The following is a 57671-nucleotide window of genomic DNA, read 5'->3' as shown; positions in this document are numbered from 1 at the left end:
TCAAACTTTTATTGAACAAATAGAAGAACTAAGTTTTGGAATGAAAGAATCAATACTTACTACCGGAAATTATTGATTGGCTACAAGTGATACTTTTTTCACATTTTTTATTAGTTTATTTCCATTTGGTTTAAAACACATAATTGAGTTATTTAATTCACAAAAAAAAGTAGGAAAAATTGAACTAAATCCAGTTTTCTTTTTATCAATAATTGTGCAGCTTTTAGAAAAAAGTTTAGAACTAAAAAACTATGAAATATTTGAACAATTTGAATCACAAATTACTTCATTATGTGAGGATTTAGAAAACAAAATAGAAGAGCATAAATCAACTAGTCACACTAATGAATCAACAACTTCAGTTGTAGCAGTTGAACAACAAATAAAAGAATTAAATGATAAAGGAAAAACTGATTTAACAAATGAAGATTATTCTTTAAAACAAGTAGTTAAAAATGGTCTTACTAATAGTGCTATTTTTACTGTTGTTAATGGATTAAATCATATTGTTATTACTCTTTCATCTGCATACACTGCTCAAACTTTTACATGAGAGAAATATCTTTCAGAACTAATAACACCTGCTAATATATTTTCCACACTTGCTCGTGGGACACTAATGAAATTAGTTAATGACCATTTAATTAAAAAACCCATCGAGAAGTTTATTAACGGTTTTTTAAAATATTATAGACAAGAAAATAGTACTTCTGAACCTGCATTAAACCGATTTAAAAACCATATGAATAAATTGGTTAAACAATATAAACCGTGCGTTCAAGGAATAATTGTTTTATCTAGTTTTCTTTCTATTACTTTTGCAACTAATTTTATTAAAACTTTAGCAGCTGATGTTACACAAAATAAAGGTGATTTTAAAGCTGCTATGGCACAACTTAATAAAACATTTTGAAAATGAGAAATGGCTTTAATAGCATTAGGAGTAACAGCCAGTGACATGATTAACTTAAAAATGGAAATGAAAAAAGTTTTCCCATTATTTGCTGAAAAAAAGAAACAAAAAGCAATAATTGATAAAATATTTACAGAAGATAGTTCACTTAATGAAGTTTTAACAACACCTGTACCTGTAAATAATAATCAACAAGAATCATGAAGTAATAATATGACAAACGAAGTGAATAGTAGTAGTGATACATCTCCTTTAATTAGTAGTGATCAAAGAACAACACCTTGTTATGGTAGTTTTTAAGCTAACGTATAAACTAAAAATTTTTTTATGACTTATCGCATACAAAAATTAGAAATTATCAAATCCATCTTTTACTAATCTATAAATGATAGTTTATCAGACACAGTGCTTTTGTTGGAACTGGGACCTCTTTAGTGAAAGATAGTTGAATTTTACTTCTACTACCAATAATCTATTACTTTAGATGTACCCTTTATAATAATTCATATACTAAACTTGGTGCCTTCTATAGAAGGCACCAAGTTTAAAGTACTAATGGTATGAATAGTTTCCAAATTACCTTGACTTTGTAGTTTAAATCTATTTTAACATTTTCACAATTAAGTTGTTAATTTTGAAAAGCATTTCTTTATCTCCTGACTAATCTAGTTATTTATTACACACTAAACCTAATTCCTTACTTACACATAAACATATTTTATCTTAAAAACACTTTAAAACGATTATATTTTTATTTTTTATAAAAATATGAAAAAAAATAATTATTTTATTTATAATAAGAATAAATTGCTTTACAATATTTTAGTTAGGAGAAAATTAAGATGCCTGAATTACCAGAAGTTGAAACTGTTCGTAAAACCTTATATCCACTTTTAGTACATCATAAAATTATTGATGTTCGAGTTTTTATGAACAAAATTATCAAAACCTCAAAACCTCAAATCTTTATTGGCCAAACAATTAATGATATTCAACGTATCGGAAAACTAATAATTTTCGTACTTGATGATTATGTCTTGTTAAGCCATCTGCGTATGGAAGGTAAATACTACTATCAAAAACAAGACACCCCCACCAATTGAAAACATATTTTATTAGTTTTAAAATTCGAAAATAACTATCAACTTTGTTATCATGACACAAGACAATTTGGAACTTTTCATTTACAACCCCTTAGCGCTTATCAAACTTCAAAACCATATACTAATATTGGCCCTGAACCTTTTAACAAAAACGTTACAACCCAATATTTACAAAATAAATGAAAAAATAAAAAACAAAATATTAAAGCTTCGCTCTTAGATCAAGGAGTAATGAGTGGATTAGGAAATATTTATGTTGATGAAGTACTTTTTTATGCTAATATACATCCAGAAAGTATTACTAATCATTTAACATTAGTACAACTACAAACTATTATTGATAAATCAATTATGGTCCTTACTAAAGCCATTAAATTAGGTGGCTCAAGTATCAATAGCTACACTTCTAGCCTTGGTGTTAAAGGCTATTATCAAAATTAACAAAATAAGGGTCATAAAAATTCTGGGGATGTTTAAAGAATTTTGAGACATAATCAAAAGTCATTGACAGGAATTTTTAAAAACAAAAATTGTCTTTATCAAGTTATTAATTTTTATTAACTAAAATCATGAACATAAGTTATTTATGTTTATTTAAGAAAGGATAAAAGTATGAACGCTTTTAATAAACTTACAGGTATTTTTAAACCACCTGCAGCTAAAGAACTATTTAGCGAAGATTCAAAAGTTATTAATCGAAAATATGCTATTTTACGTAATCAAATTTTAGCTGTTACCATTATTACTTATATTTTATATTATTTTACAAGAAAATCATTTACTTTAGCCAATGGTATTGCTATTGACAATGGATATGCTACTAAAGTACAAATGTCAATGGTAATAATGTTCTTTTCTATTACTTATGGGTGTAGTAAATTTATTGTCGGTAATTTTGCTGACCGTAGTTCTGGAAGAACTATTATGACATTTGGCTTAATAGGTGCTGCTATCACTAATATTGCCCTAGGAGGTACGATTGTTGCTGCAGGTTCTAAAATAACCATTGGTCCAATTATAACAATGATTATTTTAATGGTTGCTCTAGGTGTTTTTCAGGGAATGGGATGACCAGCAGTAGCTAGAATGTTCTCTAACTGATATACTAGTGACGAACGTTCTAAAAAAATTGCCATTTGAAATACAGGTGGCGCTATGGGAACTGCACTATTGCCATTTATAATAGTTCCTATTGTTTTAGCACTAAGTGTTGGAGCTAGTTTAACAATGGGATTCTACTTTTGAATTCCTAGCATCTTGGCATTAATTATGGTGCCATTTTGTTGATGGGGTTTACGAGATAATCCTGAATCACAACGTTTACCAAGCATTGAAAAATGAAAAGGTATTGAATTAAACGCTAAAGAAAAACAAGAATTAAATTGAAAAGAAATTTTTACTAAAAATATATTAAAAAATAAATATGTATGAATTTTAGCATTTGCCAATATTTGGGTTTATGTTATTAGACAAGGAATGTCAACTTGAATGTTAAATATGGCCGCTGATGTGCATGGTGTTAAAATTGTAAGTACTGAAAGTTCAGTTTTATGATCAACATTTGAATGAGCAGGATTAGCTAGTGGAATTTTAGCTGCATATTCTTGCAAATGATTCTTTCAAAATCGTACGGCACCGTTAATGGTAATGGGACTTGCTTTATCAGGGATTGGTATTATAATGTTCCAATTTGCACCTCATGGCAATGAAGCCTTCTTAATAGTTGCTTTATTTGTTGCTGGTTTTGGAATTTATATTCCAAAAACATTAATTGGTGCTGCTGCTATTCAACTAACCAATAAAAAGGCAGCTGCTACTGCTTCTGGTCTGACTGGATTGTTTGGATATTTGGGAGATGCTGTTTTTTCAGCACCAGTAGTTGCTGCACTAGCTCCAAATCGAAATTGAGATAATGTTTTCTATTATTTCTACGGTTGTATCATTGTTGCTATTATTGCTTTAGCATTATTATGAACAAAAAATGAAAAAAATAAAATTTTATAAAAAGATATTATTAAAAATCTTGATATAATTACTATGAAAAGTGTTATATTAAATCTAGTTCCATAGGAATAAACTTAATATTTGTTTGGGAATGAGTCCAATTGAATATCAATTAACTCATTCCTTTTAATTTAGTCATTTCATTTGAATCAAGTTTTCAGTTTTCTCTATATTTGAAATTCATCAAGAAAAAATGGATTTAGTAAGAGTAGTAAATAAAATCAAATTTTGAGTAAAACTTTAAATGTTATGAAAAAAAAGATATTTTTATTATAGGTGGGCATCTTTTATATCTAAACAATATTCAAAGAAAGAAAAAATATTTATTTTCCTAGATATGGTATAATTGTAAAAATGAAATTTAAATACTATTTTATTAAAATTCATATTTTTAAAGTGAGGCCCCCTTATGAAAAAATTATTATCTATATTTAGTGTTATCTTATTAACTAGTGCTATTAGTGTTAGTAGTACTGCATGTGTTAAACCACTATCTAAAAAACATAATCTAAAAGATGATTTAACTAATATTAATTTAGGTGTGGTTGATGAGAAAAACCCTGGTCAAAAACCAACAACTAAAGAATTACTAGAAAGTTTACATAATAAAAATTTAAGTCTTGATATTAATAAAATTAGTTTAAGCAATGAACTAGAAAATAAAGTTGATGTAACAGGAGATGGTATTTTTTATACAAAAGATATTATTACCGTTAGTTTTCAAAAAACAACACTTAATATTAATAATTTGATTGTTAAAGGAACAGATTTAGGAAAAATTATTACTACTGGCGATGTTAGCCCTGACCAAATAAAAGTTGCGATTAATAGTCAAATTCCTAGTGTTGATGTTAATCATATTATTGTTGATATCAACGATAATAAGAATGCTACAATTAAAGGTGATGACATTGTATACAATGGTACAGTTAATGTTACATTTACAACCGATAATAGTGTTGCATTAAGTACTATTATTGATAGTAAAAAACCATTAGCCATTGCCACCCTTGGTCAGGATGTTCCAACACCTAAACAAATTAGTATCAAACTAAAAACAATGTATCGCGATTTAGACACGGATATTCTTGATATTACTAACATTACAGAAGTAAGTGCTATTATTGCTAGTACTGATCAAACTAAATATACAGGAAGTGTAACAGTAACTCTTGAACTTGATAAGACTATTGTTTTAAGTAGTATTATTAATAATGGTTTATCTAAAGTTACTATTACTGGCAATAAGATAACAACCGATGATGTTAAGAATGCTTTACAAAAACAATATTCAACATTAAATGTTAATGCCATTAGTGTTACTTTATCAAACAATAATAAAACAGTTACTGTTGCTAGTGCTAATAAAGAAATTTATACAGGTGCTGATGTCATAATTAATAATTTATTAATTGACTTAAATAGTGTTTTAGCAACAACTTTACCCCAATTTATTATTCCTGGAAAAAATGTACCAACATTAGCACAAGTTAAAGTCGTCTTAGTTACTAATAATCCTAATTTAGTAGTTGCTAATGTTACGATTGGAACACCATCAAGTACTAGTGTAGTAGTCACTGGTGATGGTAATTTATATAGTAAAGATGCAATTACAATTAATTATACTTGTGACACAACGGTACCTTTAAGTAGTGTCTTTAGTAAACTAGATTTAGGTATGATTAGCACTAATGGTATGCCTCATCCAAATGTTGAACAAGTTGCTACTGATATTAGCAAAGCTAATCCCGATTTAAATATGAAAGCCATTAAATTTACTGACAGCAATATTGCTACTAATCAAGTTGTGGTTACTGGTGATGATGTTACATATAAGGGAACAGTAACTGCTAATTTTACTGTTGATAGTAGTACAATTAGTGTTAATGGATTTAATTATGACCATACTGAAACTAATAGTTCAGGTTCGTTAAAAGTAAATTGAACTGGTCCTGACCAAGTGATATTAGATAACTGAACTAATTACGCTCCTGATTGAAATAGTTTTACTACTAAATTTAGTAAATTAAGTTTTGGTAGTGATGCATTATTTGAGATTTTTTGTAATACCTATATTGATAAAAAATTAACAGGAACACAATTAGATGTTACTACTAATAAAATCAGTGAAGACCGTAATGCAAATATGTTTCAAGAAGACTATTCATATCATGGTGGTACATGGGGTGCTGATATTGAATTACATGGTCAACTTCATATTTGACATGATGCCAAAAAAGTTTATGTTAATTATACTGGTGATGCTGATACAATGTGATGTTCGCGTGATCGAGTGTTAAATGTTAACTTACCATCTGCAACCTTTAGTAAATAAAAAGATACTAATAAAATTCCATCCTATCATAAATCCCACTTGTTATGACAAGTGGGATTTTACTTTACCATTTTCTTTAATTTACAAATTCAGGTTTAATAAACAAATTTATGAAATTTTTGCTGACTTTACTATACATTACCAAGAATTATAAAATACAATATTCTATTGCAAATATACAATTTCAAGGTAAACCATCACCAACTGGTGCATTGCTTAATGTACCAAAAATCTATGACTTTTTATTTCATTATCGATTTCATATTCTAATGTTCAAGTTAAAACTGCTTTTCTTTTTTGCTCATTTAATTGTGCTAATTTTTCTATGACAAAATTGCTAATGGCATACTCTTCTTTAGTCTTTACTGGAATTGATATAAATAATGGATTGAAAACTATCTTTAGTTTCTCATTTAAATTATCTCATAAAACATGCCTGGTCTTGGAAATGGATAACTTATCCAAATTTTAAAAATATTTAATAGAAAACTATCTATTTTCCTAAGAAAATTGTTATATTATATTTATAAAAATAATTAAAAAATATAAGGAGAAAATATGGAAAACAAAATTAATCTTGATGAACTTACTATCAACTCAATTCGCATGTTAGGAGTACAAGCAGTTAATGCTGCTAATAGTGGTCATCCTGGAATGGTTTTAGATGCTGCACCAATGATTTTTTCACTATTTAAAAATCATTTGTCATTTAACGCTAAGAACCCAAAATGGTTTAATCGCGATCGTTTTATTTTATCAGCAGGTCATGGTAGTGCTTTATTATATTCAACACTCCATCATGCCGGATACAAATATACGATCAATGACTTAAAACAATTCCGTCAATGAGCAAGCAAAACTCCAGGTCACCCTGAATATCATATTGACTATGGTGTCGAGACTGCTACTGGTCCTTTAGGACAAGGTTTAGCTAATGCTGTGGGGATGGCATTAACAGAAAGTTTTTTAGCAGCTAAATACAATCAAAAAGACCTTGATATTATTAATCATTATACATATGCGCTTGTTGGTGATGGTGACTTACAAGAGGGAATTTCACAAGAAGCATTAAGTTTTGCTGGTCACTTCAAACTAAATAAATTAATTGTCTTATTTGATTCAAACGATATACAATTAGATGCAAAAGTTGATTTAGTTTATTCAGAAAACTTAAAAATGCGCGTGGAGGCTTGTCAATGAAACTATTTAAAAGTTAGTAATGGTGAAGAACACGAAGCTATTGCTAAAGCAATTAAACAAGCTAAAACTAGTGATAAACCAACATTAATTGAAATTAAAACTATTATTGGTTTTGGTGCTACTAAACAAGGAACTCCAAGTGTTCATGGTTCTCCATTAAATGATGATATTAAAACTGTTAAAGCAAATTTAAAATGAGAATATCCTGACTTTACTGTTCCTAATGCAGTTACAGATTACTTTACTGCCAACTGTCTTAAGTATGGTTCGCAATTAGAAACAACTTGAAAACAAAAAGTTGATAAATATGCTAAATCATATCCAGAATTATACATTGAAATTAAGTCTGCCTTAAATGGTGACATTTTTAACAACGTTGGTAATTTAAAAACTATTGATTGAAGTACTATTATTGGTACTAATCCCCAAGCAACGAGAGTTGATTCAGGTAATGTTTTAAAATTATTATCACAACACTGTCCAACTTTATTTGGTGGTAGTGCTGACCTTGCTGGTTCTACTAAAGCCTTAGTTACTGATAAAGATTTCTTACCTCAAGACCATTCAGGAAGACATATTCATTATGGAGTTCGTGAATTTGCCATGGGTGCTATGGTTAACGGTATGACTTTACATCAAGGGACAATTCCCTTTGGTTCAACTTTCTTAGTATTTAGTGATTATATTAAACCTGCTTTACGTTTAGCAGCATTAATGGCAATTCCATCATTATTTATCTTTAGTCATGATAGCATTGCTGTTGGTGAGGATGGTCCTACTCATGAACCAGTAGAACATTTAACAATGATTAGAACTATCCCTAACTTTAATTTAATTCGTCCTGCTGATACTAAAGAGACAATTGGCGCCTATTTAATGGCTTTAAATGCTAAAAATCATCCTAATGCCATTATTGTTACGAGACAAAATTTACCACAATTAGCAAATAGTAGTATTGAATCAGTGCAAAAAGGTGGATATATCGTTAGTAACGAAAACAATAGTAAACCTTTAGATTTGATTATTATTGCCACAGGTAGTGAAGTTAGTTTAGCGATTGCTAGTCAAGAACAATTATGAACAGAAAAGAAAGTTAATGCACGAATTGTTTCTATGCCTTCAACATTTATTTTTGATAAACAAGATAAAACATATCAATCTAAAATTTTACCAAAAAATATTGTTAAAGTTGCTATTGAATTAGGAACCCCTGATGGTTGATATAAATATGTAGGAAATAATGGTTTTGTAATTGGTATTACTACCTTTGGTGCTTCAGCAGTTGATAAGGTTGTGTTAGAAAAATATGGGTTTACACCAAACCAAGTGTGTGTTAAAATTAATGAGTTTCTAAAAGATAACCAAGGAGGAAACAAGTAATGGCTTGATGAGCAGTATTAATAGTAGGCATCGGTGCTGCTTTGATTGGAGGATTAGTTGGTTTTATTGTTACTAAAAAAATATTTGAAAAACAATTAGAAAAAAACCCACCAATTAATGAGAATATGATTCGTGCAATGTATCAACAAATGGGGCGTAAACCAACTGAATCACAGATTAAATCTGTTATGCAGGCAATGAAACGTCAACAAAGTACTACTAAAAAACGATAATAATATTGTAAATCTTCCTAAGTTTTAAAAACACTAGGAAGATTTTATTTTGGTTTAAGTTACCTGAATTATTTTTTAACAATGTCTAAATAAATTTTTAAAATTAAAAAACCTTAGTTTTATGAACTAAGGTTAGAATAAATAATTAGTTATCTTTTAATGTTAAAGCAGTTAATAATTTACCATGAGCAGTCAGGTCTTGAGTTTTGTAGTATCTTAAAAAACGTTTTCTTGTTGCTACCATTTTTAATAAACTTCTTTTAGCAGTAATATCTTTTTTTTGTGTTTTTAGATGGTCTGTTAATTCTAAAATTCTTTTTGTTAAATTAATAACTTGAATTGCAGAAGAACCAGTATCTTTAGCATTTAAACGAAAGTCTTTCATCAGTTGTTCGTATTTAATTTGATCCATATTTGTTCACTCTCCTATAAAATAATTCGGCTTAAGCAAAGCTAATATCGGAGAGAATATTAACAATGTTAAGTCAACATGATTATAATAATACCTTAATTTTTAAGGTAAAACAAGTTGTATTGAAAAAATAATTATTATTTTTCTGCAACAACAGGTTCTACAATTTTATCTTTTTTACGGTCAAAAAGTTTTACTTTTCGTTCAGTACCATTAAAGATTCGTTTAACATTAGTTCAATGTTTTGCTACAACTAGTAATCAAGTTAAACTGATAATAATGTTAACAAAGTAATATTGAGTATCATGTTGTCATAACCATGCATGAAGTGGCATATGAGGAATTCAAGATAAAATAAATGCGGGAACAATCATTAAAATTGAGGATAGTGAAGACATACGACTTAGATATAAAATAAATCATCAAGTAGCAATCGTTAAAACACAATAAATAGGATTAATCATTAATAGAACACCAAGTGAAGCTGCAGCGCCCTTACCTCCACGAAATCCGTAAAATATTGGTCAGCAGTGACCAATCACAGCAGCAAGACCAGTTGCATATAAGTATCCCTCATTAAACATATTGTGAAAGTTGGGGTTAGTAATATTAATAAAAGTTAAAGCATAAGTAATCATAATGGCACCAGCAGGTTTAAAACCATCAATGATTAAGATAACAGCTCCCCATTTGACGCCCATAACTCTAGTTGAATTAGTAGCACCAGCATTTTTAGAAAAATGATTACGAACATCAGTTTTAAATTTAATTTTACTAATAATAATAGCAGGTGAAACTGAACCAATTAAATATCCAATAATGATAAAAATAAAAGTTCCTAATAAATTAATATGGGGCATATGGTACTAACCTCAAGTTTCTGTTAAAATTCTATTTTTTAAATTAATAAGTAATGTTTCTTCAATATTAGTTTGTTGACGTTGTAATTTTCACAAAGCAATAAATTCTTTTTTATTATTAGTTGTTAATTGGTTTCAATGATTAAATAATGATTGTTTAAAAGCATCTTTAACAAATATTTAGGGAGTTTCAGCGCTTCAGGCTCATTATCATAATGTAAATGAATATAAACATCATCACCAACTACTTTTTGAATTTGGGTTTTTATATTATTGGATATAGTAATAATTGGTATGATGTCATTACTATTAATAATACTACCCATTTTTGTACTATTATCAAAAGTTATTTGAACAGGAATTAATCCCTTTTTTCCAAATTCATTTTGTAAGTTGGTAAATGGTAGTTCAATATAAGAATAAAGATGACCATTTTTATTGTAGGTATTCATAATTGTGGCATTAAATTCATAAAACTTTTGTTGAATCATTGTTAAGTCCCCTTTTGCAAAAACCTTATTTTGCTTATTTTTTAATATAATATAAATTATAAACTATTAACACTAATAGTACGATATTTACCACTGTTCCGAAAGCATTAGCAGCTAATAATGGATAATTTTTAATAATACTACTATAAATAATAAATAAAATTAAACCTACTTGATAAATACTATAAGAAATAAGTGATAAACCTTTAGTATTTTTATATTTTATTAATTTAATGGTTTGGGGTAAAAAGGCAATTGAAATTAACAATGCACCAATATACCCGACAATTTCAATAACAATACTAGGCATTAGTTACCTCCTTAATTTGTGATTTTTGGTTTTTAATAGTATTGCTAATAATAATGCCAATAATAATAAAGTTTAAAAAAGCCGTAATACTTTGGCAAGTAATCATCGGAACGTCATTGCGTAGAATGCCAAATACTAGGAATGTAAGACCACCTAGTTGGTAGACACCATATGAAAAAATTGAAAGCCCAGAAGTTTTTCTAGTTCTAATCAATTTAATGGTTTGGGGTAAAAACGCTAGCGGAATACAAATAGCTGCTAAGTAACCTAATACTTGTGTAAAAATTTCCATTTTTTTTTATTGCCTCCTTTAATTTAAATATTCATAAATATTATAATAAAAAATATGAATAAATATTTTATTTTTTCAATTAAATTAAAATTTCAAATATTTTATCAAAAATCTACTGTGTTGGACTTTGTTATATAAAAATTAAAAAACCCAAAATTCAATAAAATCAAATTTTAGGTCATGTTGACATCTTTTTCACTTTTATTTCTTATTTTTGGGTTCAGTAATTATTTATTGTTAACCTTTCTGTAATTTACCGCCACATGGTTTACAAAAAGTTTTGCCATCAGTAGCATAATGAATTTCCAGTGGATCAAACATTTTTTCACAATTAGCACATCGAATTTTATCTTCAGTGTATGCTTCAATTTCAGAACTTGTTTTTTTCTTACCGAATCATCCCATGATTAAAGTCCCCCTTTTTAACAATAAATATTAAATAAGTGTATTACAATAACACACTTATTTAACTTTTAATTTATTTGTTCGTTTCTTGTTTAGCAGCACAGTCTTTACATCAACATTTATCATCAGCTGATTTAACACATTCAGATGTGTTACTCATTTTTCCACAGCCTTCACATTTGACTTGGTCCATCTTTATATTTTTATCTTTTTTCTTACCGAATCATCCCATATTGATTACTTCCCTTCTTTTTTTATTATGTTTACTTGATTATACCAAATTTTATTATAGTGATTATGATAAAATATTTTTGGTTCAGAAATATAATTATTTTCAAGGTCCTGTACTTTTGTAACAACCGTTGAATAAATCCTATGATTAGTGTTTATTCATCTAAAATGAAATAAAATCAAGATGTTAAAGGTGTTTATGACCTTTGAAAAAATGATTCTATCTAAAGAGGATACTAGATGTTTGAATACATTTTAAGTATCTCATTTTTCCTTTTGTTAGCTTTCTCATAACGACTAACGACATAATGATACAAATTAAAAAAAATTTCCTAAATTAATGTTGTTTTTAAAATATATATATCATATAATATACAGGCTAGAATAAGCCAAAGACAGCAACGGGCATTTGCCTTAATTATGTTGCCCAGGTAATTTCCATCATGATAATATGTATGCATGTGATTTTACTCGGAGGGTATCCGGGTTTTATTTATTGCTTATTACTAGTTATATTTAAATAAATAAGGAGGTGTACTTATGCGCCCAGCAATGGTTGAAAAACAAAAAACTATTGATTTAATTACTAAACAAATTAGTGATGCTAAAACAACAATTGTTGTTCAATATCAAGGAATGAATGTTGAAGAAATTAGCACATTACGTAAAGAATTAAAATCAAAAGGTGCAACATTCAGTATTTACAAAAATAACTTATTTGCCCGTGCTTTAAACAAAGATAATGATAGTCTTGAGGCAAGTTTAGTTGGACCTAACGCTTTTATTTTCGGATTTGAAGATGACTTAGCAACTGCTAAAATCGTTTCTAACTATGCTAAAATCAACAAATTATTAGTTTTAAGAGGCGGAATCTTTGAGGGTAAAGTTATTAATAAAAAAGAATTAATAACAATTGCTTCACTACCATCAAAACTAGAATTAATTTCAATGTTAGCTTCTTGTTTACAAGAAGGTCCCGTTCGTAACTTAGCTTTATCAATTAAAGCAGTAGCAGAGCAAAAAGAAAACGCATAATTAACACTTATTAAAACTATCAACAAATTTACACGGAGGAAAATAAAAATGGAAAACATTACAACAAAACAGTTCATTGAACACATTAAAACAATGACTGCATTACAATTAAAAGACTTAGTGATAGCAATCGAAGAAGCTTTCGGAGTTACAGCAGCAGTTGCCACAGCAGCAGCTCCTGTTCAAGAAGTAGAAGCAAAACCAACAACAGTATCTTTAATACTAAAATTAGTTGGAGATAACAAAGTTGGTGTTATTAAAGCAGTTAAAACAATTCTAGGAGCTGATACATCATTAATCGCTGCTAAAAAAATTGTTGATGCTGTTTCTACAGGTCCACAAAAGTTATTAGAAAATATTGATGCTGCTAAAGCAGCTGAGTTCGAAGCAGTTCTAAAAGTAGTTGGAGCTATAGCTGAAGCTAAGTAATTAATATAAATAATTTTACATGAAAAACCAGTTTTACTTAATACTGGTTTTCTGTTTGTTATTTAAATAAAATTAATAACCAAAAAACTTAATATTTTATCAATCAGATTAGCAACTATCTATCGTTACTAATCCATTTCAAATCAAATCATTTGATGCTATTAAAATTAAAAAATTGGAGATGAACCAATGTCATATACTACAAAACAATTTGGTCATTACGCTAAAAGACGTGACTATACTAAAGTTTCTGGAAACTTAGATCTTCCAGACTTAATTTCTATTCAACGTGATACCTATAAATGATTTATTGAAACAGGAATCCAAGAAGTATTTCAAGAAGTATTTCCGATTACTGACAACGATAATCGTATTATTTTATCATTAGTTGATTGAGAATTTCGTAAACCAAGACGAACATTAAAAGAAGCAAAAGATGAGTCAAAAACTTATGAATCACCTATCTATGCAAGATTATCTTTATCAATTCATGAAAATAATCGTCATTTAACTATTGCTGCCAAAGACATTCTTTTAGATTACTTAACACGTTGAATTAAAGAACAATTTGGAATTAAAAATATTAATCAACCAAAAGTTAGTGACAATATGTACTATTTTGAAGAAAAAACTAATCACGCTAATAGTGAGTTTTCAACTATTGAAGTTACTGTTAAAACTCGTGAAGATGATGTCTTAACAATTGATTATACATTAACTCGTGAAGGTGATGTTTTCTTAGGAGATTTTCCACTAATGACACAAAAAGGAACCTTCATTATTAACGGTAGTGAGAAAGTTGTCGTTTCACAATTAGTTCGTTCACCTGGTGCCTATTATAAAATTGAGATTGACCCGAAAACTGGTTTATCTAAATTTTGTGGTGATTTAATTCCGTCAAGAGGAACCTGATTAGAATTTGAAACTGATGCTAAACGTAATAAATTAGTTCGCAATAAAAATGCTATCAAAGATATTATTAATGTTAAAATTGAAAAATCACGTAAAATTACCGTAACGACTTTACTTACTGCTTTAGGGTTAAATAAGGATGATGTAGTAAATATTATTGGTAAAGATGATGTATTATTGAATACTTATGAATACGATGAACACCAAAGTTGACCATTAGCCGTTCAAGAAATTTATAAAAAAGTTAAAGCCGGAGAAACTGCTTCTGTTGATGGTGCTGCTAAATTCTTAACTGGTTTACTTTTCGACCCTAAAAAATATGATTTAACAAAAGCAGGACGTTATAAATTGGTGCAAAAACTATCGATTACTGACCGTGTTTTAAATTATACATTAGCCCAAGATATTAAAGATCTTGATGGTAATGTGGTTTTAAAGAAAAAACAAGTAATCAAAAAACCAGAATTAGAAATTTTAAAAACTGTCTTAGCAACAGGTGCATGTTTAGTTCCTTTAATAAAAACATCAATGAATGATGCTGATCCAAAACATTATGTGCAATTAATTAAAGTATATAGTGATAAAGAAAAATTAGTTGAAACTATTAACATAGTAGGGATTAATCCTAATTGTAAAGAAGAAATCATTACCCTTGCTGACATTTTAGCTACTTTATCTTATATCCTAAACTTTGTGCATGGGATTGGTAATGATGATGATATTGACCATTTAGGAAATCGTCGTATTCGTACCATCGGTGAACTATTACAAAATCAATTCCGTATTGGTATGGGTCGTATTGAAAAAAATGTTAAAGAAAAAATGTCAACTACTGATAGTGATAAATTGAAACCTTCTAACATTACTAATAACAAACCATTAACGGCTGTTATTGGGGAGTTTTTTAATTTATCACAATTGTCACAATTCATGGATCAAACTAATCCTTTAGCTGAACTTGCTAATAAACGTCGTTTAACTGCACTTGGCCCTGGTGGACTTTCTCGTGATCGTGCCAGCCTAGAAGTACGTGACGTTCACTACTCTCACTATGGAAGAATCTGTCCCATTGAAACTCCAGAAGGCCCTAACATTGGATTGATTAACAATTTAGCAACTTATGCCCGTGTTAATGAATATGGTTTCATTGAAACACCATACCGTCAAGTAGTTAAAGGTCAAATTACCGACCAAGTTAAATACTTAACTGCTGGTGAAGAAAAGAATTATATTATTGCCCAAGCTAATATTGAATTAACTTCTGATAATATTATTAAAAATAATAATGTGATTGCTCGTAGTAACGGTCAAAATATTATTGTTGGACCAAATGAAGTTGAATACATTGACGTGTCACCAAAACAAATAGTTTCGATTGCCACAAGTTGTATTCCCTTCTTAGAAAATGATGATGCTAACCGTGCCTTAATGGGTGCCAACATGCAACGTCAAGCGATTCCATTACTAAAACCACAAACACCAATTGTTGGAACTGGTGTTGAATATGCAGTTGCTCGTGACTCAGGTTTAGCTGTAGTTGCTAACTTACCAGGGATTGTGCAATATGTTGATTCTAATGAAATTATTGTTAAATCAAAAGATGAGGTTACAACTTATGAATTAAGTCGTTTCGAGCGTAGTAACCAAGGAACTTCAGTAACCCATATCCCACTTGTTAAACAAGGTGATGTTGTTGAATTGAACCAAATCCTAGCTGATGGACCATCAATGAAAGATGGTGAACTTGCCTTAGGACAAAACGTTATTATTGCTTTTATGACTTGACATGGTTATAACTATGAAGATGCCATTATCATTAGTGAACGTTTAGTTAAAGATGATGTTTATACATCAATGCACATTGAAGAATATAATCTTGAATGTCGTAAAACCAAACAAGGTAAGGAAGAAATCACGCGTGAAATCCCTAATACTTCCGAACAATCTCGCAGATACTTAGACGATGAAGGGATTGTGCTAATTGGAACAGAAGTTAAAGAAGGCGATATCCTAGTTGGTAAAGTAACACCAAAAGGACAAACTCAATCGACAGCTGAAGAAAAGTTACTTGCTGCTATTTTCGGAGAAAAATCACGTAACGTTAAAGATAACTCACTACGTGTTCCCAACGGTGGTGCTGGTATTGTGCAAGGTATTAAACGTTATAAACGTGAAGATGGTTTTGATTTACCATCTGAAGTTGAAGAAGTCGTTAAAGTCTTTATTGTTCAAAAACGTAAAATTCGTGAAGGAGATAAAATGGCGGGACGTCATGGTAACAAAGGGGTTATCTCCAAAGTATTACCACAAGAAGACATGCCATTCTTAGAAGACGGAACACCAGTTGACATTATGTTAAACCCACTGGGAGTACCATCACGGATGAACATTGGACAAATTCTGGAGTTACACTTAGGAATGGCTGCTAAAACTTTAGGCATTAAAGTTGCCACTCCTGTTTTCGATGGTGCTAAAAATCAAGACTTACTAGACATCATGAAGGAAGCTAATTACAATGATTTTGATAAATTAACATTGTATGATGGTCTAACTGGTGAAAAGTTTGCTAAGAAAATCTCGGTTGGTGTTATGTATATGCTAAAACTATCACACATGGTTGATGATAAATTGCATGCCCGTAACGTTGGTCCATACTCATTAATTACCCAACAACCTTTAGGTGGAAAAGCCCAAAATGGTGGACAAAGATTTGGAGAAATGGAAGTTTGAGCTTTAGAAGCCTATGGTGCTGCCCATACATTACAAGAAATCTTAACTATTAAATCCGATGATATCAAAGGCAGAATTAAAACTTACGAAGCAATCCTACGTAATAAACAAATTCCAACGCCTGGTATCCCTGAATCATTCAACGTTTTAACAAAAGAACTACAAGGTTTAGGAATAAATATTGTGTTAATTGACGAAAAAGGTCAAGAACAAAAAGTAGTAACTTATGACGAAGAAGTTGAAAGTTATCTTGAAGATTAGAAAAGGAGCAATAAATTATGCAAAAAAATTCAAAACATTATACTGCTATTAAAATTTCTCTTGCTTCTGCTGATCAAATCCGTTCTTGATCACATGGAGAAATTACGAAACCAGAAACTATTAACTACAAATCATTAAAACCAGAAAAAGATGGATTATTTGATGCCAGAATCTTTGGTCCAACTAAAAACTATGAATGTACTTGTGGAAAATATAAAAAAATTAAAAACAAAGGTAAAGTTTGTGAACGCTGTTTAGTGGAAATTACTGAAGCGATTGTCCGAAGAGAACGTTTAGGTCACATTGAACTTGAAGAACCAGTAACTCACATTTGAATGTTAAAAGCATCGCCATCGCGAATTGCTTTAGCATTAGATATGAAAGCCAAAGACTTAGAAGAAGTTGCTTATTTTGTTTCTTATATTGTTTTAGAGCCAGGAACTGCCAAAGGGTTAAAACAAAAAATGATTATGGATTTAGGAAATGCTAAATCATCAGCTGATACTCGTAACCGTTTACGTAAAGTATTTACCCAAATCTTAGATCAACTAGAACCTAATTCTTTTGCCCATACTCGTGCCCAAATGTTAACTGATACATTATCAGACACATCTCGTCCATTTTCAATGGATGAATGTGCCCAATTTATTACTAAACATACGGGAACTAAATTCGGAATTGGTGCTGCTGCCATTGAGTTTTTACTAAAAAATATTAACTTAGAAAAAGAATTCATTGCTATCAAAAAACAATTAATAAATAAAAAATCACAAACTGATCGCCGCAAATTAATGCGTCGTTTAGATGTCATTGACTCATTTGCTAAATCAGGAAATAAACCCGAATGAATGGTAATGCATGCCATTCCCGTTATTCCTCCTGACATTCGCCCCATTATCCAATTAGATGGTGGACGATTTACAACATCTGAAATCAATGACCTGTACCGCAGAATCATTATCCGTAATGAACGTCTAAAAAAAGTAAAACAAATGGGTGCTCCGATTCTAATTATCAATAATGAAAAACGAATGTTGCAAGAAGCTGTTGACGCTTTATTTGACAATGAACGTAAAGCCCGTCCCGTAACTGGAAGAGACAAACGTCCCTTAAAATCTTTAACTTCAACGTTAAAAGGAAAACAAGGACGTTTCCGTCAAAACTTACTAGGAAAACGGGTTGACTATTCAGGGAGAAGTGTTATTGCCGTTGGTCCCGAATTAAAAATGTACCAATGTGGGATTCCTCGTGATATGGCCATCATTTTATTCAAACCATTCGTAATTCAAAGATTAGTTTATCATGAATTGGCTTTAAACATTAAAATTGCTGAAAAGTTAATTGAAGTCCAAGATGAACGAATTTGAGATATTTTAGAAGAAGTAATTAAAGACCGTCCGGTATTGTTAAACCGTGCTCCGACTTTACACAGACTAGGAATTCAAGCGTTTGAACCAATTTTAGTGAAAGGAAAAGCTATCCGTTTACACCCACTAGTTACCCCGGCTTTCAATGCCGATTTCGATGGTGACCAAATGGCCGTTCACGTGCCAATTACCCAAGAAGCAGTAGCTGAAGCTCGTAGTTTAATGTTAGGTTCAAAGAATATTTTAAGTCCTAAAGATGGTAAACCGATTGTTACACCAACCCAAGATATGGTACTTGGTAACTACTATTTAACCATTGAAAAAATGGATGAATTAGGACAAGGGACAATCTTTAAAGATATTAATGAAGCAGTTAAAGCCTATGATACTAAAGCAGTATCATTACATGCTATTATTGGGATTCGTGTCTCAAGTTTAGGTGAAAATAAATTTGCAGCTGAAGACCAAAGTAAGTTCTTAATTACAACAATTGGTAAAATTATTTTTAACCAAATATTCTCAAACTGTATGCCATTTATTAACCGTCCTAATATTACTAACTTAACAGAAATTCATACTGAAGACCTTGTTACGCCAGATGTTGATTTTCGTGAATTTGTAAAAACAAGAAACGTTGTTGAACCATTCAAGAAAAAGAATTTAGCTGATGTTATTCATAAATACTTTAAAATTTTTGGCACACAACCAACTGCCAAAATGTTAGATAAAATGAAAAATCTTGGATTTAAATTCTCAACAATTTCTGGAACAACCATTTCGGCTGGTGATGTTGTATCTTACTCAGGCAAAACACGACTATTTGCCGAAGCTGATCAATATGTTAAAGACATTAATAAATTTTACAAAGATGGAATGTTGACTAATCGAGAACGTCACTATCATATTATTAATAAATGAGGAACTGTTAAAAATATTATCCAAGATGAGTTAGAAGTAGTCTTAAGAAAAGATATTAACAATCCCATCTTTATGATGTGAGATTCAGGTGCTCGTACTAATATTAGTAACTTTACACAATTAGTAGGAATGCGTGGTTTAATGAACAACCCCAAAGGGGAAGTTATTGAACTACCCATTAAATCTTCATTCCGTGAAGGACTGAACGTGTCAGAATTCTTTATTTCGACCCATGGGGCCCGAAAAGGAATGGCTGATATGGCGTTGAAAACTTCTGACTCAGGATACTTAACACGAAGACTAGTTGATGTTTCGCAAGATATTATTGTTACTGAATTTGATTGTAAAACTGATAATGGCTTCATTATTAGTGATATTGTTGACTTAAAACGTAATAATATTATTGTGCCATTACGTGACCGTTTATTTGGACGTTATGTGCAAGGTGATGTTGTTGATGCTAATAATAATGTGATTGTTCCAAACAATGAATTAATTATGGAAAAACTAGTGGAAGAAATATTAAAAGCCAAAGTTGAAAAACTAAATATTCGTTCCGTATTAACTTGTGAAGCTGGATATGGTGTTTGTCAAAAATGTTATGGTGTTAACTTAACGACTGGTGAAATTGTGGCGATTGGTGAAGCAGTTGGAATTATTGCAGCGCAATCAATTGGTGAACCAGGTACCCAACTAACCATGAGAACCTTCCATACTGGTGGGGTTGCTGGTGGTAGTGATATTACCCAAGGATTACCAAGAATCAAGGAACTATTAGACGTTACTAACCCCAAAGGGGCAGTTGCTATTATTAGTGAATTTGAAGGTAACATTACTGACATTCGTGAAGAACAAGGTATTTATACGATTGCTGTTAAGTCAAAACTTGATTACAAAGAATATAAAACGCAATATAATGCGCAACTACGTATTAAAACAGGTGACACAGTTAAAATTGGTCAAAAATTAACTGAAGGTGCTATTAATATTATTCAACTATTAGAAGTTGCTGGTATTATTGAAGTGCAACAATATATCTTAAAAGAAGTGCAACGTGTTTATCGTTTACAAGGAATTGAAATTTCTGATAAGTATATTGAAATCATTGTTAAACAAATGTTGAACCGTATCTTTATCTTTGAAGGTGGCGATTCACCGTTATTACCGGGAGAAATTGTTGACATTAAAGAATTCAAGCAAGTTAATGCTAAAATTATTTATGCTGGTAAAACACCTGCCTTTGGTCGTCCATTAATCTTAGGAATTAAGAAAGCACCGTTAGAATCTGATTCATTCTTAGCAGCAGCTTCGTTCCAAGATACAACGAGAGTATTAACAAATGCGGTTATTAAATCGAAAACTGATAATTTAAGAGGCCTAAAAGAAAATGTTATTTTAGGAAACTTAATTCCTGCCGGAACTGGTTTAATGACAACAGAAAATTTACTAGAAATGGGTAGACTTGCGAAAGAAGAAGAATACTAGTTATAGTAACTAATTACAAATATTACATATAAAAATGACCAAATTTGGTCATTTTTATTATAGGTGTTCAATGTTAGAGGTTATTAACTCTTATTATTTATATAATAGATCAGACTTTAGTATCAGATCTGCCAAAATTAGCATCGGTATAACCAGAAGAATTTAAACTCATAGAAAAGGCGTTGCCATTAATGACTAATCTGAAGTTTTTTTGCCCATTTTTCCTGATGAAATTACCATTTATTTTTCCATTTAGTCACGTAGTGCCTCCTGATGTTCATTCAACTTTATCAGTATCTTTAATAAAATCACCATCTTTTCCAGCTTTCTTTGTTTGATCAGTAACGTATTCATATATTGTTTGAATTGTTACATCATCATTTATAAATTTATCATAAACATCGGGATTAAAAAGAAAAATGAAAGGATGTTGATATTTTTTATTATCATAAGAATCATTATAATTTTTTCCATATTGAAATAAAACATTATTACCAACAAAAAGTTTTTCTAAAATTGCTAGACTGGCAGTAGTATTATCTGCTCTATTTTTACCAGTACTAGTTATATAGTAAGGAAGGGATAAAGATTTAATTTCCAAACCACTGATTTTTCAATTAACGGTTTTATATTCGCCAAATTCAAAGATATTATCTGTTTTATTAATATTTAAATTGTTTTTAGTTGCTCAATTATCCAATCGTTTAACAAAATCGGTTTCACGAAGATCAATGATGGGTTTTCAAGCATTGTTGAAATCGGTAGGATTTTTAACATGATTTTGAGCGAGTAATAAAGTTAAAGGTGTAGGATCATTTTTGAGATTTGTAGTCCCATCTTCATTCATGTAATTGTAATCATTATTTCAAGGGTTATCAATTGCTTGCGTAGCAATTTCCAAACCATTAATATTACTTAATTCTTTGGTTGTGATTAATTTGGTTTTAATTTTTTCTAAAACTTTAGTTTGTTGCTTAACAAAACTTTCATTTCATTTGTCATATGCAAGGTTAACAGATTTAATTGCTTTTAGTTTATTTTCAATATTAGCACTACCAGCATTAAGTATTTCATTTAAATTAGCAGTATCATTGGCAAAGTACATGTCATATGATTGATTAATAGTGCTTGTGTTACTTGTGGCATTTTCACGGGTGAGTAAAGTTAATGGTTAGATTTAATAAAAATATAAATGAGAGATAATACTCTCATTTTTAATTGTTAAATTAAATAAACTCTCGTAGTTAGTTAAATTGTGAGTACTTTATGTAAATACTACTACATGAGTATAAAAGAGTAATTTATTAATTTTTATTGAATTGTTATTGTATGTATTTGTCTATTAATTGAAGTCTCTATATTGAGTTAGTAAAGAATTTTTCAAGATTATGTAATAACCATAAACCCTGTTCTTTAATTATTTTTAAATTATTACACATAAAGGGGGTTATATATAAATACATACCTTATCAATTATATATTAACATAAATTAAATAATTAGTAAATATATTTTTATTTTTTTTAGGTCTTGTCACTATCAGTGAACAAGAACCTATTTATAAGATTTTTAAAAAAAGAAAATAAAAAACAGCAACTGCTTACTAAAAGTAGCAGTGCTGAATAAAAAGAAAGGTTTTTAAAATGATAATAGAATTTTCACAAGACCAAATTATTAAAGAAACAAATAATGGTGCAATAATAATTGAATTTGGAGAATATAAAATATCAATTTCTAAATGTTTTATTAACAAAAATTCTTTTAATATTGATGAAACACGAATATATTGAGTTTTTAAAGATAATATAAAAAAAGAATTAAATGGTGTGCAATTAAAAGAATTATTAAAACAATATATTCAAATTGAAGATTTGAAAGAAAAACCAATAATAAATAATAAAATTATTGAAAAATTAATTACTTTTGAATTTTATAAAAAATATAATGGTTATTATATTGGACAAATAAAAAATGAAGAATGTTTTAAATATAATATTACCTGAGAAAAAGATAGAAAAAGTTTTAAAATAAATAATCCATATAATCATAATGATTTAGTAATAAATTATATAGTAACATCATTAAAAGATTTAGTAACTCATAATAATAAAATATTTTATTTAAAATATTAAGAAAGGAATTAATATATATGTATTTATGAAAAGAAAATATTGAATATAAAAAAACTTATTTAAATAATATTATTACTCATAGTTGTGATATTTGTCATAAACAATCATCTATAAATAATAGAACATGTAATAACTGTTTTTATAAATTAATAGGTAAAAATAATGAAATGTAAATTACATAATAAAAAATATATTTGAATTAGTGAAATAGATAATAGTTATTATTGTAATAAATGTATTAATAATATGATTGAAGAAGATATATATTTAACAAGTGATAACTATGATAGTTTATATAACTATTATATTAATGAATTACAATTAGAAAATTTTTAAAGGAGAAAAGATAATGCAATATGCTTATTTATTAAAATATAAAGTTAATTATACTCATGAAACAAAATATAAAGTATTTACTAAAATTGAAAATGCTATTAATTTTCATAAAAATTATAAACATCCTATATTAAATGATAATACTTTTGAAAGAATAGTTACTCAAAAAGCATTTATTACAAATTATGAAATATTAGTAATGGAATTAGATATTAAAGGAGTTAATAATAATGGATAAATTAAGAAATTATTTAGAATTACAACTTACAGTGAAAGAATATATTAATATTAAAGATTTATTAAAAGATATAGAGGATGGTGATTTTAATGCCAGCACATAAGAAAAAAATAGAAGATTTAATTAATAAACAAATTTTTGTTAGATTAACTAAAGAAGAACATTATGAATTAAAAAAACTTTGCTTAGAAAATAATAATATGTCAATTACTAATTTTGTAAGGAATTTAATTAAAAATGCAATTGAATAATAATTTAATTTTTAAAAAAGATACACATCAATATTTTATTAAAAATAAAGAATTAATTTCAGTTTCTAAAATTATTCAATATTATTTATATGAAGATAAAAATCCTTATGAAAATATACCTTTTGATAGATTAGAAAATGCTAGATTAAGAGGAGAAACTGTTCATAAAGTAGCAGAATTATATTTTAAAAATATAAATATTAATAATATAAAAGATAAATTATTAAATAATATTCAACATTTATTTAATAAAAATTATTTACAATATTGTGAAAATTTATTAAATAATTTACAAGAATTTAAAGTAAATACTAAATATATATGTGAACAAGTATTTACTTATGATATTATTGCTGGAACACCAGATTTAATTTATAAAGAAAATAATTTATATACAATAATTGATTTTAAAACATTATCAAATATGTATAAAGAAAATAAAGAAAAATCAATATTACAATTAACTGCTTATTATTGAATATTAAAAAATAATGGTTTTAATTTATCAAATACACATTATATTTATTGAATTCAAAAAGATAATGTAGAAAAAATATTAGTAGAAATAACAGATGAATTAGTATATGAATGAGAAATGGCAATTGCACTTTGAAAGGAAAATCACTAATGGCAAATTTAACTTTACCTAAAAATATAGATAAATCAAAAATACAACAATTTACTAACTATTATGAATTAACAAAATTAAATGATAAAAAATTATCAACATTAAATCCACAATCAGTTATTAATACTTTAGCAACTATATTTGAATTAGATTTAAGTAATAATCCAATTAAAAAAGAAATAGCATTAATACCTTATAATAATGAATTACAAGTACAAATTCAAGAAGATGGTTTTTTAACTTTATTACAACGTTCAAATTGTGTTATTGATTTTCAAAGAGAAATTATTACTGATAAACATATTTTTAATAAAGAAACTAAACGTTGAGAATTAGATCCTAGTAAAATATTTGAAAATAAAATAATTATTGGTTATTATGGTATGATTTCTATTAAAAATTATTTAGATAAAATAATTACTTTTATTAAAGGTATGACTAAACAAGAATGTGAAGAACATAGAAAAAAATATAGTAAAACAAATGGTAATAGTCCATGAACTACTAGTTTTAATGCTATGGCACTTAAAACAGTTATTAAAGCAATTATTAGAGATATTAATAAAGACCCTAGTATTAAATTAGAAAATCAAAATATTATTGATAGAGCAATGCAAATTGATCAAGCAATAGTATTAGAAAATGAAAATATAATGTATGTTGATAATCCAAATAATGATAATAAAGAAATTAAATTAAAATCTATTGAAGAACCAAAAGAAGAAATAAATATTAATTATGAACAAATACAAACTAATATTGATAATTTAGATAAGGTAGTATTTAGTAATGAATAATTATTTACTTTCAATTGACCCAAGTATAAAAAATACTGGGTTTACATTATGAGAAAATAAAATACCAATATTAATAACTAGTCTTAATTTTTCTAAAAAAGATTATCATTATTTTACTGATTTTATTAATATGGTTTTTCTACAATGTCAAACTAATAATTTAGGTGTAATTGATGATAAAACAGATTATAGTTTATATTTAGTAATTGAACGTGGGATATTTAATCCAAAATTTGGTAAAGGTAAAGAAACATTAGACCATTTACGTGGTTTTATTGCTGGACAATTTAATAAATTATTAACTAAAGATATGTTAGTTAGTAGTAGTGAATGAAGAAAATGATATCAAAGTTTAGATGAAATTAAATATAATTGAAATTATAAACCTTGAACTAAAGAGTTATCAATTGAACTTTCTCAATTCATGATTAAGAACCATAATTGAAATATTAAAATTAAAGACCATGACCAAGCAGAAAGTTTATTAATTGGTTGATATTATTTAAATAAGGAAGTGAAATAATGGTTTGATGAGAAATATTAATAATTATAAATTCTACAATAATAGCATTAATAAATTTAGGTTGTTTTATTGTTTTATTACTTGATTTAGTAAGGAAAAAATAAAATGAAAACTAAATTAAAATGTATTTGTAAAGATTGTAATAGTAAAGTATTAATTAAATTACAATCTACAGATTTAGAAAATACTTCTGTTCAATTTTTTAAAATGTGTAAAAAACATCAATTAGATTTTAATAATAAAGTAAAAGAAATTAAAGAATATTATAAAAATAAGGAGTAATAATATGAATAAAGAATTTACTTATCTTAATGAAATTAGTTATTGATTATTAAATAAAAGTGATTTTACTCATAGTGAATATAATCTTAGTGGTAGTAGATATTCTAGTAAAACATATAGTATAGCAGAAGAATTAGCAATATTAATAGTTATATCAATTAAAGTACAAAAATCAATTGCTATTTATGCATTTAGAAAATTAAATAAAGATATTAATGATTTAGTAAAAGAAATATATAATGCTTTAATAATAATTGGATTGAATGATTATAAAGACTTTACTTTAAAATACCCTAATAAGCAAGCAGACTTTCGTTTTAAAGGTTTTAAATCATTTATTAGGGTAATGGGTGTATATAGTAATTCAAATGATAGAATACCTTTAAAAGGTCTTTCTCGTAGTGAAATAAAAGGTTTTGATTTAGCAATTGAATGATGTGAAGAAGCAAATGAATTTAGTCAACAAGAATTTCAAGCAATAACATTTGCATTAGGTAATGCTAAAAAAAGAATAAAAATAAAAAGTTGTAATCCAGATAATATTTATCAATATTATATTGAATATATGAATAAAATTGTACCTTTTAATTTAGAAATAATGAAAGAAAAAAATGAACAAATTAAATCAATATTTGATAATAATATTTTTAAATTATTTCATTATAGTAATTGAAAAGTAAATGCTCATAATCTTACATTAGATATGATTAATGATTTAGAAGAATTAAAAGTATTAGATCCAATTAAAGCACAAAGTTGATATTATGGTGTACCAAGTATTTTACAAGGTGCTATTTTTGCTAGATATTTAGATAAAGTTAATACTAAATTAGATTTTCAAGTACAAAGATTAACTGGTGGTTTAGATATAGGTATGGCAACAAGTCCAAGTGGTCATCCTACATCTGCTTCATTATGATTTATTGGTGAAAATGATAATGGTAGAAGAGCACATAAAGAAAGTGAATTTTATCATAGTAATGTTACTATGCAATATAAAGATACTGATACTTTAGCAAATGATATTATTAATTATTATATTAATGAAAGTAAACGTTATATAGCAATGTTATTTGGTTTTACTTGTTATGTTGATTATGGTAATGGTGGGTTAGTATTTATTGATGTTTTAAAAAGTTGAGTTAAAAAACGTAATATAACATGATTAAAATTTATAGCAGTAGATAAATCAATTTTATATTTAAATGATAGAATTGATTTTACAACAATTTGTATGCTTAAAAATATTATTAGTTTTAATTGAGAAAGATGTCCAGAAACTAAAAGACAATATAGTTTAATGCAATGATTAGATAAAAAGAAATTAGATACTAATAATAATAGTCCGAAAATGTTAGATTTACATGATGATACTTGAGATAGTGATATGTATGCATTAATGCATGAAATGAAATGATTAATTAATGGTATTAATAATAAATTATTAATTAATAAAAATAATTTTGGTGGTGATTAATATGATAAATACAATGGAATATTTAAGTTGTGATAAAAAAGATTGATATATTGATATACCAATGATTATTGCTCAAAAATCAACTAAATTATGATTAGGTAAAGGATTTTTATTTAATTCAAGTAAAAAAGAAATATTAGATTATCTTAATGAAATGAATTTAAAAGATAAATGATTAGAAAAATTTTATAAATTTGGTTTACAAAATTCACTAATGGGTAAAGTATTTATTATGATTATAATTAATGAAGATAATAGTAAATCCCTTAAAATATTACCTAATAGTTTTTGTGGTAGAGTTGCTAAATATAATGAACAAGAACAATCAGCAGAATTTTATTTTATTAATGAACAAGCTGATAGTGCTACTTTAACTTGAGTAATAATACAAAATGGAAAAGTTAAATATGAAACATATAAAGATAATAATAAAGATATTATTTTAGGTTCTACAAGAACTAAATTAAAACCAAATATAACACCATTAAAAACTTATGAAATTAAAAATTCATTTAATTATATTCCTATTTTTGAAATAACTAATTTACCAATTATTAATTTATATGGTAATACAACTACTTTAAATGCATATCCAGATTGTACAGCAGTATGAGATTTAATATGAGATTTAAATCAAGTTATTAAGAAAAAAAGATTAGAAAGAGAATTTAATGTTACTACTTTATTTGCTGTATTAGATAATGAAACAGTTAAAGAAATGCAAGAAAATGGTAATATTATTGAAAATCCTAAAAAAGATATGATAGTTAATGTTGGTAGTGCTGGATATGATAAAAATGGGAATGGTAGTATGCAAATTATACAAGGTGACCCAAAATTTAGTGAATATTGATTAGATTATAATGGTACTGCTAAAGCAATATTTAATGGTTCTGGTTATGATTATGATGAACATGGTAATGATGTTTATACTAATAAAACACAAAGTATGTTTAATAATAAATTTGATATGGAAACAACAGAAATTAAAATAGCATTTTATAGTGCTTATTTTTATCGTATATTTGATTTACTTCTTATTAGTGAAAATTTATGAAATGGTATTGGTGAAAGACCTTATTCATTTAAATTTATCCCTATAGCAATGACTGACCAAATAGTACAAGACCAAATTATTAATTCAAGATTAAATAATGGTACTATGACAGTAAGTGAAGCAATTGGTGAATATGATAATATTGACCAACTTATGGCAGAAAATAAATTAGAAAATATTATTATAGAAAATAAAAAATTAAATAAAGAATTAGGAGATAATGAAAATGAGCAATCATCAAAGAATTCAATTAATGAAACACGCACATTTACATCTAAAGAGACAACAAGCAATAATTAAACGTTTAAGTCATTGAAAAATATTTCCATTTATAATTAATAATGGAGCAATACCTTTAACTGAAACTGGTTATAAACCTATTAATAGTAAAATTAGTGATTTTGGTCAATATGAATTAATACTTTCTGGTAATACTCCAGTTGTATGTATTTGAAAAAATAGTACTAAAATCTATCAAAAAAATAAAGGTATAACAGACCCAACTACTCATAAAACTACTGGACAAGACCAATATTATACTAAACAATATAAAATTGGTGATTATTGAAATGCTTATTTAATTGATGATACAAGTGGTGTAGATTTTGGTGGTTTACCTAATAATCAATTATTTAAAACAATTTCTACAACAAGACAATATATATTAGTTATGTTTGAAGAACAAATTACAGTAGATGATTATTTACAATTTTTTTGTGTATTTAATGATAAAAATGAAAATATTGGTGGTAATACTGGTAAAAATCAAGATAGACAATTATTATATATTTCAAATGTAACTAATTATTATAGTCCTTATAATGGTGAATTTAGTATGCAAGTATTAACTTTTAGTTCAGTTAATGATAGAGCAGTAGCAAGTGGTCAAAATACGCTTGATTATGTACAATATGCAAGTCCAGGTAGTGGTTATGCTTTCCCTACTATTCAAAATAGTTTAGTAACGTTAAATCGTACTTTAATGCGTGATATTGGAGTAAGATATAGTCATAGACAATCTTATGGTTTAGAATTATTATCTAGTTGTTATTATTATGGTAGACCTATAATACAAGGTCAAGCACCTAATCAAATTAATAATAATGAAATATTTGAACAAAAAGTATTTGCTTCAAGAAGATTATTTATTGCAGGTAATAATGACCATTCAAGTACTACTGTTAAAAATAATGGTGGTTTATTAGCAGGTATTAATGATAAAATAACTACTAATAGTCATCCAGAAACTACATTTTATAATTTAATGGATGCAAAACCTACTGGATATCTTAATTTTAAAAATTGAAAAGAATGATTATCAACTAGTTTAAATTTACAAGCAAATTTATTTGTTACAAAAGATTTTAAAGGTATGTTAGCATTTGATAAAACAAAAGCAACTAATAGTAATGGTACAGCAATTGGAGAAGCTAAATTCTTTTGAGATAGTGAATGAAATATTAATAATATCTCTGGTAATTATAATGTAGATATGTCTAGTAATTTTAAATATAAAGACCCAGATACTAATTTAATTATTGGTTCACCAACTGTAGATTATTCAAAAATAAGTCAAAAATATATGAGTGCTATATTAAATTTTAATTCAGTAGTATTTAGTAGTTTAATTCAAATGCCTTATGATAGTGTACAATGATTACCATTTGCTTTAAGTGATATACCATTAATTGGTAAATTATTAAATGTTTTAAGTTTAGGTATTCCAATTGGTTTTATTATTAATCAAAATAATCAACAATATAAAAAAATGTTATATTTTAATGGTTTTATGTCAGCATTTTTTACAAATAATTTAGAAAATATTATTGGTAATGGTGGTTTAATTCCATTAAATGCATTTACTAATGATAATGCTTTTGCTATTGGTAAATTATTAGGTGCTAATGTTTCTACAACTGCTATGACTATGAAACTTACAGATAGAATATCAGTATATCCATGAGACCCTAAAACTGGTCATAAATTAACCACTAAAGAACAAATTAGTACAGTTGATTTATCACAAAAGAAAAATAATAAAGTTTATATTTTAGCAGAAGATACTGAATTTTTAGATATAGCAAGTCCATTAACTAATTTAGATAAAGATTGTCAATGAAATCCAACAAGTAATGGTGTTAGTGATGGTTCTAATTATGCATACATTATTGATACAATTGTAACTCAATCATTACATCAAGGTGAAGAAAGACATACATTTTATAGTGATAATCCATTTACTTATCAAGGTGATTATAATGAACTTTCAATAGCACAATTTAGATATAAAAATAAAGGAGCATTAACTAGTAATGCTTTTAATTGAACTACTTTATATAAATTAAATCATGATGAATATAAAGAAACTGAAGAAACTACATTTAGTTATCCAGCAAATATCTTACCACCAAGTCCACAAAATATAGCAAAACAAATAGTTATTATTCCAAAAAATCCAAGTGTTGATATTACATTACAACACTGAGATACATTAATACATAATAATAAAGTAATGTATAATGATAATACAAATTGAATAAATAATAATCTACCATTAATCAAACCATTAGAAATAGATATTAATTTTAAAGATTATTTAGACCCAACATTATTAATTAATACTTTTAATGATTTAAAAAGATATTATAAGAGTATAGATTTATATATAAGTTATAAATATGAAACAGAAGAATGACCAGTAGTACATTATAACCCTATCACAACAGATGAAAAATTTATTCCTACTAATGAATTATCATTACAATTTAGTAAAGAATTTAATACTTTAGATACATATAATACTAATAAAAAATTAAAATTATTCGAAGATTATAATATACAATATTATCAAGTATCATTTAGAATTAATCAATATGTTGGTGTTTCAAAAATAGGTACATTACCTAATGATATTATTAATTTATATGAAATTTCAAAAAATACTTTTTCTTCGAATGTTTCTTATAGTTATGATAAAAATATAAATATTATTTCAAATAATTCTACTTATCTAGGTTTTTGTGATTTATCTGATAAAGAATTTAAGTGAAAAATACAATTATTTCCAATAATAAATCAAGTTCAAGGTGCAGATTTTCAAGTTCAATCTGATATATCTACATGAGCAGAAAAAAATAGACAAATTATTAATTATAAATTAACTATTTCAAAAATTGTCTTTAATTCGCGATAATATTATATATTTATTATTATTTTGTTATAATTGCTATATGTTTAATAAATTATAAAAGGAATGACAACTATGAAATATTATAATATTAATGCTGATTTAGTCGGTTGAATTATAGTATCCATATATATATATATACTTATAATTATTTTAACTTTTATTTTTGGCATAATAAAAGTTAAAAATAATAATCCTTTTGGTGTGTTAATTTTAACTATTGGTTTAAATATTATTGGTACTATAATTGGATGTATTTTATTATATAAAAATCAACATCCAGAATTTAGATTTTGAAAAAGTTTTTGAAATAAAATTAAAAAAATATTTAAATGAAAAATTAAATTTAAAAGAAAACATAAAAAAAATATTATTCTCCCACAATCTTAAATAATAGTGTATAATATAAAAATTCTTACTTAGAGTTTAAGTAAGAAAAACATTAGGTTGGCACCTAATTAAAAAGTTACCTTAATTGGTAACTTTTTATATTTATTCTTGTAATTCTTCTAATTTTAAAATATTTCCATAAGTAATACCACCAGCGTTGTTAATTCTAATACAAATATTATTAACTTCTAATTTAAACAACTCAATTTTATTTTTATTAACTAAACTTCAATTTCGTACATAACTATCTATTGTATATATACAATCAATCTTGTTTGATACTAGTTTATCAAATTCTTTAGTTATAGAATAAGAAATAGGTTGCGTATCTCCGTATCACATATAAGTAACTCTATATTTTTTACCCACAATAAAATCATATAAAATTCTATCTTTAGTTTGTCTTGTTCCTACTTCTTTTCATTTTGGACATGGACAAGGTGTTGGTGGTATTGGTGGAGTTATTGGTAATATTTGTTCACTATAATTTTTAGTATTTGTATTTTCTGCTTCTTCTAATGAAAGCAAAAAACCAGTTTGATAATTATATTTTTTTAAATAAATCATTGCTGATGTAACACCTAAATCAACATAATTAGTTACTACCTTTTGATTATTTTCTGCTTGAAATGTACTATCTAATATAGCAGGTGCGCCTCTTCACATAAAAATTAAATATTTACTACTTCCATTACTTTTAAGATATGCTCATGAATAAGCAACTCTATATAAAGTGTTTAATTTAAAATTAAATGCAATATTATCATTCTCATTACTAATAGTACCAACTGATTTTCATTTAATAAAATTTAATTCATTAATTTTATCATCAACATATTTTTTATGTGGAATATCTAAATCATCAGTTACAAACGGATTATTTCTATATGTTAATGTCTTATTACCTTTTTTAATAACATTATTAATTAAATTAGTAGTAGTATCTTTATCATCTTTATTATCAAATATTCTATTTTCATCAACTGAACTTCCCCCACTAGCACTAATTTTATTATTTTTATCAATAGTAATATTATCCCCAGCAGTTAATTTATCTTGTTTTTTATCAATATTTACTTTATTTTCATTAATAGCAGGAACAATTTCTTTTTTATCTGTAATTAATTTTTCATCTTTAATATTTTGTTTCAAAATTATATTACTCATATTATTAGTTACTTCAGTATGAAGTTGACTAATTTTTAATTCTACTGATTTTATATCATTATTATGATTTTCAATACTTTCTTTTTTATCTAATAAATTATTAGTTTCTTCTTTTTTATAATAATCAGTTAAATCTGGTGGTTCACTACCACCAGTAGCACTAATAATATTATCTTTAATAGTTATATTAGTACCTGCAATTAATTTATCTTGTTTATTATTAATTTCATTTTGTAATTTATTACTAATATCAGTATTAACTACATGAGTTTCTTTATCATATTTAATATCAATAGTTTTTTTTGGACTTTTAAATTCAGGTACTGTAGTACTTGTATTAATACCTCTAGTATCAATATTAACAACTGGTCTTAACATATTTTGTGTATTATTAATAGTAATTTTAGTTCTAATATCTAATGATTTTATATTAGTATATGGTATATATGCATTTAATGGACTATCTTCTCCACAATTTGAAATAAATTTATTAAAATAATTATTTTTTTGTGGTTCTATTCCTTTTAAATTAAAACCTTTAATATTTGGATATTCTTTAATTTTTCTTAAATAATTAAATACTTCGGGTGGGATAAAATAAGGGTCATCTGGATTAGTTTCACTATAAGTTAATCCACCTTGACTAATTGAACCTTGACCACGTAAATAATCTACATCTTTAGTTAATAAAAATCTAACATAATTAGTAGTTGCTGTTTGAACATTATCTGTAAAATCTGTTGGTGTTATTTCTGGTCATTTTTTACTAATAGTAAAACCACTTAAATAATCAATATTACTACTAGCTACAGATATTGCAAATCAAATTTCATTATCTGGAGTAGTTACTTTATCAAATAATAATTCATTAAAATATTTTGATAATTTAAATTCTTCAACTGTAATAAATAATATTGGGTCTTTAATTGCCATAATTTACTCCTTAATGTAAAAATAAAGGGTATTTAAACCCTTTAAATTTTAATTTTAGTTACTTTTTTCTTATCTTTATTTGTTAATTCTTGACGTTTTGCTTTTTGAGCAATAATAAAATCTTCAAAATCTTTTTCATCAACATCAAAAGCATCTAATTTTTGTGCAATAGGAGTTTCTGTTAATTGTAATCTATCATTTAATTGTTTAATATTTAAAATAATATATTCAATTAATTTATTAATTTTAAGTTCTTTAGCAACTATATCTTGTTTATTTTTTTTAATTTTTTTTGAAATAATAGATAATACAAAAGTAATAATAACCCCACTAGTAACTGCTCCTCCTATAATTCCACTTAATAAATATACTGTTAAATTCATTTTTTATTCCACCTTTTCTATTTGAATTTTATTTGAATGATTTTTACATAAAATACATTCTTTTTTATGTTTTTTAATTTGTTGATATTGATAAATTAAATAAGGACTTGTAATAATAATTGGAATTGTTATTAATCCATATTTAATTAATTTTCCATAATTACCTAATTTAGTAATAACATTTACTCCTATATGACTAAACATTGGAAATAAAGTTAATATTAAATGGTCAGGTCAAGTAAAATTATATTGAGTTGTATAACTTCCAATTCCCATTTCTATTGGTATTTTAGGTAGTAATCATGGTGTTATTGTAAAAAATAATGTTATTAATATACCAATAATATGACTAGTTATTTTTAAAATATTAGATATTAATATTTTGATTTTATCTATATGAGTACTATTTTTATTAAATCAAATTTTATTTAATTTTTTATATTCTTTATTATCTTTTGATATTGGATTAATAGTATTTCATATACCAATTGGTTTAATAGGTTTTGTTAAATCTATATCCATATAATCACCTACTTTCATGTTTTATATTTACTTTTATTTTTATAAATAGAAATACCTATATTTTTAGTAGTACTACTTGTTTTATGAAAATTTAAATATTCTTTTCTTTCTACTCTTCATGCTCTACTACCTAATTCAGTTTTTGGTAAAATTTTAAATTCTTTAAGTTTAAAAAATCCACGTTCTAATCTATTAATAAATGCAGTTGTTTTTAATACATTAATATTAGTTGATTTAAGCACATTATAGCGTTGTTTACCTTTACTAATACCTTTCTCTTCTTTAAGTTGTTTCTTAACATATTTACGTATTTGTGAAGGTAAAAAACCCCTTAAAAAATATCTTCAAAATATTGTTCCAGCACCACTACCATTTTTACCTTTTTGAACTTTCATTAATTCTCAAGTCTCTTCATTTACATTAGGATAAGTATATGGACCATATCAACGTTTATTTTTATATGTATCAGATTGTATTAAAACTTGTAATAATCCTAATTTAAGTGATTTATTAGATTTATAAAATAAACCTTTTTTTAATCATGAACTAGATAATATTACTCAACCTTTATCATCTTTATTATTAGTTTCTTCTATATCTTTATTATTATCTTTAAATAAATTATTAACTTTTTTAATTGGATTAACAAATAATTTATCTAATTCAGTTTTTAAAATAGTTAATTCATTAGGTTTTAAAATAGATAATAATTTTTTAGCAATATTAGGATTAAAAACTGAATAAGGTTGATTTAATTCTTCAATAGAAACATTTTCACTATCTAACACTGATTTTAATCCATTATCTTTACTATAATTTTTTAATAAACTAACAATTAATACTCGAATATCATCACTAGCTAATGCAGAATATATTAATCTAATAATTAAAGGTAACATTATAAAGTAAAATTACTATTATTACATTGAATATTAGGAACATAATCATTAATAGTATTTCTTATTTCATAGTTATCTCAATCAAAAATATTATCATCTGATATTATTGGTTGAGTTTCATTATCAATAAAACTAGTTTCTTGCATTTCTCTATCATGATTTGTTTTCATTGGTAATAAATTATGTATAATTTCACTAGCACCCGCTATTATTGTAGGAATAGCATAAGCATTATTAAAATCATTATTAATACCCATTGCTACACCACTACTAATTAAACACCCACCAGTACCCATATTTGCTATTTTTCTTATTGGTTCAAATCTATTAGGTATTAATTCAGTAATTCCACTAATAAGATTTGAAATACCATAAGCATTTAATGAAATATAAGTATCTCAATCCATTAAATTATTAGAATTATTATTAAATAAAATATTAAATAAATTATCTGGAAATGGATTAACAGTAGTAGATGTTGTACTTGTAGTGCTTAATGTTGTTGTATGTATAGGTGCTGTAGTACTAGTAATAGGAAATGATGTTGTAGTAGGTTCTATGGGATTAATAACAGTATTTAAAAACTTAGTATAATTTACTAAACTAATTGTTCCTAAACCTAATAATATTTTTTTACTACTATTAATAAATTTAGTTTTAGAAGAAGGTCTTTGATTTAAATTTCATATATCTAAACCTAATTTTTTACCAAATAATAAACTATTAATTGAGCCTAATATTGGATTCCCTATTAATTGTCCATAATAAGCACTAGTTCCAATCATTGCTGAAATAGGACTTATACCTGTTCTAATTAATTTTATTAAAGTATAATTACTCAATGATGTAGTCTCAGCATGTTGTGGCATGTTTATTTTCTCCTTTTAATAATTTAGTAGATTTTTTAATTTGAATTATTACTTTACCTTGACAATTTATATTATCTCCAACACATATAGCAAAATCATCATGTATATCACTTACTATAAAATAATCATTTCTTAATTTAGGATATTCATCAAGTAATATTGCTCTTAAATCATTACTAGTAGTTAAATCTTCTGGTTTTGGTGAATTTATAATAATTTCATTTTTATAATTAAAATATTCATATATATTAGTCATTATTAACTTGTTTCTTTTTTACTTTTGAAAATGTTAATTTAACTGTTCCATAATATTCTTTATTATCACCAGTCATAATTGCACTTGTATTAGTAATATTAGTATATGTTGCTTTTTTAGGTGTAAATCCAACATTACCAGAATTTACTATTGCTATATCTAATTCATCACTAGTAGGATTATCACTAGCAATAGTAATTTTTCCTAAATCTTTATAATAAATTATATTTTGTAAATCTAAAATATTCATATTATCATAATCTGTTGATTGATAAGTAGCATTAACATTAGTTGGGTCTGTTTTATAATTTTTTGCTCTTGCTGTTTTAATTTCATCAATTGTTGGCATTTTTTCTTGAATAATATACATTAAATCTGGTCTAATTGCACTTGGTAATGCATATAATGCTTTCCCAATAATACGAATATTATCTGTTGCATTATCTAATTTATTTCTTACTTTTGTAAATGAAATAGGCATACCTCACATATATCTGTTATAAACTACACCAAATAAATTTAATAAATTATAATCTTTTTCTAAATGCATACCAGAAACTGTATCATGAATAAAATCTTGTTCTAAATAAAAACTTTCATAAAATTCCATACCCATAATTTGATTTGTATATCTTTTACCAGTTGCTAAAGTATTTGCAGCAATTTGACCATAATTTAATAATGTAAATGCTTTTGCCAAATTAAAACTACTATCAATACCACAAGCACCAGTTAAATCTGCTTTATTAATACCAACCGTAATATCATCTACTTTTTTAATTAATTTATTATTTCTTTCTCCAATTATATAATAAGCATTTAATGCTTGTTCTTTAGTCATATTATTTAAATTTAAAGGTAATACTAATGATTTAGCAATTGCATAATCTTTGGTACCTTGTAAAAATATTAATTCAAAATTTTCTCTTAAATTTCTCATAAATGAACTTGTTCAATTTGAAACAATTTGAGTTGCTACATTTGCTGGTGAAGTCATAAATCTTTCAATATCAAATTCTGGAATATTAAAATCAATTGTTAATTCTTTATCAATAATTAATGTTGTTGTTTTAACTGTTCCTTTTTGTCTTTTAGTACCAGTAAATTCATCTCATGTTGAACCTCATAATACACGAACTGTTGCTCTATATATTGCCATTGCGACACCACTAATATTTGCTATTTGGTCAGCAGTAACAGTATTTCTCATAAATAAAGTACTTATTTCAGCAGTTAATTCACCACGAACTTGTGCTTCAAGTACACTTAAAACAGCATTTTCAGTAGGTGTATTACCACCAATAATAAATGCTTTAGGTATTTGTGGAATTGCCATTTTATCCTCTTTCTATTTAATAGATTTAAGTGCATTTCCTCTTGCTAAATTTACAAGTTTTTCTAATTCGTTAGGGTCAGTAATACCTGTAGTTTTTGCTTTTTCATTTAATTTTCTTTCTAATTCTTCTGGATTAATACTATTTGTATGTAAATCTAAAAGAGTTTTAGGATTAAAATCATTTGTATTAGGTTTATTTTCTTGTTTAAAAGATTCTGATATTTTATCAATAAGAAATTCTTTATAATCTTCATTTATTTTATTAAATGCTTCTTGTTTAGATAAAGATTTATAATTATCAGTACTCATTAAATTTTTAATTAAATTTACTTTTTTAGTATCTTTAATATTAGAAAATAATTGTTGCTCTTCATAACTATTAATTTTAGTTTCATATTCTTTTAATTTAGTTTGTTGTTCTTGTAGTTTTGGTTCTAATTCAGTCTTAGTAGTTTTGTAAACAAAATTTCGGTGTTGTTCTAATAAACTTTCTAATTCTTCATTAGTATAATTTTTATTTTTATCTCAGTTAAAGTTTTCCATATTTAACTCCTAAACTCACAGAATGGCTACTGTTTCCTTAATATTAATTATATCATTTTTTCCCTTTAAAATAAAGAAAAAATCTATATTTATTATAGATTTTCTAGTCATTATTTTCTATTTTTCTTGGTTCAGTAATATTAATAATTATATCATTTTGAGTGTTATTATCTTCTTCATTTATATCAAATTCATTTGGATGTGATTTTCTTCAATGTTCATAAATTAATTGTGGAGTTACTAATGATTTTTCTAACATATGAGTTGAAATAATACTACGTGCTTTATCATAACTTTTTAAAAATTTTACTTGTCATGGACTATTTCTACGTCGGCAATCATATATAAATTTTCTATCAATTCCAAGAGCATTATTTAATCCTTGTGGTGTTAATGTTTTATTTTTTGTTCGTAAATAATTACTAATTGTAACCTCATAATTTCCTAATTCTTTTCTTTGTTTTGGCATATTATTCACCTTTTATCCTTATGTATATTATAACATTTACTATTATTCTTATATATAATTATTTGTAGTTTAAAGAAAGGAATTAATATTATGAATTTTCTTACTGATGAACTTGATTATGAAGAATGTGATAAAGAAATTAATAAAAATGATATTAATTATTTCAGAAATATATGATTAGCATATGATGATTTTTGACATAAAAATAAATATGATAAAAGTAAATATAAATATGTTAAAACTGCTCCAAGAAGCCCAAATACTAAATATGGTAAAATAAATGATTTTTATCGTAGATGTTATTTAATATTAGAAACTAATGAATATTATTATCCTTTAGATAATTATATAAAAATTAAAAAAAGAAAAAGAACCTTAACTAATTTAGAACATATAATAATAAAAAATTCAGGTAATGGTAAAAGACAATCTGATGTACAAGATATAGTAAAAAATGCTAAATTTTCTAAAACATATATGACTAATGTAATGAAAAATGCAGTAATAGGTGTTGAAAAAATAAAAGAGAAAAAGATATTATTACCAAATGAAAAATTATTTGTAAATATGGATGATTGTTTTATTTCTTCATTATTTAATAATAAAAAACAAAAAAATCGTATTCGTACAATTAGTGCAAATAAAGGTACAGATTTAGAAAAATCTACTAAAAGTAGAAATGTTTTAAAAGATAAAAAAATAACTTATATGAAAACTAAAAATGGTGAAAGAATTAAAAGACAAGAATTAATTGATAAAATTTATGATTTTCTTGATTTACAATTTATTTATAATAAAAGTAGTTTAGTATTTATTGGCGATGGTGCACCTTGAATTAAAACTTCTGCTAAAAAAGAAAATATTCCTTATGTAATTGATAGACATCATGCATTTAAAGCATTGAAAAAAGGATTTATTTTTAATAGAAAAGTAGATAATAAAAAATTAACAAATGCATATAACTTATTTATTAATGGTAAATATTATTTATTATTAGATTTTTTAAAAGTAAATAATATTGATGAAAAAATATATAAATATTTTAAAAATAATAAAGAAGGTATTATTAATCAAAAAGAAAATTGAAATCAAGGAGTTTGTGCTGAAAGTGATGTTTCACATTTAGTGAAATCATTAAAAGGTTATGGTGCTAAAATTTATAATGATAAAGTACTTAATAATTTGCTTTTAATTAATTCAGCAAGAATTAATAAATTAAATCTTTTACTTTAATATTTTAAAAACTTAATAAATCTTAAACCTAAATAGTTAGGAATTTTTGTTATAAAATAATAAAATAAAACATTAAAATACTTGTTTATTAACTATAATATGATATAATTATAGCAACAATTAAATAGTTTAATGTTGTCTTTTATTTAAAGAAAATTAAATTATAACTATTAACTTTATTCACCCTAGAATTTTAATAAAATTTTTTACTGGACATATATTTTCATTAGTTTCTAAATTTTTATATATTCTTAATGGAAGATAAGATTTTCCAAAAGGATTAATAATTAATTTTACTCTTCTTTGTATATATTTATATTTATTTTTATCATAAGTTTTAAAATAATTATAATCATAATTTAATAAATCTTGTTCATATTCTTTTATTTTTAAATTTGTATATTTAATATCTAAACTATCATAATCATATTCATTATTAATTAAAGTCATAATATTAATTCCTTTCTTTAAACTACAAATAATTATATATAAGAATAATAGTAAATGTTATAATATACATAAGGATAAAAGGTGAATAATATGCCAAAACAAAGAAAAGAATTAGGAGATTATGAGGTTAAAATTAGTAATTATTTACGAACAAAAAATAAAACATTAACACCACAAGGATTAAATAATGCTCTTGGAATTGATAGAAAATTTATATATGATTGCCGACGTAGAAATAGTCCATGACAAGTAAAATTTTTAAAAAGTTATGATAAAGCACGTAGTATTATTTCAACTCATATGTTAGAAAAAGCATTAGTAACTCCACAATTAATTTATGAACATTGAAGAAAATCACATCCAAATGAATTTGATATAAATGAAGAAGATAATAACACTCAAAATGATATAATTATTAATATTACTGAACCAAGAAAAATAGAAAATAATGACTAGAAAATCTATAATAAATATAGATTTTTTCTTTATTTTAAAGGGAAAAAATGATATAATTAATATTAAGGAAACAGTAGCCATTCTGTGAGTTTAGGAGTTAAATATGGAAAACTTTAACTGAGATAAAAATAAAAATTATACTAATGAAGAATTAGAAAATTTATTAGAACAACACCGAAATTTTGTTTATAAAAATACTAAGACTGAATTAGAACCAAAACTACAAGAACAACAAACTAAAAAGAGGCCGTATAAAAAATAGGTATAGATTTAATAAAAATATAAATGAGAGATAATACTCTCATTTTTAATTGTTAAATTAAATAAACTCTCGTAGTTAGTTAAATTGTGAGTACTTTATGTAAATACTACTACATGAGTATAAAAGAGTAATTTATTAATTTTTATTGAATTGTTATTGTATGTATTTGTCTATTAATTGAAGTCTCTATATTGAGTTAGTAAAGAATTTTTCAAGATTATGTAATAACCATAAACCCTGTTCTTTAATTATTTTTAAATTATTACACATAAAGGGGGTTATATATTACATACATACCTTATCAATTATATATTAACATAAATTAAATAATTAGTATATATATATTTATTTTTTTTTAGGCTTTATCACTGTAGGTGATAAAGAGCCTATTTATAAGATTTTTTTAAAAAAGAAAATAAAAAAACAGCAACTGCTTACTAAAAGTAGCAGTGCTGAATAAAAAGAAAGGTTTTTAAAATGATAATAGAATTTTCACAAGAGCAAATTATTAAAGAAACTGATAATGGTGCAATAATAATTGAATTTGGAGAATATAAAATATCAATTTCTAAATGTTTTATTAAAAAAAATTCTTTTAATATTGATGAAACACGAATATATTGAGTTTTTAAAGATAATATAAAAAAAGAATTAAATGGTGTGCAATTAAAAGAATTATTAAAACAATATATTCAAATTGAAGATTTGAAAGAAAAACCAATAATATATAATAAAATTATTGAAAAATTAATTACTCTTGAATTTTATAAAAAATATAATGGTTATTATATTGGACAAATAAAAAATGAAGAATGTTTTAAATATAATATTACCTGAGAAAAAGATAGAAAAAGTTTTAAAATAAATAATCCATATAATCATAATGATTTAGTAATAAATTATATAGTAACATCATTAAAAGATTTAGTAACTCATAATAATAAAATATTTTATTTAAAATATTAAGAAAGGAATTAATATAAATGCTTAATTGAAATATTATTACTCATAACTGTGATATTTGTCATAAACAATCATCTATAAATAATAGAACATGTAATAACTGTTTTTATAAATTAATAGGTAAAAATAATGAAATGTAAATTACATAATAAAAAATATATTTGAATTAGTGAAATAGATAATTCTTATTATTGTAATAAATGTATTAATAATATGATTGAAGAAGATATATATTTAACAAGTGATAACTATGATAGTTTATATAACTATTATATTAATGAATTACAATTAGAAAATTTTTAAAGGAGAAAAGATAATGAATCAATTAGAATTACAAAATGCAAGAAAATTAATAGATAAATTTGAAGAATTACAAGAAGAATTTAATAGTAAATATGAAGAATTTGAAATTGATAATGATGGTGATTTAAAAATTATGAAAGATTATTTTTCATATGAAAAAATAAATAAATTAGAACAAGTAATTATTCATTATAAAAAAATTATTAAAGGTTAAAGGAGAAAAATAATATGCAATATAATTATTTATTAAAATATAAAGTAAATTATACTAATAAAAGAAAACAAAAAATATTTTCTACAATTGAAAATGCTATTAATTTTCATAAAAATTATAAACATCATATATTAGAAAATGCTTATATTGAACATTATGAAATATTAGTAATGGAATTAGATATTAAAGGAGTTGAATTTTAATGTCAGCACATAAGAAAAATAAAGAAGATTTATTAAATAAACAAATGATTGTTAGATTAACTATAGATGAATATTATGAATTTAAAAAATATTGCTTAGAAAATCATATTACAATTAATGCTTTTTTAAGGAGTTTAATTAAAAATGCAATTAAAAAATAATTTAATTTTTAAAAAAGATACACATCAATATTTTTTAAATAAACAAGAAAAAATATCAGTATCTAAAATTATTCAATATTATTTATATGAAAATAAAAATCCTTATGAAAATATACCTTTTGATAGATTAGAAAATGCTAGATTAAGAGGAGAAACTGTTCATAAAGTAGCAGAATTATATTTTAAAAATATAAATATTAATAATATAAAAGATAAATTATTAAATAATATTCAACATTTATTTAATAAAAATTATTTACAATATTGTGAAAATTTATTAAATAATTTACAAGAATTTAAAGTAAATACTAAATATATATGTGAACAAGTATTTACTTATGATATTATTGCCGGAACACCAGATTTAATTTATAAAGAAAATAATTTATATACAATAATTGATTTTAAAACATTATCAAATATGTATAAAGAAAATAAAGAAAAATCAATATTACAATTAACTGCTTATTATTGAATATTAAAAAATAATGGTTTTAATTTATCAAATACACATTATATTTATTGAATTCAAAAAGATAATGTAGAAAAAATATTAGTAGAAATAACAGATGAATTAGTATATGAATGAGAAATGGCAATTGCACTTTGAAAGGAAAATCACTAATGGCAAATTTAATATTACCTAAAAATATAGATAAATCAAAAATACAACAATTTACTAACTATTATGAATTAACAAAATTAAATGATAAAAAATTATCAACATTAAATCCACAATCAGTTATTAATACTTTAGCAACTATATTTGAATTAGATTTAAGTAATAATCCAATTAAAAAAGAAATAGCATTAATACCTTATAATAATGAATTACAAGTACAAATACAAGAAGATGGTTTTTTAACTTTATTACAACGTTCAAATTGTGTAATTGATTTTCAAAGAGAAATTATTACTGATAAACATATTTTTAATAAAGAAACTCAACGTTGAGAATTAGACCCTAGTAAAATATTTGAAAATAAAATAATTATTGGTTATTATGGTATGATTTCTATTAAAAATTATTTAGGTAAAATAATTACTTTTATTAAAGGTATGACTAAACAAGAATGTGAAGAACATAGAAAAAAATATAGTAAAGCAAATGGTAATAGTCCATGAACTACTAGTTTTAATGCTATGGCACTTAAAACAGTTATTAAAGCAATTATTAGAGATATTAATAAAGACCCTAGTATTAAATTAGAAAATCAAAATATTATTGATAGAGCAATGCAAATTGATCAAGCAATAGTATTAGAAAATGAAAATATAATGTATGTTGATAATCCAAATAATGATAATAAAGAAATTAAATTAAAATCTATTGAAGAACCAAAAGAAGAAATAAATATTAATTATGAACAAATACAAACTAATATTGATAATTTAGATAAGGTAGTATTTAGTAATGAATAATTATTTACTTTCAATTGACCCAAGTATAAAAAATACTGGGTTTACATTATGAGAAAATAAAATACCAATATTAATAACTAGTCTTAATTTTTCTAAAAAAGATTATCATTATTTTACTGATTTTATTAATATGGTTTTTCTACAATGTCAAACTAATAATTTAGGTGTAATTGATGATAAAACAGATTATAGTTTATATTTAGTAATTGAACGTGGGATATTTAATCCAAAATTTGGTAAAGGTAAAGAAACATTAGACCATTTACGTGGTTTTATTGCTGGACAATTTAATAAATTATTAACTAAAGATATGTTAGTTAGTAGTAGTGAATGAAGAAAATGATATCAAAGTTTAGATGAAATTAAATATAATTGAAATTATAAACCTTGAACTAAAGAGTTATCAATTGAACTTTCTCAATTCATGATTAAGAACCATAATTGAAATATTAAAATTAAAGACCATGACCAAGCAGAAAGTTTATTAATTGGTTGATATTATTTAAATAAGGAAGTGAAATAATGGTTTGATGAGAAATATTAATAATTATAAATTCTACAATAATAGCATTAATAAATTTAGGTTGTTTTATTGTTTTATTACTTGATTTAGTAAGGAAAAAATAAAATGAAAACTAAATTAAAATGTATTTGTAAAGATTGTAATAGTAAAGTATTAATTAAATTACAATCTACAGATTTAGAAAATACTTCTGTTCAATTTTTTAAAATGTGTAAAAAACATCAATTAGATTTTAATAATAAAGTAAAAGAAATTAAAGAATATTATAAAAATAAGGAGTAAATAATGAATTTGATTGAGATTAATAACTAAATATAGATAATTTATATTTAATGATTTTTGTCTATTTTTATTTGATTTCAGGGACATCTTGTTCAAATCATTTCTTAATTAATTCATTATCAATAACAGATGAATTTGGAGTTTTTAATCATGGTTCTGTATCATGTGAAGCACTAACTAATCTCATTGTAGAAAATTGACTTAAATGATTTAATATTTTTTGAAATATTTTTTTATTATATTTAGGAGTTTCAAATTCTTGAAATCTATAAATATCTATCCCATTAGAACCACAATCTTTTAAAAAATTATATAATGGTTTTACTACTGGTCCATATGTTCAAGCATAAAAATTAATATTTATTATTTCTTTTTTAAGTTCTTTTCAATAATAACAATAAAGAAATAATAAGATTTTTTGTAATCTTAAATTACTAATATTTTCTTGCATTTCTTTTGGTATATTCTTATTTTTTTGTTCTTTATCATAAAATTTTATGATTTCTTTACATAATCCTTTTACTTTATTAATTTCCATTTTAATCACATCCGAACGATAACTTAGCAAAAACTATTATTTTATATTCACATATTAACATATTTAAAAAATGAATAATTGATAATACAAAAATATAATAAAAAAAGTTACTATTTCTAGTAACTTTTTAACCTTAAATTTAATCTATCAAAACTACTAAGAAAAAATAGATTAATTATATTATACATTAATATTTAAGATTGTGGGGGAATATTATTTTGTTTTATTATATAATCATCAACAACCTAATATTAAACCAAATATATTTAATAATATAAACAAAAAAATCTAAAATATATTAGTAAATGTTGCTAACGCAACTATTATAATGCACATAAAAACTAATATAGAAAAAAAAATACCAATAATTCCGCTTTTGTTTTTAATACTTTTTTTCTTTTCAATAGAGTTACATAATAATACTGCAGGTATTAAAAATACTATCATAAAAAAAGTTGCTATTACTGCTATTTTAACTAATATAATCTCATGAGTTGTTCCTAATAATCAATTCATTTAATTAAACCTCCTACTAATATGTTTATTATAACATGTTTATCTTGAATTTAGTATAATTTGTGAAATAGTTAAATTATAATATTTATAATATCTTATGTACTGTGTTAAACCTAAAACCGCTTTTTCACTGAATCAAGAAACTTCTAATTGCATAATATTTGGTAATAATTGTATTTTTCACTTAAATTCTTTGTCAGATAAATCACAAAATCCTAATATTGTGTCTTTTTGATTTTCAATACTTTGTGTAGTAATATTATCTTCAATTCTAGATTGCATATAAGTATTTTCAACACTATATACATTATTTTCATTTCTATCAATTTCTATTCCTATTTTACCATTACCATAATATCCGGCATATAATCCATGATATGTAATATTATGGTCTTCATAATATTTTAATTTTAATGAACTATTATATGTTAATAATTCTTTTAAATCTCTTGAAAAAACGAAGGTTTGAGATTTAGAAGGTTTAAAAATTTCTTTTGTAGAACAACCTTCCGTTTGATGATTAATAAACTCATCTGTTTCATATTCATAACTTAAGTATACATCTATACTTTTATAATATCTTTTTAAATCATTAAAAGTATTAATTAATAATGTAGGGTCTAAATAATCTTTAAAATTAATATCTATTTCTAAGGGTTTAATTTTTGGTGCTACATAATCATTTCAATTATAAGGTGAATATTGTAACTTATTATCATTACCTATACTAAATAAACTTTCTAATGGTAAATCCATTTTTATAGTTGGATTACTTGGAATAATAACTATTTGTTTTGCTATATTTTGTGGACTTGGTGGTAAGATATTTGCTGGATAACTAAATGTAGTTTCTTCAGTTTCTTTATATTCATCATGATTTAATTTATATAAAGTAGTTCAATTAAAAGCATTACTAGTTAATGCTCCTTTATTTTTATATCTAAATTGTGCTATTGAAAGTTCATTATAATCACCTTGATAAGTAAATGGATTATCACTATAAAATGTATGTCTTTCTTCACCTTGATGTAATGATTGAGTTACAATTGTATCAATAATGTATGCATAATTAGAACCATCACTAACACCATTACTTGTTGGATTTCATTGCATTTCTGTGTCTAAGTTAGTTAATGGACTTGCTATATCTAAAAATTCAGTATCTTCTGCTAAAATATAAACTTTATTATTTTTCTTTTGTGATAAATCAACTGTACTTATTTGTTCTTTTGTTTTTAATTTATGACCAGTTTTAGGGTCTCATGGATATACTGATATTCTATCAGTTAATTTCATAGTCATAGCAGTTGTAGAAACATTAGCACCTAATAATTTACCAATAGCAAAAGCATTTTCATTAGCAAAAGCATTTAATGGAATTAAACCACCATTACCAATAATATTTTCTAAATTATTTGTAAAAAATGCTGACATGAAACCATTAAAATATAACATTTTTTTATATTGTTGATTATTTTGATTAATAATAAAACCAATTGGAATACCTAAACTTAAAACATTTAATAATTTACCAATTAATGGTATATCACTTAAAGCAAAAGGTAATCATTGTACACTATCATAAGGCATTTGTATTAAACTACTAAATACTACTGAATTAAAATTTAATATAGCACTCATATATTTTTGACTTATTTTTGAATAATCTACAGTTGGTGAACCAATAATTAAATTAGTATCTGGGTCTTTATATTTAAAATTACTAGACATATCTACATTATAATTACCAGAGATATTATTAATATTTCATTCACTATCTCAAAAGAATTTAGCTTCTCCAATTGCTGTACCATTACTATTAGTTGCTTTTGTTTTATCAAATGCTAACATACCTTTAAAATCTTTTGTAACAAATAAATTTGCTTGTAAATTTAAACTAGTTGATAATCATTCTTTTCAATTTTTAAAATTAAGATATCCAGTAGGTTTTGCATCCATTAAATTATAAAATGTAGTTTCTGGATGACTATTAGTAGTTATTTTATCATTAATACCTGCTAATAAACCACCATTATTTTTAACTGATGTACTTGAACGGTCATTATTACCAGCAATAAATAATCTTCTTGAAGCAAATACTTTTTGTTCAAATATTTCATTATTATTAATTTGATTAGGTGCTTGACCTTGTATTATAGGTCTACCATAATAATAACAACTAGATAATAATTCTAAACCATAAGATTGTCTATGACTATATCTAACTCCAATATCACGCATTAAAGTACGATTTAACGTTACTAAACTATTTTGAATAGTAGGGGAAAGCATAACCACTACCTGGACTTGCATATTGTACATAATCAAGCGTATTTTGACCACTTGCTACTGCTCTATCATTAACTGAACTAAAAGTTAATACTTGCATACTAAATTCACCATTATAAGGACTATAATAATTAGTTACATTTGAAATATATAATAATTGTCTATCTTGATTTTTACCAGTATTACCACCAATATTTTCATTTTTATCATTAAATACACAAAAAAATTGTAAATAATCATCTACTGTAATTTGTTCTTCAAACATAACTAATATATATTGTCTTGTTGTAGAAATTGTTTTAAATAATTGATTATTAGGTAAACCACCAAAATCTACACCACTTGTATCATCAATTAAATAAGCATTTCAATAATCACCAATTTTATATTGTTTAGTATAATATTGGTCTTGTCCAGTAGTTTTATGAGTAGTTGGGTCTGTTATACCTTTATTTTTTTGATAGATTTTAGTACTATTTTTTCAAATACATACAACTGGAGTATTACCAGAAAGTATTAATTCATATTGACCAAAATCACTAATTTTACTATTAATAGGTTTATAACCAGTTTCAGTTAAAGGTATTGCTCCATTATTAATTATAAATGGAAATATTTTTCAATGACTTAAACGTTTAATTATTGCTTGTTGTCTCTTTAGATTTAGATGTGCGTGTTTCATTAATTGAATTCGTTGATGATTGCTCATTTTCACTATCTCCTAATTCTTTATTTAATTTTTTATTTTCTGTAATAATATTTTCAAATTTATTTTCTGCCATAAGTTGGTCAATATTATCATATTCACCAATTGCTTCACTTACTGTCATAGTACCATTATTTAATCTTGAATTAATAATTTGGTCTTGTACTATTTGGTCAGTCATTGCTATAGGTATAAATTTAAATGAATAAGGTCTTTCACCAATACCATTTCATAAATTTTCACTAATAAGAAGTAAATCAAATATACGATAAAAATAAGCACTATAAAATGCTATTTTAATTTCTGTTGTTTCCATATCAAATTTATTATTAAACATACTTTGTGTTTTATTAGTATAAACATCATTACCATGTTCATCATAATCATAACCAGAACCATTAAATATTGCTTTAGCAGTACCATTATAATCTAATCAATATTCACTAAATTTTGGGTCACCTTGTATAATTTGCATACTACCATTCCCATTTTTATCATATCCAGCACTACCAACATTAACTATCATATCTTTTTTAGGATTTTCAATAATATTACCATTTTCTTGCATTTCTTTAACTGTTTCATTATCTAATACAGCAAATAAAGTAGTAACATTAAATTCTCTTTCTAATCTTTTTTTCTTAATAACTTGATTTAAATCTCATATTAAATCTCATACTGCTGTACAATCTGGATATGCATTTAAAGTAGTTGTATTACCATATAAATTAATAATTGGTAAATTAGTTATTTCAAAAATAGGAATATAATTAAATGAATTTTTAATTTCATAAGTTTTTAATGGTGTTATATTTGGTTTTAATTTAGTTCTTGTAGAACCTAAAATAATATCTTTATTATTATCTTTATATGTTTCATATTTAACTTTTCCATTTTGTATTATTACTCAAGTTAAAGTAGCACTATCAGCTTGTTCATTAATAAAATAAAATTCTGCTGATTGTTCTTGTTCATTATATTTAGCAACTCTACCACAAAAACTATTAGGTAATATTTTAAGGGATTTACTATTATCTTCATTAATTATAATCATAATAAATACTTTACCCATTAGTGAATTTTGTAAACCAAATTTATAAAATTTTTCTAATCATTTATCTTTTAAATTCATTTCATTAAGATAATCTAATATTTCTTTTTTACTTGAATTAAATAAAAATCCTTTACCTAATCATAATTTAGTTGATTTTTGAGCAATAATCATTGGTATATCAATATATCAATCTTTTTTATCACAACTTAAATATTCCATTGTATTTATCATATTAATCACCACCAAAATTATTTTTATTAATTAATAATTTATTATTAATACCATTAATTAATCATTTCATTTCATGCATTAATGCATACATATCACTATCTCAAGTATCATCATGTAAATCTAACATTTTCGGACTATTATTAGTATCTAATTTCTTTTTATCTAATCATTGCATTAAACTATATTGTCTTTTAGTTTCTGGACATCTTTCTCAATTAAAACTAATAATATTTTTAAGCATACAAATTGTTGTAAAATCAATTCTATCATTTAAATATAAAATTGATTTATCTACTGCTATAAATTTTAATCATGTTATATTACGTTTTTTAACTCAACTTTTTAAAACATCAATAAATACTAACCCACCATTACCATAATCAACATAACAAGTAAAACCAAATAACATTGCTATATAACGTTTACTTTCATTAATATAATAATTAATAATATCATTTGCTAAAGTATCAGTATCTTTATATTGCATAGTAACATTACTATGATAAAATTCACTTTCTTTATGTGCTCTTCTACCATTATCATTTTCACCAATAAATCATAATGAAGCAGATGTAGGATGACCACTTGGACTTGTTGCCATACCTATATCTAAACCACCAGTTAATCTTTGTACTTGAAAATCTAATTTAGTATTAACTTTATCTAAATATCTAGCAAAAATAGCACCTTGTAAAATACTTGGTACACCATAATATCAACTTTGTGCTTTAATTGGATCTAATACTTTTAATTCTTCTAAATCATTAATCATATCTAATGTAAGATTATGAGCATTTACTTTTCAATTACTATAATGAAATAATTTAAAAATATTATTATCAAATATTGATTTAATTTGTTCATTTTTTTCTTTCATTATTTCTAAATTAAAAGGTACAATTTTATTCATATATTCAATATAATATTGATAAATATTATCTGGATTACAACTTTTTATTTTTATTCTTTTTTTAGCATTACCTAATGCAAATGTTATTGCTTGAAATTCTTGTTGACTAAATTCATTTGCTTCTTCACATCATTCAATTGCTAAATCAAAACCTTTTATTTCACTACGAGAAAGACCTTTTAAAGGTATTCTATCATTTGAATTACTATATACACCCATTACCCTAATAAATGATTTAAAACCTTTAAAACGAAAGTCTGCTTGCTTATTAGGGTATTTTAAAGTAAAGTCTTTATAATCATTCAATCCAATTATTATTAAAGCATTATATATTTCTTTTACTAAATCATTAATATCTTTATTTAATTTTCTAAATGCATAAATAGCAATTGATTTTTGTACTTTAATTGATATAACTATTAATATTGCTAATTCTTCTGCTATACTATATGTTTTACTAGAATATCTACTACCACTAAGATTATATTCACTATGAGTAAAATCACTTTTATTTAATAATCAATAACTAATTTCATTTAAATAAGTAAATTCTTTATTCATAATATTATTCCTGTAATTCTTCTAGTAAATATAAACCAGATGAATTATATAAATCAATTATAGTAACACAAACAATTTTTCTTTCTCGTGTACCAACTGGAATACTATTTAAATAAATTGCACCAGTAATTCCATAATTTCCTTTAACACTTCCAAAAAGATGACATATTTTTGGAGTAAGTGGTACTTGGTCTGGTAATAATTGTGGTGTAAATATAATTTCTAATTTTGGAGCATAACTATAATAAGGTTCAAGATTACTTACATTATTATAAGTTAATTTATATTTTTTATTAGGTTTTAATTCATATTCTATTTGTGTGTTATTTTTTATTAATTTTCCTACTTTTTTTCATTTTGGAATTCTCGGAGTAGGATTTGGATTATTTTTAAATTCAATATCTCAATAATTTTCTTCTATTTCATTAGTTTCTAAACTACTTGATTTAAGTTTTAAAGGTTTAGTTCTTTTATTTAATTCATTAATAGCACCAGTAATAGTTTTATCAGTAGTTTGTAAATTATCATCTTTAATATTTTGTTTTAAAACTATAATATTCATATTATTAGTTACTTCAGTATGAAGTTGACTAATTTTTAATTCTACTGATTTTATATCATTATTATGATTTTCAATACTTTCTTTTTTATCTAATAAATTATTAGTTTCTTCTTTTTTATAATAATCAGTTAAATCTGGCGGTTCACTACCACCAGTAGCACTAATAATATTATCTTTAATAGTTATATTAGTACCTGCAATTAATTTATCTTGTTTTAATAATAATTTATCATCTGCATATTTTTTTGGAATTAAAGTTCCATTTAAATAACTTGAGTAATCTTCTGTAAACGGATTAAAATTTTTATAAGCAACTCATTTATATATAAAATTAGGTACTAAAGTATGTTTTAAAATTTCAATAGCATTTTTTTTATCATCAAGGTCATCAAAATAAATTACTTTATCACTAACATCACTATTAACTATATGAGTTTCTTTATCATATTTAATATTAATAGTTTTTTTTGGACTTTTAAATTCAGGTACTGTAGTACTTGTATTAATACCTCTAGTATCAATATTAACAACTGGTCTTAACATATTTTGTGTATTAGTAATAGTAATTTTAGTTCTAATATCTAATGATTTTATATTAGTATATGGTATATATGCATTTAATGGACTATCTTCTCCACAATTTGAAATAAATTTATTAAAATAATTATTTTTTTGTGGTTCTATTCCTTTTAAATTAAAACCTTTAATATTTGGATATTCTTTAATTTTTCTTAAATAATTAAATACTTCGGGTGGGATAAAATAAGGGTCATCTGGATTAGTTTCACTATAAGTTAATCCACCTTGACTAATTGAACCTTGACCACGTAAATAATCTACATCTTTAGTTAATAAAAATCTAACATAATTAGTAGTTGCTGTTTGAACATTATTTGTAAAATCTGTTGGTGTTATTTCTGGTCATTTTTTACTAATAGTAAAACCACTTAAATAATCAATATTACTACTAGCTACAGATATTGCAAATCAAATTTCATTATCTGGAGTAGTTACTTTATCAAAAAATAATTCATTAAAATATTTTGATAATTTAAATTCTTCAACTGTAATAAATAATATTGGGTCTTTAATTGCCATAATTTACTCCTTAATGTAAAAATAAAGGGTATTTAAACCCTTTAAATTTTAATTTTAGTTACTTTTTTCTTATCTTTATTTGTTAATTCTTGACGTTTTGCTTTTTGAGCAATAATAAAATCTTCAAAATCTTTTTCATCAACATCAAAAGCATCTAATTTTTGTGCAATAGGAGTTTCTGTTAATTGTAATCTATCATTTAATTGTTTAATATTTAAAATAATATATTCAATTAATTTATTAATTTTAAGTTCTTTAGCAACTATATCTTGTTTATTTTTTTTAATTTTTTTTGAAATAATAGATAATACAAAAGTAATAATAACACCACTAGTAACTGCTCCTCCTATAATTCCACTTAATAAATATACTGTTAAATTCATTTTTTATTACACCTTTTCTATTTGAATTTTATTTGAATGATTTTTACATAAAATACATTCTTTTTTATGTTTTTTAATTTGTTGATATTGATAAATTAAATAAGGACTTGTAATAATAATTGGAATTATTATTAATCCAAATTTAAGTAATTTTCCATAATTACCTAATTTAGTTGCTAGATTTAATCCTATATGACTAAACATTGGAAATAAAGTTAAAACCAAATGGTCAGGTCAAGTAAAATTATATTGAGTTGTATAACTTCCAATTCCCATTTCTATTGGTATTTTAGGTAGTAATCATGGTGTTATTGTAAAAAATAATGTTATTAATATACCAATAATATGACTAGTTATTTTTAAAATATTAGATATTAATATTTTGATTTTATCTATATGAGTACTATTTTTATTAAATCAAATTTTATTTAATTTTTTATATTCTTTATTATCTTTTGATATTGGATTAATAGTATTTCATATACCAATTGGTTTAATAGGTTTTGTTAAATCTATATCCATATAATCACCTACTTTCATGTTTTATATTTACTTTTATTTTTATAAATAGAAATACCTATATTTTTAGTAGTACTACTTGTTTTATGAAAATTTAAATATTCTTTTCTTTCTACTCTTCATGCTCTACTACCTAATTCAGTTTTTGGTAAAATTTTAAATTCTTTAAGTTTAAAAAATCCACGTTCTAATCTATTAATAAATGCAGTTGTTTTTAATACATTAATATTAGTTGATTTAAGCACATTATAGCGTTGTTTACCTTTACTAATACCTTTCTCTTCTTTAAGTTGTTTCTTAACATATTTACGTATTTGTGAAGGTAAAAAACCCCTTAAAAAATATCTTCAAAATATTGTTCCAGCACCACTACCATTTTTACCTTTTTGAACTTTCATTAATTCTCAAGTCTCTTCATTTACATTAGGATAAGTATATGGACCATATCAACGTTTATTTTTATATGTATCAGATTGTATTAAAACTTGTAATAATCCTAATTTAAGTGATTTATTAGATTTATAAAATAAACCTTTTTTTAATCATGAACTAGATAATATTACTCAACCTTTATCATCTTTATTATCAGTTTCTTTTACATCTTTATTATTTAAATCTTTAGTATCTTTAGTTTTATTATCTTTAAATAAATTATTAACTTTTTTAATTGGATTAACAAATAATTTATCTAATTCAGTTTTTAAAATAGTTAATTCATTAGGTTTTAAAATAGATAATAATTTTTTAGCAATATTAGGATTAAAAACTGAATAAGGTTGATTTAATTCTTCAATAGAAACATTTTCACTATCTAACACTGATTTTAATCCATTATCTTTACTATAATTTTTTAATAAACTAACAATTAATACTCGAATATCATCACTAGCTAATGCAGAATATATTAATCTAATAATTAAAGGTAACATTATAAAGTAAATAAACTATTACTACGTTGAATATTAGGGTCATAATCATTAATAGTATCTCTTGTTTCATAGTTATCTCAATCAAAATTATTATCATCTGATATTATTGGTTGAGTTTCATTATCAATAAATGAAGTTTCTTGCATTTCTCTATCATGATTTGTTTTCATTGGTAATAAATTATGTATAATTTCACTAGCACCCGCTATTATTGTAGGAATAGCATAAGCATTATTAAAATCATTATTAATACCCATTGCTACACCACTACTAATTAAACACCCACCAGTACCCATATTTGCTATTTTTCTTATTGGTTCAAATCTATTAGGTATTAATTCAGTAATTCCACTAATAAGATTTGAAATACCATAAGCATTTAATGAAATATAAGTATCTCAATCCATTAAATTATTAGAATTATTATTAAATAAATTATCTGGAAATGGATTAACAGTTGTTGATGTTGTACTTGTAGTAGTTATAGGAGATATAGTACTTGTTATTGGATTAATTGTTGTACTAGGTTCTATTGGTGTAATAACAGTATTTAAAAACTTACTATAATTTGCTAAACTAATTGTTCCTAAACCTAATAATATTTTTTTACTACTATTAATAAATTTAGTTTTAGAAGAAGGTCTTTGATTTAAATTTCATATATCTAAACCTAATTTTTTACCAAATAATAAAGAATTAATTGAGCCTAATATTGGATTACCTATTAATTGTCCATAATAAGCACTGGTTCCAATCATTGCTAAAATTGGACTTATACCTGTTCTTATTAATTTTATTAAAGTATAGTTACTCAATGGTATAGTTTCAGCATGTTGTGGCATGTTTATTTTCTCCTTTTAATAATTTAGTAGATTTTTTAATTTGAATTAATACTTTACCTTTTAAATTAACATTATCTCCAA

At 24.6% G+C, this 57671-nt stretch carries 65 protein-coding genes and 1 other annotated feature (2 of these 66 running past the window's edge); of the genes, 35 read left to right on the top strand and 30 right to left on the bottom strand.

Translation table 4 applies throughout. The annotated features are described in order from the left end of the window. From AAHM98_RS06025 to AAHM98_RS06000, 6 genes are all read left to right on the top strand, one after another. On the top strand, window positions 1–1213 hold the 3' portion of the coding sequence (locus tag AAHM98_RS06025) for a hypothetical protein (protein ID WP_342275969.1). The gene continues 392 nt to the left of window position 1, outside the view; 1213 of the gene's 1605 nt are visible here — the last part of the coding sequence; its start codon lies beyond the left edge, outside the window; its stop codon occupies window positions 1211–1213. 542 nt (window positions 1214–1755) lie between these two features. Further along, window positions 1756–2457, top strand: coding sequence for a DNA-formamidopyrimidine glycosylase (gene mutM, locus AAHM98_RS06020; protein ID WP_342275968.1), 702 nt, complete (start codon window positions 1756–1758; stop codon window positions 2455–2457). Between the two features lie 171 nt (window positions 2458–2628). Next, window positions 2629–4020: an MFS transporter gene (locus AAHM98_RS06015; protein WP_342275967.1), complete on the top strand. Its 1392-nt coding sequence runs from the start codon at window positions 2629–2631 to the stop codon at window positions 4018–4020. A 409-nt stretch (window positions 4021–4429) separates the two neighbouring features. Beyond that, window positions 4430–6355, top strand: a complete 1926-nt coding sequence (locus AAHM98_RS06010) for a hypothetical protein (protein WP_342275966.1) — start codon at window positions 4430–4432, stop codon at window positions 6353–6355. Between the two features lie 558 nt (window positions 6356–6913). Next, window positions 6914–8935 carry a transketolase gene (gene tkt / locus AAHM98_RS06005; protein ID WP_342275965.1) on the top strand — a complete coding sequence of 674 codons (2022 nt, stop codon included), beginning with the start codon at window positions 6914–6916 and terminating at the stop codon, window positions 8933–8935. Further along, on the top strand, window positions 8935–9168 hold the full coding sequence (locus AAHM98_RS06000) for a YneF family protein (protein WP_342275964.1): 234 nt from the start codon (window positions 8935–8937) through the stop codon (window positions 9166–9168). Before tkt ends, AAHM98_RS06000 begins: the two co-directional genes overlap by 1 nt. Window positions 9169–9313: 145 nt before the next feature. Here AAHM98_RS06000 and rpsO read toward each other — a convergent pair whose 3' ends face one another. The 7 genes from rpsO to AAHM98_RS05965 all read right to left on the bottom strand — a co-directional run bounded on the left by rpsO (window position 9314) and on the right by AAHM98_RS05965 (window position 12170). Beyond that, the gene (gene rpsO / locus AAHM98_RS05995; RefSeq protein ID WP_342275963.1) at window positions 9314–9580 is read right to left on the bottom strand and encodes a 30S ribosomal protein S15; all 267 of its coding nucleotides are present in this window, start codon (window positions 9578–9580) and stop codon (window positions 9314–9316) included. A gap of 137 nt (window positions 9581–9717) precedes the next feature. Further along, window positions 9718–10440, bottom strand: a complete 723-nt coding sequence (gene plsY, locus AAHM98_RS05990; protein ID WP_342275962.1) for a glycerol-3-phosphate 1-O-acyltransferase PlsY — start codon at window positions 10438–10440, stop codon at window positions 9718–9720. 125 nt (window positions 10441–10565) lie between these two features. Next, window positions 10566–10931 (bottom strand): DUF1905 domain-containing protein, encoded by a 366-nt coding sequence (locus tag AAHM98_RS05985; RefSeq protein ID WP_342275961.1) that lies wholly within the window; start codon window positions 10929–10931, stop codon window positions 10566–10568. Between the two features lie 34 nt (window positions 10932–10965). Then, complete coding sequence (locus AAHM98_RS05980) at window positions 10966–11241, bottom strand: SemiSWEET family sugar transporter (RefSeq protein WP_342275960.1); 276 nt, start codon at window positions 11239–11241, stop codon at window positions 10966–10968. Further along, complete coding sequence (locus AAHM98_RS05975) at window positions 11234–11533, bottom strand: SemiSWEET family sugar transporter (RefSeq protein WP_342275959.1); 300 nt, start codon at window positions 11531–11533, stop codon at window positions 11234–11236. Before AAHM98_RS05975 ends, AAHM98_RS05980 begins: the two co-directional genes overlap by 8 nt. A 237-nt stretch (window positions 11534–11770) precedes the next feature. Then, a complete protein-coding gene (locus AAHM98_RS05970) occupies window positions 11771–11938 on the bottom strand; it encodes a hypothetical protein (protein WP_342275958.1) in 168 nt (55 codons plus the stop codon). 73 nt (window positions 11939–12011) lie between these two features. Beyond that, a complete protein-coding gene (locus AAHM98_RS05965; RefSeq protein WP_342275957.1) occupies window positions 12012–12170 on the bottom strand; it encodes a hypothetical protein in 159 nt (52 codons plus the stop codon). A gap of 370 nt (window positions 12171–12540) precedes the next feature. Beyond that, window positions 12541–12672: a sequence feature (ribosomal protein L10 leader region), on the top strand. A 37-nt stretch (window positions 12673–12709) separates the two neighbouring features. On the opposite strand from AAHM98_RS05965, the gene rplJ reads away from it, so the two are divergent. The 4 genes from rplJ to rpoC all read left to right on the top strand — a co-directional run bounded on the left by rplJ (window position 12710) and on the right by rpoC (window position 21306). Further along, window positions 12710–13204, top strand: coding sequence for a 50S ribosomal protein L10 (rplJ, locus tag AAHM98_RS05960; protein WP_342275956.1), 495 nt, complete (start codon window positions 12710–12712; stop codon window positions 13202–13204). A 48-nt stretch (window positions 13205–13252) separates the two neighbouring features. Beyond that, the gene (locus AAHM98_RS05955) at window positions 13253–13633 is read left to right on the top strand and encodes a ribosomal protein L7/L12 (RefSeq protein WP_342275955.1); all 381 of its coding nucleotides are present in this window, start codon (window positions 13253–13255) and stop codon (window positions 13631–13633) included. 189 nt (window positions 13634–13822) lie between these two features. Continuing rightward, window positions 13823–17536 carry a DNA-directed RNA polymerase subunit beta gene (locus AAHM98_RS05950; protein WP_342275954.1) on the top strand — a complete coding sequence of 1238 codons (3714 nt, stop codon included), beginning with the start codon at window positions 13823–13825 and terminating at the stop codon, window positions 17534–17536. Between the two features lie 17 nt (window positions 17537–17553). Further along, a complete protein-coding gene (rpoC, locus tag AAHM98_RS05945) occupies window positions 17554–21306 on the top strand; it encodes a DNA-directed RNA polymerase subunit beta' (RefSeq protein WP_425289584.1) in 3753 nt (1250 codons plus the stop codon). A 97-nt stretch (window positions 21307–21403) separates the two neighbouring features. Here rpoC and AAHM98_RS05940 read toward each other — a convergent pair whose 3' ends face one another. Beyond that, on the bottom strand, window positions 21404–22411 hold the full coding sequence (locus AAHM98_RS05940) for a hypothetical protein (protein ID WP_342275953.1): 1008 nt from the start codon (window positions 22409–22411) through the stop codon (window positions 21404–21406). 537 nt (window positions 22412–22948) lie between these two features. Between AAHM98_RS05940 and AAHM98_RS05935 the strand changes: the two genes are divergently transcribed. The 13 genes from AAHM98_RS05935 to AAHM98_RS05875 all read left to right on the top strand — a co-directional run bounded on the left by AAHM98_RS05935 (window position 22949) and on the right by AAHM98_RS05875 (window position 32603). After that, window positions 22949–23437, top strand: a complete 489-nt coding sequence (locus tag AAHM98_RS05935; protein ID WP_342275952.1) for a hypothetical protein — start codon at window positions 22949–22951, stop codon at window positions 23435–23437. A 17-nt stretch (window positions 23438–23454) separates the two neighbouring features. After that, a complete protein-coding gene (locus AAHM98_RS05930) occupies window positions 23455–23610 on the top strand; it encodes a hypothetical protein (protein ID WP_342275761.1) in 156 nt (51 codons plus the stop codon). Beyond that, window positions 23600–23773, top strand: a complete 174-nt coding sequence (locus AAHM98_RS05925) for a hypothetical protein (protein WP_342275760.1) — start codon at window positions 23600–23602, stop codon at window positions 23771–23773. The genes AAHM98_RS05930 and AAHM98_RS05925 overlap by 11 nt, the downstream gene beginning before the upstream one ends. 13 nt (window positions 23774–23786) lie before the next feature. Further along, a complete protein-coding gene (locus tag AAHM98_RS05920) occupies window positions 23787–24011 on the top strand; it encodes a hypothetical protein (RefSeq protein WP_342275951.1) in 225 nt (74 codons plus the stop codon). A gap of 89 nt (window positions 24012–24100) precedes the next feature. Further along, complete coding sequence (locus tag AAHM98_RS05915) at window positions 24101–24262, top strand: hypothetical protein (protein WP_342275950.1); 162 nt, start codon at window positions 24101–24103, stop codon at window positions 24260–24262. Beyond that, window positions 24249–24890: a PD-(D/E)XK nuclease family protein gene (locus AAHM98_RS05910; protein ID WP_342275949.1), complete on the top strand. Its 642-nt coding sequence runs from the start codon at window positions 24249–24251 to the stop codon at window positions 24888–24890. Before AAHM98_RS05915 ends, AAHM98_RS05910 begins: the two co-directional genes overlap by 14 nt. After that, the gene (locus AAHM98_RS05905) at window positions 24890–25687 is read left to right on the top strand and encodes a recombinase RecT (protein WP_342275948.1); all 798 of its coding nucleotides are present in this window, start codon (window positions 24890–24892) and stop codon (window positions 25685–25687) included. The genes AAHM98_RS05910 and AAHM98_RS05905 overlap by 1 nt, the downstream gene beginning before the upstream one ends. After that, entirely contained in the window at window positions 25680–26210 is a 531-nt protein-coding gene (locus AAHM98_RS05900; protein WP_342275933.1) for a hypothetical protein, read from the top strand. Before AAHM98_RS05905 ends, AAHM98_RS05900 begins: the two co-directional genes overlap by 8 nt. Window positions 26211–26315: 105 nt before the next feature. Next, window positions 26316–26492: a hypothetical protein gene (locus AAHM98_RS05895; protein WP_342275753.1), complete on the top strand. Its 177-nt coding sequence runs from the start codon at window positions 26316–26318 to the stop codon at window positions 26490–26492. Window positions 26493–26496: 4 nt separating this feature from the next. Then, window positions 26497–27969: a hypothetical protein gene (locus AAHM98_RS05890; RefSeq protein WP_342275752.1), complete on the top strand. Its 1473-nt coding sequence runs from the start codon at window positions 26497–26499 to the stop codon at window positions 27967–27969. A 1-nt stretch (window position 27970) separates the two neighbouring features. Continuing rightward, window positions 27971–29326, top strand: a complete 1356-nt coding sequence (locus tag AAHM98_RS05885) for a hypothetical protein (RefSeq protein WP_342275947.1) — start codon at window positions 27971–27973, stop codon at window positions 29324–29326. Continuing rightward, entirely contained in the window at window positions 29280–32219 is a 2940-nt protein-coding gene (locus AAHM98_RS05880) for a hypothetical protein (RefSeq protein ID WP_342275946.1), read from the top strand. Before AAHM98_RS05885 ends, AAHM98_RS05880 begins: the two co-directional genes overlap by 47 nt. Window positions 32220–32288: 69 nt before the next feature. Further along, a complete protein-coding gene (locus AAHM98_RS05875; protein WP_342275945.1) occupies window positions 32289–32603 on the top strand; it encodes a hypothetical protein in 315 nt (104 codons plus the stop codon). A gap of 102 nt (window positions 32604–32705) precedes the next feature. On the opposite strand, the gene AAHM98_RS05870 is transcribed toward AAHM98_RS05875, so the two are convergent. The 9 genes from AAHM98_RS05870 to AAHM98_RS05830 all read right to left on the bottom strand — a co-directional run bounded on the left by AAHM98_RS05870 (window position 32706) and on the right by AAHM98_RS05830 (window position 39980). Continuing rightward, the gene (locus tag AAHM98_RS05870) at window positions 32706–34703 is read right to left on the bottom strand and encodes a hypothetical protein (protein ID WP_342275944.1); all 1998 of its coding nucleotides are present in this window, start codon (window positions 34701–34703) and stop codon (window positions 32706–32708) included. 41 nt (window positions 34704–34744) lie between these two features. After that, entirely contained in the window at window positions 34745–35086 is a 342-nt protein-coding gene (locus AAHM98_RS05865) for a hypothetical protein (RefSeq protein WP_342275748.1), read from the bottom strand. A gap of 3 nt (window positions 35087–35089) precedes the next feature. Beyond that, complete coding sequence (locus AAHM98_RS05860; RefSeq protein WP_342275806.1) at window positions 35090–35608, bottom strand: hypothetical protein; 519 nt, start codon at window positions 35606–35608, stop codon at window positions 35090–35092. 8 nt (window positions 35609–35616) lie between these two features. Then, window positions 35617–36507 (bottom strand): hypothetical protein, encoded by an 891-nt coding sequence (locus tag AAHM98_RS05855; RefSeq protein WP_342275943.1) that lies wholly within the window; start codon window positions 36505–36507, stop codon window positions 35617–35619. Next, window positions 36507–37376: a hypothetical protein gene (locus AAHM98_RS05850; RefSeq protein WP_342275942.1), complete on the bottom strand. Its 870-nt coding sequence runs from the start codon at window positions 37374–37376 to the stop codon at window positions 36507–36509. Before AAHM98_RS05850 ends, AAHM98_RS05855 begins: the two co-directional genes overlap by 1 nt. Beyond that, window positions 37342–37632, bottom strand: coding sequence for a hypothetical protein (locus tag AAHM98_RS05845; protein WP_342275744.1), 291 nt, complete (start codon window positions 37630–37632; stop codon window positions 37342–37344). Before AAHM98_RS05845 ends, AAHM98_RS05850 begins: the two co-directional genes overlap by 35 nt. Next, the gene (locus AAHM98_RS05840; RefSeq protein WP_342275941.1) at window positions 37625–38968 is read right to left on the bottom strand and encodes a hypothetical protein; all 1344 of its coding nucleotides are present in this window, start codon (window positions 38966–38968) and stop codon (window positions 37625–37627) included. Before AAHM98_RS05840 ends, AAHM98_RS05845 begins: the two co-directional genes overlap by 8 nt. A gap of 12 nt (window positions 38969–38980) precedes the next feature. Beyond that, window positions 38981–39511 carry a hypothetical protein gene (locus tag AAHM98_RS05835; RefSeq protein ID WP_342275940.1) on the bottom strand — a complete coding sequence of 177 codons (531 nt, stop codon included), beginning with the start codon at window positions 39509–39511 and terminating at the stop codon, window positions 38981–38983. A gap of 103 nt (window positions 39512–39614) precedes the next feature. Next, window positions 39615–39980 carry a hypothetical protein gene (locus AAHM98_RS05830; protein ID WP_342275939.1) on the bottom strand — a complete coding sequence of 122 codons (366 nt, stop codon included), beginning with the start codon at window positions 39978–39980 and terminating at the stop codon, window positions 39615–39617. Between the two features lie 90 nt (window positions 39981–40070). Between AAHM98_RS05830 and AAHM98_RS05825 the strand changes: the two genes are divergently transcribed. Further along, window positions 40071–41213 (top strand): Mbov_0401 family ICE element transposase-like protein, encoded by a 1143-nt coding sequence (locus AAHM98_RS05825; RefSeq protein ID WP_342275938.1) that lies wholly within the window; start codon window positions 40071–40073, stop codon window positions 41211–41213. Between the two features lie 156 nt (window positions 41214–41369). Here the strand turns inward: AAHM98_RS05825 and AAHM98_RS05820 are convergent, their stop codons facing one another. Beyond that, window positions 41370–41663 carry a hypothetical protein gene (locus tag AAHM98_RS05820; protein ID WP_342275937.1) on the bottom strand — a complete coding sequence of 98 codons (294 nt, stop codon included), beginning with the start codon at window positions 41661–41663 and terminating at the stop codon, window positions 41370–41372. 90 nt (window positions 41664–41753) lie between these two features. Between AAHM98_RS05820 and AAHM98_RS05815 the strand changes: the two genes are divergently transcribed. The 11 genes from AAHM98_RS05815 (at window position 41754) to AAHM98_RS05765 (ending at window position 46452) form a co-directional block, all read left to right on the top strand. Then, window positions 41754–42119: a hypothetical protein gene (locus tag AAHM98_RS05815; RefSeq protein ID WP_342275741.1), complete on the top strand. Its 366-nt coding sequence runs from the start codon at window positions 41754–41756 to the stop codon at window positions 42117–42119. A gap of 103 nt (window positions 42120–42222) precedes the next feature. Further along, window positions 42223–42381 carry a hypothetical protein gene (locus AAHM98_RS05810; protein ID WP_342275936.1) on the top strand — a complete coding sequence of 53 codons (159 nt, stop codon included), beginning with the start codon at window positions 42223–42225 and terminating at the stop codon, window positions 42379–42381. Window positions 42382–42858: 477 nt separating this feature from the next. Beyond that, window positions 42859–43347 carry a hypothetical protein gene (locus AAHM98_RS05805; RefSeq protein ID WP_342275797.1) on the top strand — a complete coding sequence of 163 codons (489 nt, stop codon included), beginning with the start codon at window positions 42859–42861 and terminating at the stop codon, window positions 43345–43347. A gap of 126 nt (window positions 43348–43473) precedes the next feature. Further along, window positions 43474–43647, top strand: coding sequence for a hypothetical protein (locus tag AAHM98_RS05800; protein ID WP_342275760.1), 174 nt, complete (start codon window positions 43474–43476; stop codon window positions 43645–43647). Between the two features lie 13 nt (window positions 43648–43660). After that, window positions 43661–43861: a hypothetical protein gene (locus AAHM98_RS05795; protein ID WP_342275935.1), complete on the top strand. Its 201-nt coding sequence runs from the start codon at window positions 43661–43663 to the stop codon at window positions 43859–43861. Window positions 43862–43875: 14 nt separating this feature from the next. Beyond that, window positions 43876–44064 carry a hypothetical protein gene (locus tag AAHM98_RS05790; RefSeq protein WP_342275758.1) on the top strand — a complete coding sequence of 63 codons (189 nt, stop codon included), beginning with the start codon at window positions 43876–43878 and terminating at the stop codon, window positions 44062–44064. After that, window positions 44064–44225 carry a hypothetical protein gene (locus AAHM98_RS05785; RefSeq protein ID WP_342275757.1) on the top strand — a complete coding sequence of 54 codons (162 nt, stop codon included), beginning with the start codon at window positions 44064–44066 and terminating at the stop codon, window positions 44223–44225. The genes AAHM98_RS05790 and AAHM98_RS05785 overlap by 1 nt, the downstream gene beginning before the upstream one ends. Then, complete coding sequence (locus AAHM98_RS05780; RefSeq protein WP_342275798.1) at window positions 44209–44850, top strand: PD-(D/E)XK nuclease family protein; 642 nt, start codon at window positions 44209–44211, stop codon at window positions 44848–44850. The genes AAHM98_RS05785 and AAHM98_RS05780 overlap by 17 nt, the downstream gene beginning before the upstream one ends. Next, window positions 44850–45647, top strand: a complete 798-nt coding sequence (locus tag AAHM98_RS05775; RefSeq protein WP_342275934.1) for a recombinase RecT — start codon at window positions 44850–44852, stop codon at window positions 45645–45647. Before AAHM98_RS05780 ends, AAHM98_RS05775 begins: the two co-directional genes overlap by 1 nt. Beyond that, window positions 45640–46170, top strand: coding sequence for a hypothetical protein (locus AAHM98_RS05770; RefSeq protein ID WP_342275933.1), 531 nt, complete (start codon window positions 45640–45642; stop codon window positions 46168–46170). The genes AAHM98_RS05775 and AAHM98_RS05770 overlap by 8 nt, the downstream gene beginning before the upstream one ends. 105 nt (window positions 46171–46275) lie before the next feature. Continuing rightward, window positions 46276–46452, top strand: coding sequence for a hypothetical protein (locus AAHM98_RS05765; protein ID WP_342275753.1), 177 nt, complete (start codon window positions 46276–46278; stop codon window positions 46450–46452). 67 nt (window positions 46453–46519) lie between these two features. On the opposite strand, the gene AAHM98_RS05760 is transcribed toward AAHM98_RS05765, so the two are convergent. The 12 genes from AAHM98_RS05760 to AAHM98_RS05705 form a co-directional block, all read right to left on the bottom strand. After that, window positions 46520–46990 carry a Panacea domain-containing protein gene (locus AAHM98_RS05760; RefSeq protein ID WP_342275932.1) on the bottom strand — a complete coding sequence of 157 codons (471 nt, stop codon included), beginning with the start codon at window positions 46988–46990 and terminating at the stop codon, window positions 46520–46522. A gap of 288 nt (window positions 46991–47278) precedes the next feature. Then, window positions 47279–47506 carry a hypothetical protein gene (locus AAHM98_RS05755; protein ID WP_342275931.1) on the bottom strand — a complete coding sequence of 76 codons (228 nt, stop codon included), beginning with the start codon at window positions 47504–47506 and terminating at the stop codon, window positions 47279–47281. Window positions 47507–47545: 39 nt separating this feature from the next. Next, window positions 47546–49819, bottom strand: a complete 2274-nt coding sequence (locus AAHM98_RS05750) for a hypothetical protein (protein WP_342275930.1) — start codon at window positions 49817–49819, stop codon at window positions 47546–47548. Further along, on the bottom strand, window positions 49773–50477 hold the full coding sequence (locus tag AAHM98_RS05745; protein ID WP_342275929.1) for a hypothetical protein: 705 nt from the start codon (window positions 50475–50477) through the stop codon (window positions 49773–49775). The genes AAHM98_RS05750 and AAHM98_RS05745 overlap by 47 nt, the downstream gene beginning before the upstream one ends. Next, window positions 50431–51786, bottom strand: a complete 1356-nt coding sequence (locus AAHM98_RS05740) for a hypothetical protein (RefSeq protein WP_342275928.1) — start codon at window positions 51784–51786, stop codon at window positions 50431–50433. Before AAHM98_RS05740 ends, AAHM98_RS05745 begins: the two co-directional genes overlap by 47 nt. A gap of 1 nt (window position 51787) precedes the next feature. Beyond that, window positions 51788–53257, bottom strand: coding sequence for a hypothetical protein (locus AAHM98_RS05735; protein WP_342275927.1), 1470 nt, complete (start codon window positions 53255–53257; stop codon window positions 51788–51790). A gap of 4 nt (window positions 53258–53261) precedes the next feature. Further along, entirely contained in the window at window positions 53262–54917 is a 1656-nt protein-coding gene (locus AAHM98_RS05730; RefSeq protein WP_342275926.1) for a hypothetical protein, read from the bottom strand. A gap of 41 nt (window positions 54918–54958) precedes the next feature. Continuing rightward, window positions 54959–55300, bottom strand: coding sequence for a hypothetical protein (locus tag AAHM98_RS05725; RefSeq protein WP_342275748.1), 342 nt, complete (start codon window positions 55298–55300; stop codon window positions 54959–54961). 6 nt (window positions 55301–55306) lie between these two features. Then, the gene (locus AAHM98_RS05720) at window positions 55307–55822 is read right to left on the bottom strand and encodes a hypothetical protein (protein WP_342275917.1); all 516 of its coding nucleotides are present in this window, start codon (window positions 55820–55822) and stop codon (window positions 55307–55309) included. Window positions 55823–55830: 8 nt separating this feature from the next. Next, window positions 55831–56748 (bottom strand): hypothetical protein, encoded by a 918-nt coding sequence (locus AAHM98_RS05715; protein ID WP_342275925.1) that lies wholly within the window; start codon window positions 56746–56748, stop codon window positions 55831–55833. Then, on the bottom strand, window positions 56748–57590 hold the full coding sequence (locus tag AAHM98_RS05710; RefSeq protein ID WP_342275924.1) for a hypothetical protein: 843 nt from the start codon (window positions 57588–57590) through the stop codon (window positions 56748–56750). Before AAHM98_RS05710 ends, AAHM98_RS05715 begins: the two co-directional genes overlap by 1 nt. Beyond that, window positions 57556–57671, bottom strand: partial view of a hypothetical protein gene (locus AAHM98_RS05705; RefSeq protein ID WP_342275923.1) — the final stretch only. It continues 175 nt past the right edge of the window; 116 of the gene's 291 nt are visible here — the last part of the coding sequence; its start codon lies beyond the right edge, outside the window; the stop codon is at window positions 57556–57558. Before AAHM98_RS05705 ends, AAHM98_RS05710 begins: the two co-directional genes overlap by 35 nt.

Origin of the sequence: Spiroplasma endosymbiont of Nebria brevicollis (assembly GCF_964030895.1) — a bacterium.
Lineage (GTDB): Bacteria > Bacillota_I > Bacilli_A > Mycoplasmatales > VBWQ01 > Spiroplasma_E.
The sequence above is the reverse complement of the archived record's forward strand: the minus strand, read 5'-3'. Positions and strand labels throughout refer to the sequence as shown.